Source organism: Ruoffia tabacinasalis (assembly GCF_042652985.1).
Classification (GTDB): Bacteria; Bacillota; Bacilli; order Lactobacillales; family Aerococcaceae; genus Ruoffia; species Ruoffia tabacinasalis.
On sequence record NZ_JBHSHQ010000016.1, the window covers coordinates 1 to 57,671 of the forward strand.

At 36.1% G+C, this 57,671-nt stretch carries 51 protein-coding genes (1 of these 51 running past the window's edge); 25 read left to right on the plus strand and 26 right to left on the minus strand.

Annotation, left to right across the window (positions count from 1 at the left end; translation table 11 throughout):
* Positions 1–50 precede the first annotated feature (50 nt).
* The gene (locus tag ACFO5Y_RS02875; RefSeq protein ID WP_209494306.1) at positions 51–572 is read right to left on the minus strand and encodes an accessory gene regulator B family protein; all 522 of its coding nucleotides are present in this window, start codon (positions 570–572) and stop codon (positions 51–53) included.
* Positions 573–1,124: 552 nt separating this feature from the next.
* On the opposite strand from ACFO5Y_RS02875, the gene ACFO5Y_RS02880 reads away from it, so the two are divergent.
* Both ACFO5Y_RS02880 and ACFO5Y_RS02885 read left to right on the plus strand, forming a co-directional pair.
* Entirely contained in the window at positions 1,125–2,162 is a 1,038-nt protein-coding gene (locus ACFO5Y_RS02880) for a sensor histidine kinase (RefSeq protein WP_197104111.1), read from the plus strand.
* Complete coding sequence (locus tag ACFO5Y_RS02885; protein WP_197104110.1) at positions 2,155–2,868, plus strand: LytR/AlgR family response regulator transcription factor; 714 nt, start codon at positions 2,155–2,157, stop codon at positions 2,866–2,868. The genes ACFO5Y_RS02880 and ACFO5Y_RS02885 overlap by 8 nt, the downstream gene beginning before the upstream one ends.
* A gap of 103 nt (positions 2,869–2,971) precedes the next feature.
* Here ACFO5Y_RS02885 and ACFO5Y_RS02890 read toward each other — a convergent pair whose 3' ends face one another.
* Positions 2,972–3,784: an APH(3') family aminoglycoside O-phosphotransferase gene (locus ACFO5Y_RS02890; protein WP_197104109.1), complete on the minus strand. Its 813-nt coding sequence runs from the start codon at positions 3,782–3,784 to the stop codon at positions 2,972–2,974.
* A gap of 239 nt (positions 3,785–4,023) precedes the next feature.
* Between ACFO5Y_RS02890 and ACFO5Y_RS02895 the strand changes: the two genes are divergently transcribed.
* A complete protein-coding gene (locus ACFO5Y_RS02895; protein ID WP_197104108.1) occupies positions 4,024–4,770 on the plus strand; it encodes an NAD-dependent epimerase/dehydratase family protein in 747 nt (248 codons plus the stop codon).
* A 40-nt stretch (positions 4,771–4,810) separates the two neighbouring features.
* On the opposite strand, the gene ACFO5Y_RS02900 is transcribed toward ACFO5Y_RS02895, so the two are convergent.
* The 3 genes from ACFO5Y_RS02900 to ACFO5Y_RS02910 form a co-directional block, all read right to left on the minus strand.
* Entirely contained in the window at positions 4,811–5,503 is a 693-nt protein-coding gene (locus ACFO5Y_RS02900; protein ID WP_197104107.1) for a DNA alkylation repair protein, read from the minus strand.
* A 109-nt stretch (positions 5,504–5,612) separates the two neighbouring features.
* Entirely contained in the window at positions 5,613–6,164 is a 552-nt protein-coding gene (locus ACFO5Y_RS02905) for a DUF7010 family protein (RefSeq protein WP_197104106.1), read from the minus strand.
* Positions 6,165–6,277: 113 nt separating this feature from the next.
* Positions 6,278–7,981, minus strand: a complete 1,704-nt coding sequence (locus tag ACFO5Y_RS02910; protein ID WP_197104105.1) for an ABC transporter ATP-binding protein — start codon at positions 7,979–7,981, stop codon at positions 6,278–6,280.
* A 219-nt stretch (positions 7,982–8,200) separates the two neighbouring features.
* On the opposite strand from ACFO5Y_RS02910, the gene ACFO5Y_RS02915 reads away from it, so the two are divergent.
* The 4 genes from ACFO5Y_RS02915 to ACFO5Y_RS02930 all read left to right on the plus strand — a co-directional run bounded on the left by ACFO5Y_RS02915 (position 8,201) and on the right by ACFO5Y_RS02930 (position 14,189).
* Complete coding sequence (locus ACFO5Y_RS02915; RefSeq protein WP_197104104.1) at positions 8,201–9,580, plus strand: ABC transporter permease; 1,380 nt, start codon at positions 8,201–8,203, stop codon at positions 9,578–9,580.
* A gap of 24 nt (positions 9,581–9,604) precedes the next feature.
* Complete coding sequence (locus ACFO5Y_RS02920; RefSeq protein ID WP_197104103.1) at positions 9,605–11,056, plus strand: ABC transporter permease; 1,452 nt, start codon at positions 9,605–9,607, stop codon at positions 11,054–11,056.
* A 106-nt stretch (positions 11,057–11,162) separates the two neighbouring features.
* On the plus strand, positions 11,163–12,965 hold the full coding sequence (locus tag ACFO5Y_RS02925) for an ABC transporter substrate-binding protein (RefSeq protein WP_197104102.1): 1,803 nt from the start codon (positions 11,163–11,165) through the stop codon (positions 12,963–12,965).
* Positions 12,966–13,238: 273 nt separating this feature from the next.
* A complete protein-coding gene (locus ACFO5Y_RS02930) occupies positions 13,239–14,189 on the plus strand; it encodes a LysR family transcriptional regulator (protein WP_197104101.1) in 951 nt (316 codons plus the stop codon).
* Positions 14,190–14,271: 82 nt separating this feature from the next.
* Here ACFO5Y_RS02930 and lepB read toward each other — a convergent pair whose 3' ends face one another.
* The 4 genes from lepB to mnmE form a co-directional block, all read right to left on the minus strand.
* Positions 14,272–14,799 (minus strand): signal peptidase I, encoded by a 528-nt coding sequence (gene lepB / locus ACFO5Y_RS02935; protein WP_197104100.1) that lies wholly within the window; start codon positions 14,797–14,799, stop codon positions 14,272–14,274.
* 145 nt (positions 14,800–14,944) lie between these two features.
* Positions 14,945–16,858 (minus strand): tRNA uridine-5-carboxymethylaminomethyl(34) synthesis enzyme MnmG, encoded by a 1,914-nt coding sequence (gene mnmG, locus ACFO5Y_RS02940; RefSeq protein WP_197104099.1) that lies wholly within the window; start codon positions 16,856–16,858, stop codon positions 14,945–14,947.
* 13 nt (positions 16,859–16,871) lie between these two features.
* Positions 16,872–17,360, minus strand: a complete 489-nt coding sequence (locus tag ACFO5Y_RS02945; RefSeq protein WP_197104098.1) for an NUDIX hydrolase — start codon at positions 17,358–17,360, stop codon at positions 16,872–16,874.
* Positions 17,361–17,382: 22 nt separating this feature from the next.
* Entirely contained in the window at positions 17,383–18,762 is a 1,380-nt protein-coding gene (mnmE, locus tag ACFO5Y_RS02950) for a tRNA uridine-5-carboxymethylaminomethyl(34) synthesis GTPase MnmE (RefSeq protein WP_197104097.1), read from the minus strand.
* A 284-nt stretch (positions 18,763–19,046) separates the two neighbouring features.
* Here mnmE and treR point away from each other — a divergent pair, with 284 nt between their 5' ends.
* Together treR and ACFO5Y_RS02960 are read left to right on the plus strand one after the other, a co-directional pair.
* A complete protein-coding gene (treR, locus tag ACFO5Y_RS02955) occupies positions 19,047–19,772 on the plus strand; it encodes a trehalose operon repressor (protein ID WP_138403788.1) in 726 nt (241 codons plus the stop codon).
* 35 nt (positions 19,773–19,807) lie between these two features.
* Positions 19,808–21,202, plus strand: coding sequence for a serine hydrolase (locus tag ACFO5Y_RS02960; RefSeq protein WP_197104096.1), 1,395 nt, complete (start codon positions 19,808–19,810; stop codon positions 21,200–21,202).
* Between the two features lie 165 nt (positions 21,203–21,367).
* Here the strand turns inward: ACFO5Y_RS02960 and ACFO5Y_RS02965 are convergent, their stop codons facing one another.
* Positions 21,368–21,685 carry an anthrone oxygenase family protein gene (locus ACFO5Y_RS02965; protein WP_209494304.1) on the minus strand — a complete coding sequence of 106 codons (318 nt, stop codon included), beginning with the start codon at positions 21,683–21,685 and terminating at the stop codon, positions 21,368–21,370.
* Between the two features lie 19 nt (positions 21,686–21,704).
* The gene (locus ACFO5Y_RS02970; RefSeq protein ID WP_197104095.1) at positions 21,705–23,033 is read right to left on the minus strand and encodes a GerMN domain-containing protein; all 1,329 of its coding nucleotides are present in this window, start codon (positions 23,031–23,033) and stop codon (positions 21,705–21,707) included.
* Positions 23,034–23,231: 198 nt separating this feature from the next.
* Between ACFO5Y_RS02970 and ACFO5Y_RS02975 the strand changes: the two genes are divergently transcribed.
* On the plus strand, positions 23,232–23,798 hold the full coding sequence (locus ACFO5Y_RS02975; RefSeq protein WP_197104094.1) for an NADPH-dependent FMN reductase: 567 nt from the start codon (positions 23,232–23,234) through the stop codon (positions 23,796–23,798).
* Positions 23,799–24,234: 436 nt separating this feature from the next.
* On the opposite strand, the gene ACFO5Y_RS02980 is transcribed toward ACFO5Y_RS02975, so the two are convergent.
* The 8 genes from ACFO5Y_RS02980 to ACFO5Y_RS03015 all read right to left on the minus strand — a co-directional run bounded on the left by ACFO5Y_RS02980 (position 24,235) and on the right by ACFO5Y_RS03015 (position 33,401).
* The gene (locus ACFO5Y_RS02980) at positions 24,235–24,816 is read right to left on the minus strand and encodes a sugar O-acetyltransferase (RefSeq protein ID WP_197104093.1); all 582 of its coding nucleotides are present in this window, start codon (positions 24,814–24,816) and stop codon (positions 24,235–24,237) included.
* 24 nt (positions 24,817–24,840) lie between these two features.
* Positions 24,841–26,499 (minus strand): alpha,alpha-phosphotrehalase, encoded by a 1,659-nt coding sequence (gene treC, locus ACFO5Y_RS02985; protein ID WP_197104092.1) that lies wholly within the window; start codon positions 26,497–26,499, stop codon positions 24,841–24,843.
* A 75-nt stretch (positions 26,500–26,574) separates the two neighbouring features.
* The gene (gene treP / locus ACFO5Y_RS02990) at positions 26,575–28,050 is read right to left on the minus strand and encodes a PTS system trehalose-specific EIIBC component (RefSeq protein ID WP_197104091.1); all 1,476 of its coding nucleotides are present in this window, start codon (positions 28,048–28,050) and stop codon (positions 26,575–26,577) included.
* A 195-nt stretch (positions 28,051–28,245) separates the two neighbouring features.
* Positions 28,246–28,983, minus strand: a complete 738-nt coding sequence (locus ACFO5Y_RS02995) for a glycerophosphodiester phosphodiesterase (protein ID WP_197104090.1) — start codon at positions 28,981–28,983, stop codon at positions 28,246–28,248.
* Position 28,984: 1 nt separating this feature from the next.
* Positions 28,985–30,115 (minus strand): ABC transporter ATP-binding protein, encoded by a 1,131-nt coding sequence (locus tag ACFO5Y_RS03000; RefSeq protein WP_197104089.1) that lies wholly within the window; start codon positions 30,113–30,115, stop codon positions 28,985–28,987.
* A gap of 27 nt (positions 30,116–30,142) precedes the next feature.
* Complete coding sequence (locus ACFO5Y_RS03005) at positions 30,143–31,003, minus strand: carbohydrate ABC transporter permease (protein ID WP_197104088.1); 861 nt, start codon at positions 31,001–31,003, stop codon at positions 30,143–30,145.
* Complete coding sequence (locus ACFO5Y_RS03010; protein WP_197104087.1) at positions 31,003–31,887, minus strand: carbohydrate ABC transporter permease; 885 nt, start codon at positions 31,885–31,887, stop codon at positions 31,003–31,005. The genes ACFO5Y_RS03005 and ACFO5Y_RS03010 overlap by 1 nt, the downstream gene beginning before the upstream one ends.
* A 197-nt stretch (positions 31,888–32,084) precedes the next feature.
* A complete protein-coding gene (locus tag ACFO5Y_RS03015; protein WP_231606852.1) occupies positions 32,085–33,401 on the minus strand; it encodes an ABC transporter substrate-binding protein in 1,317 nt (438 codons plus the stop codon).
* Between the two features lie 249 nt (positions 33,402–33,650).
* Here ACFO5Y_RS03015 and ACFO5Y_RS03020 point away from each other — a divergent pair, with 249 nt between their 5' ends.
* On the plus strand, positions 33,651–34,481 hold the full coding sequence (locus ACFO5Y_RS03020) for a glycosyltransferase family 8 protein (protein ID WP_197104085.1): 831 nt from the start codon (positions 33,651–33,653) through the stop codon (positions 34,479–34,481).
* A 42-nt stretch (positions 34,482–34,523) separates the two neighbouring features.
* On the opposite strand, the gene jag is transcribed toward ACFO5Y_RS03020, so the two are convergent.
* From jag to rpmH, 4 genes are all read right to left on the minus strand, one after another.
* Positions 34,524–35,486 (minus strand): RNA-binding cell elongation regulator Jag/EloR, encoded by a 963-nt coding sequence (gene jag / locus ACFO5Y_RS03025; RefSeq protein ID WP_197104084.1) that lies wholly within the window; start codon positions 35,484–35,486, stop codon positions 34,524–34,526.
* A gap of 21 nt (positions 35,487–35,507) precedes the next feature.
* Complete coding sequence (gene yidC / locus ACFO5Y_RS03030) at positions 35,508–36,344, minus strand: membrane protein insertase YidC (protein WP_197104083.1); 837 nt, start codon at positions 36,342–36,344, stop codon at positions 35,508–35,510.
* Between the two features lie 9 nt (positions 36,345–36,353).
* A complete protein-coding gene (gene rnpA, locus ACFO5Y_RS03035) occupies positions 36,354–36,719 on the minus strand; it encodes a ribonuclease P protein component (RefSeq protein WP_197104082.1) in 366 nt (121 codons plus the stop codon).
* A gap of 180 nt (positions 36,720–36,899) precedes the next feature.
* A complete protein-coding gene (gene rpmH, locus ACFO5Y_RS03040) occupies positions 36,900–37,037 on the minus strand; it encodes a 50S ribosomal protein L34 (protein WP_138403767.1) in 138 nt (45 codons plus the stop codon).
* A gap of 537 nt (positions 37,038–37,574) precedes the next feature.
* Here rpmH and dnaA point away from each other — a divergent pair.
* The 6 genes from dnaA (at position 37,575) to gyrA (ending at position 46,544) form a co-directional block, all read left to right on the plus strand.
* Positions 37,575–38,912, plus strand: coding sequence for a chromosomal replication initiator protein DnaA (gene dnaA / locus ACFO5Y_RS03045; RefSeq protein ID WP_197104081.1), 1,338 nt, complete (start codon positions 37,575–37,577; stop codon positions 38,910–38,912).
* 172 nt (positions 38,913–39,084) lie between these two features.
* Positions 39,085–40,233 (plus strand): DNA polymerase III subunit beta, encoded by a 1,149-nt coding sequence (dnaN, locus tag ACFO5Y_RS03050; protein ID WP_197104080.1) that lies wholly within the window; start codon positions 39,085–39,087, stop codon positions 40,231–40,233.
* A 375-nt stretch (positions 40,234–40,608) separates the two neighbouring features.
* Positions 40,609–40,836, plus strand: coding sequence for a S4 domain-containing protein YaaA (gene yaaA, locus ACFO5Y_RS03055; RefSeq protein ID WP_138403764.1), 228 nt, complete (start codon positions 40,609–40,611; stop codon positions 40,834–40,836).
* The gene (gene recF / locus ACFO5Y_RS03060) at positions 40,836–41,957 is read left to right on the plus strand and encodes a DNA replication/repair protein RecF (RefSeq protein WP_197104079.1); all 1,122 of its coding nucleotides are present in this window, start codon (positions 40,836–40,838) and stop codon (positions 41,955–41,957) included. The genes yaaA and recF overlap by 1 nt, the downstream gene beginning before the upstream one ends.
* Positions 41,958–41,960: 3 nt before the next feature.
* The gene (gene gyrB / locus ACFO5Y_RS03065; RefSeq protein WP_197104078.1) at positions 41,961–43,880 is read left to right on the plus strand and encodes a DNA topoisomerase (ATP-hydrolyzing) subunit B; all 1,920 of its coding nucleotides are present in this window, start codon (positions 41,961–41,963) and stop codon (positions 43,878–43,880) included.
* A gap of 48 nt (positions 43,881–43,928) precedes the next feature.
* Complete coding sequence (gyrA, locus tag ACFO5Y_RS03070) at positions 43,929–46,544, plus strand: DNA gyrase subunit A (RefSeq protein WP_197104077.1); 2,616 nt, start codon at positions 43,929–43,931, stop codon at positions 46,542–46,544.
* Positions 46,545–46,615: 71 nt separating this feature from the next.
* On the opposite strand, the gene ACFO5Y_RS03075 is transcribed toward gyrA, so the two are convergent.
* Together ACFO5Y_RS03075 and serC are read right to left on the minus strand one after the other, a co-directional pair.
* Positions 46,616–47,809: a 3-phosphoglycerate dehydrogenase family protein gene (locus ACFO5Y_RS03075; RefSeq protein ID WP_197104076.1), complete on the minus strand. Its 1,194-nt coding sequence runs from the start codon at positions 47,807–47,809 to the stop codon at positions 46,616–46,618.
* Positions 47,806–48,906 carry a 3-phosphoserine/phosphohydroxythreonine transaminase gene (serC, locus tag ACFO5Y_RS03080; protein ID WP_197104075.1) on the minus strand — a complete coding sequence of 367 codons (1,101 nt, stop codon included), beginning with the start codon at positions 48,904–48,906 and terminating at the stop codon, positions 47,806–47,808. Before serC ends, ACFO5Y_RS03075 begins: the two co-directional genes overlap by 4 nt.
* Before the next feature lie 235 nt (positions 48,907–49,141).
* Here serC and rpsF point away from each other — a divergent pair, with 235 nt between their 5' ends.
* The 8 genes from rpsF to ACFO5Y_RS03120 all read left to right on the plus strand — a co-directional run bounded on the left by rpsF (position 49,142) and on the right by ACFO5Y_RS03120 (position 56,149).
* Positions 49,142–49,441 (plus strand): 30S ribosomal protein S6, encoded by a 300-nt coding sequence (rpsF, locus tag ACFO5Y_RS03085; protein ID WP_138403758.1) that lies wholly within the window; start codon positions 49,142–49,144, stop codon positions 49,439–49,441.
* A gap of 35 nt (positions 49,442–49,476) precedes the next feature.
* On the plus strand, positions 49,477–50,031 hold the full coding sequence (ssb, locus tag ACFO5Y_RS03090) for a single-stranded DNA-binding protein (RefSeq protein ID WP_197104116.1): 555 nt from the start codon (positions 49,477–49,479) through the stop codon (positions 50,029–50,031).
* 41 nt (positions 50,032–50,072) lie between these two features.
* A complete protein-coding gene (gene rpsR / locus ACFO5Y_RS03095; protein WP_138403756.1) occupies positions 50,073–50,306 on the plus strand; it encodes a 30S ribosomal protein S18 in 234 nt (77 codons plus the stop codon).
* 181 nt (positions 50,307–50,487) lie between these two features.
* A complete protein-coding gene (locus tag ACFO5Y_RS03100; protein WP_231606850.1) occupies positions 50,488–51,015 on the plus strand; it encodes a PAS domain-containing protein in 528 nt (175 codons plus the stop codon).
* 3 nt (positions 51,016–51,018) lie between these two features.
* Complete coding sequence (locus tag ACFO5Y_RS03105; RefSeq protein ID WP_231606849.1) at positions 51,019–52,491, plus strand: GGDEF domain-containing protein; 1,473 nt, start codon at positions 51,019–51,021, stop codon at positions 52,489–52,491.
* 12 nt (positions 52,492–52,503) lie between these two features.
* Positions 52,504–52,956: a 50S ribosomal protein L9 gene (gene rplI / locus ACFO5Y_RS03110; protein WP_138403754.1), complete on the plus strand. Its 453-nt coding sequence runs from the start codon at positions 52,504–52,506 to the stop codon at positions 52,954–52,956.
* Positions 52,957–53,171: 215 nt separating this feature from the next.
* On the plus strand, positions 53,172–54,572 hold the full coding sequence (dnaB, locus tag ACFO5Y_RS03115; RefSeq protein ID WP_197104074.1) for a replicative DNA helicase: 1,401 nt from the start codon (positions 53,172–53,174) through the stop codon (positions 54,570–54,572).
* 239 nt (positions 54,573–54,811) lie between these two features.
* Positions 54,812–56,149, plus strand: coding sequence for a hypothetical protein (locus ACFO5Y_RS03120; RefSeq protein ID WP_197104073.1), 1,338 nt, complete (start codon positions 54,812–54,814; stop codon positions 56,147–56,149).
* Between the two features lie 95 nt (positions 56,150–56,244).
* Here ACFO5Y_RS03120 and ACFO5Y_RS03125 read toward each other — a convergent pair whose 3' ends face one another.
* On the minus strand, positions 56,245–57,671 hold the 3' portion of the coding sequence (locus ACFO5Y_RS03125; RefSeq protein WP_197104072.1) for an LPXTG cell wall anchor domain-containing protein. Its footprint extends 619 nt past the window's final position; only the last 1,427 of its 2,046 coding nucleotides appear in the window; its start codon lies beyond the right edge, outside the window; it ends in the stop codon at positions 56,245–56,247.

The window sequence follows — 57,671 nt, forward strand, 5'->3', positions numbered from 1 at the left end:
GTTCAAGAAAACGCGATTTGCCTGGCTCAGGAAATCGCGTTTTTGTGGTCTTATTGGAACGCTATATGCACATAAGCTATACACATTAAGTTTAGTACACTTATAGCATATTTAGTTTGTGCTACAAATACTAATTTCACCCAACGGTAAATAATTGACTTAGAATCGACTACTAGGCGTATAATTAAAACTAGCGAAAAAAATATTAAATGCCTCACAAATTCATTATCCCAGGATACATATTTTATTCCGATAGCTTGCAAACAAAACATAATACCCGAATACAACATACAATATTCTGGTTTACTTGCATGAAAACCACCCACACACATTCTTAAAGGGATATACATAAAAAAAACAATAAACAATTCTTCAATTACGTTAAAAAATAGCCCGATTATCGCAGCAAGAATGAATCCTAGCAATTGAAAAATAATTATTGAAATACCAAGGGAAACACATTCAACCTCTACATCAGATAATGACATTGAACGACCTAATTGTTGTGATAATTTAGTAACCATCTTTATTTGAAAAATACTCCTCAATGTTTTTGCTTCGTTTTGGCTCATAAATAATTATAGAGCTCAAATTCTCAGTGACATTGAACTTCACAATAAACATTATTCCGATGTAACAAAACCTTAAGCAATATTTTAAGTATTTTTTCAATTACTCCCTCCTTTTTCATTTACTATAACCATCATATAACACTTATTTGTATAATTTCCCAGAATGTAACGAAACTCCCTTAATATGTAACGAGAATAAATTAATCTAATATATTCAAAAAAACATGTATAAATGTTAGTATAATATTATAGAATCATTAGGACATTTCATTCGGGAGGCTCAATTTGACTACATTTGATATTTTTTATTTATTGATTACTCCGATTTATGTTTATAATCTTTGGTCCTATTTCCAAGTGAGATTTGGGTCTAACTCTGAGTCTTTAGGGAAAAATTTATTTGTTTGTTTTATTAGTTATTTATTAATTAGTAGTGTCTATCTTTTTTTTGAAACTCCTCTATTAACCGTCTCAATCAATATTATGTGCATAATATTAATTTCAAGACTCTATATTAGTGAGATTTTTAAACAGATTAGCGAGAGTATCATCTTGTTAGCTCTTTTTATTATCATTGAACTTATTGTTGTTACCTTATTAAATATATATACAATAGATTTTCAAGATACATCGAGTTACCAATCAATCATGTCAGTCGTCTTTACCTACTTAGTTGAGTTTCTATTTATCAAATATTTACACCGCCGTAAATATCGCGCGCTACATAAGAATAAAAATATTTTTTTATACACCATCCAATTTATTATTCCATTGATTACTATTATCATTTTTTTACTTTTCTTATGGATTAATTTGTCTGGAACTATTTTGATGTCGCTAGCTCTATTCTTCCTCCTTATTAACATCATCTTATTCGAGCTTTATGATGCTTTGGCTAAGAGTTTTGACTTATTATCAGAACAACAAAACTTCAAGCAAGAACAGCTTGAATACGCCAGTCACTTAAGATTATTAGAATCTCATAACGAGGAATGGAGACAATTTCGTCATGATATTAAGAATCGTTTGACACCACTGTATGGCTTCATTCGTCAATATCCAAACTCGGAGCTTGAGAGTATCTTAATTGATATTGTTCCTGATAATTTACAGAAACCAGTTATCGAAACAGGTCATATTGCTATCGATGGTATAATCAATTCGAAGTTACATTCTGTTTCAGATAATGAGATTGAAGTAATAACGGATATCGTCGTTCCTAAGGATATTTATATTGATTCTATTGATCTCGCTGTATTATTAGGGAATTTGTTAGATAATGCGATTGAAGGGTGTTTGACAGTGGAAGCTAATCGGATAATTAAACTAAAAATATTGTTTGAAGGGAATCGACTCAAAGTAAGAATTGCTAACACCTTTGATGGTATCGTCAACAAGCAAGGCCAACAGATTCTGTCACGTAAAGATGACACGTCCATTCACGGCTTTGGTTTGAAGAGTGTGCAACGAATTGTTGAAAAATACCAAGGGTTACTAAAAATTGACCATACCCAAGAAACCTTTACCGTCTCAATCATATTGAATGAAACGCCCAGTGAAAACGTTGATAAGGAGGTAAAAGATGATTGAAATTCTGATATGTGATGATCAAGAAATCATTACTAAACAATTGAGTCAGCTCATTCAGGAATATACTCTACAGCACAAAACTTCTTTTTGGGTTAAAAGTTACCAGTCAGGTGAACAGTTAATCACATACCTTCAAAAAGAAGAGCCTATGAAGCGAATTATCTTATTAGATATTGAGATGCCTATAATGAATGGACTTGAAGTAGCTAAGTATATCCGTCATGATTTAAAAGATTATGCCAGTGAGATTATCTTTGTAACAGGAACGAATGGTTATGAGCGCAACTTATTTCAAGTTAAGCCTTCTGGCTTTATTCCTAAGCCCATCAAACGCACTCAATTATTCGAAACATTGGGTAGAAGTTACCAATTACTCGAAACACAATCTCCTTTCTTCAACTACAGCCAAAATGGAATAGATAAGTCGATTCTCTTAGATAATATTCTATATTTTGAAAGTCATGGTAGAAAGAAAGTCATCGTTTCCCAGCATCATAATGATTGGTTCTATGAAAATATGTCGCAACTTAATCAAAGATTGGAAGAATATCCACAATTCGTTCATTGCCATCGGTCATACATAGTGAATGTTAATCATGTTGTTCGAATAGATGGTTCAGATTTAGTTATGGAGAACAAACAATTAATCTCTGTGAAGCCTAAGGAGCGTGCAAGAGTTGAACACGTTCTGCTGGAATTGTTCTAGCTACAGATTAACTGAAGAAGTGGCTAGTTCTTTTTTGTGTTGTCGATAGCAAAAAGACCCCTCAAGCCTAATCTCTAGGGCTTAAGAATTCTCTCATCATCAACTAAAACAACTCATCCAATAAGATATAATAACGTAACTTATCCCAGTCAGGTTCTAATTCCAACTTCTCGAATAGTAAGTTGCTATAGTTTTCAATCTCTTGTTCAGTAAATTCGCGTAATACACCGAATTTTCCTTTTAGATTATTCAACAAACTGCGATAACAGATCGCAATATCCTGATAAATATCGGAGACGCCACTTTGCCCAAGGTCAATAAAGCCTGTTAAGTAGGAACCACTAGCAATTAGATTAGGTAAACTAAAATCTCCATGAGACAATACTAATTTCTCTTCTTCAGGACGATTATTATCCAACCAATCCCATAATGCCTCTGGGCTATTGAATCCATCTTCACCAAACGTTCCTTCCTCAGCATCATTCACATCAACCAAGTTCTTTTCTACACGCTCTTTTGCTGCTGCTAACTTGTCTTCTAACAATTGTGAACTGGGGCAATGTGTTATATCCACATTCCAAAGTAACTTAAGACTATCAGCTAACAACTCAATTAAATCCTCAGTCGATCGTCTGACAATGACTTCATAAGACGGATCTCCTTTTAATTTCTCCATTAATAAGTAGTTTATTCCTTCGACTTGAATATTTTCAAAAATTTCAGGTACTGGTAGATGATAATTATTCCACCAATTAAGCATTAGCACTTCGTTTTTAACTTCATCAGAAGATGATTCTATCTTAAGAACGCAATCATCTAAAATCATTTTCTTTGCCTTCGATTTACCTATCAAATCAATTTGAAAATTCTGGTTATCAATATATTTTCGGATTTCTTTGGGTATTACTAGATTCATCTCATCACTCCTCAATTCTATTCAATACTCTATTATATACATGTAATAGGAAAGCGATATCATTTTGTATTACTCTTGATTTTACACCATGGAAGTCATTTTGCAAATGGATTCGAATCTTTCATTACTTTTTTATAAACAAATTGTACAATATTCTTTTCTTCGCAAGTGTTTTTAATTGTATTTTTTGCACTATAAACGTAATCTTAAGTAACAATATAATAAAAGGAGACAATACTATGGCAAAGATACTCATAACTGGAGCAACAGGTACCATTGGTGTCGAATTAGCAAAGCACCTTATTACTAAACACGCGCTTACTTTAGTCGGACGTGATTTTTCTGACCTTCCTGATGATATTCAAAATAAAGCAACCATTGTTAAACGCGATTTACTTGAACCTGAAAATTGGAACGGCTTACTAGATGGCATCGAATATGTCATTCAATTGGCTGGTGAAGCTGATCAAGAGGCTGGTTTCTATGAGAGCTTGTTAGATTTGAACTACAAAATCCCACATAATTTGTATGACGAAGCAACACGCGCCAAGGATCTGAAGCGCATCATCGTCGCTAGTTCGATTCATATCGTTGATGGTTATCCAGACGGTGTTGAAGTCAAGACCACGGATCCAATCCGTCCTGCTAACTTATACGGCGTATCTAAAGCATACTTAGAAGGTTTAGCTGCTTACCATGCTTATTCAAATGGCATTGAATCTATTGCGATTCGGATCGCAGATTATAAAGTGAGCGACGATGAATTAGACGAAGAAGTTGATGAGTACGGCATGGCGATGTACTTATCTAAAGAGGATATGAATCGTCTTATAGATGGCTGTATCGAAGCAGAATTAAAAGAACCCTTCTTAATTGTTAATGGAGTCTCTAATAACACATTTACTCGCCTATCTAATGAAGAAGCAAGAGTCAATTTAGGTTACAACCCTCAAGATAATGCGTTCGAGAAGAAGAATATTTTTTAATCAACAAAAGACGTAGATGAAAATCTACGTCTTTTGTTGTCTACATATTTATATGTTTTGATGCTTCTCGAATTGATAAAGGAGCTAGTTCAGTCTGATACTGCCTAAGAAAATTCTTGACCCATTCTTCATTTATTCGCGCATAATCACGTAATGCCCAACCAATGGCTTTATTAATAAAGAATTCGTTGCTTCCTAAATTATTCATAATCGTTCGAGTCAGTAATTGAGTATCGGTTGCTTCCTTCATACTTAATTGATGAATAATCGCTACGCGTCGCAACCATAAATCATCTGATACACTCCATTCAATGATTGTTTCTTTTAACTCTGGATACTGTGTTTGAAGATAGCCCACTCTTTTCACTAAAGCATCCACAGAATCCCACCAGGACTTTGTTGTAATAAGTTTTTTCAAATGATTGATATCGTCTTTTTTCAAATAAGTTTGCATATCATTTAAATAGTCAGTGGCAACATATTGGAATTCACGTTCCTCCTGTTGCCAACATTCTTGGACGAAATTCCAATCGATAATAGGTGTATCTGGATTCACTTTAGACAGTGCTCGTGCTTCTTGTTTAGCTTCTTTGAAATACGGCTTTGCTATATTCCGACGTGCTACGCTTTTAAGACCTAAAAAAGGAAACTGATTTCTTAAGTACGCTGACATTGCTTGGGCATCGTCTGTTCGGTGGCCTTTCATCTCTGTGATTAATTGTTTAGTATCCATTATGAGTCGTACTCCTTTCAACAAATTTTTGATATATTCTCAATCTTGGAGGATGGATTTGAACTTTCTTTTAAATCCACATCTCATCACTTTCTTGCTCTTCCTCAAGTTAAATGATGTATCCTGATAGTAAGTATGATGCATTCATCAATAAGAGCCCCCCGGTTGCATAACAAGCTAGCCCAGCACTTTTAGCGGATATTATTAATTGATTGACTTTACCTTTACCATAAATAACGGCCAATAATACTGATAGAACAATCGGCATAATAATATAAGCAACTTCTTGATACAGCCAAGCATACATTAGAAAATGAACCGCACCTACGATGCTAAATATAAAAGGAATGATAGTATAGTGCTCTCTTTGGAACATAGCAATCAACAATGGTATTGCTAACAATTGACTCATCGCAATGATAATACTTAATGAATTTAAAATGCCCGTATCCGGTCGTAAGGTAAATGCACCAACAATATATAAAATGAGTAAAGCGATTGGTAAAGCAACTATTCCCTGAAACAGAGTGGCAATGGCTGCATAGTTTAATTTAATTTTTTGCCATAATACTCCGCATATTAACCATGTTATACCATAAGCGACAAGAAAAGGGGCACCTGAGTAATTTACTCTAGCAAGCTCTTCCAACAATTCAATCATAACTTTAGCTCCTTCCTAACTTTAAACAACGTCTCTATGACTTAATCCTACCTGATTGCGTTTAATTCACCTAATAAAAAACATCCCTACTTCATAAGTAAGGATGCCATATGTTAATAGTTAGCTACATAGTGTCCGGAAGTAACTTCTTTTAATGCTACAACTTCTTTATTTGGTTGCCACGCTTTTAGCGGATTAGAGTCTACCACCTTCGACTTCATCTGTGCATCTAACCTTGGAACAGCTTGAAGTAATTGTTGTGTATAGGGGTGTAGTGGATTCGCGTATAATTCGTTCGTTTCTGCTACTTCTACAATTTGTCCTTGTTGCATGACTGCTACTCGGTCACTAATTTGTTTCACGACTGCCAAATCATGAGCAATGAACAGATAAGTTAATCCTAGTCTGTCTTGCAGTTTCTTTAAGAGTTCAATAATTTGAGCTTGGATTGACACGTCTAAGGCAGATAAAGGCTCATCAGCCACAATAAAATCGGGCTCAACAGCTAACGCACGTGCAATCCCAATCCGTTGTCGTTGCCCTCCTGAGAACTCATGGGGGAAGCGTGTCGCAAAGTTTGGATCGAGCTCAACTAAGCGAAGCAATTCCTCCACTCGCGCCCGTCTTTCTTTCGAGTTCTTTACTAAACCGTGCGTGTCTAGAGCTTCTCCAATAATATCTTCGACTTTCATTCTGGGGTTTAATGATGCATAGGGATCTTGAAAGATTATTTGCATATCTTTACGGACTTTCAACATTTCAGCTTTGGTTAACTGTTGTAAATCAAACCCTTGGAAGATAATTCGTCCACTCGTTGGTTTATATAATTGAAGGATGGCACGCCCTAATGTGGATTTTCCAGAACCTGACTCGCCTACAAGCCCTAAAGTCTCTCCTTTATAAATATCCAAATTAACTTGATTGACAGCCTTTAATTGCTTCCCTTTACCAATATCAAAGACTTGTTCCAATTGCTCAACCGATATTAAAGGTTGAGCTTTATCTTTTTCTTGGGTATTTTTCTCTTCTTCGATTCTTGGGACGGCATCAAGTAATAGGCGTGTATATGGATGTTGAGGGTGATTAAAAATCTCATCAATCGGACCTTGTTCAACGATTTCACCTTTTTGCATTACAATGACTCGACTACAAATTTGTGCGACAACACCGAAATCATGTGTAATCAACACCACCGATAAATTCAATTCTTTTTGTAACTCTTTAATCAGTGCTAAGATTTGAGCTTGAATGGTCACATCTAAAGCCGTTGTTGGCTCATCCGCAATGAGTAAACTTGGATTCGCTGCTAAGGCAATCGCAATCATAATTCTTTGTCTCATCCCACCCGAAAACTCATGGGGATAGTGATTAAAGCGTGTTTGAGCATCTTTAATACCAATGGATGTCATCAATTCAATTGTCTTTTCTCGTGCTTGCTTTTTGCTCATCCGTTGATGCAAGCCAATCACTTCCACCACTTGATCACCAACAGTCATTGTTGGATTCAATGAACTTAATGGATCTTGGAAAATCATTCCAATATCTTCACCCAATATTTTACGTAAGGCTTTTGGTTTAATATCTAGGAGGTTGTGCCCTTTGAATTCAATCTCACTATCAGAATGAATGATGGCATTATCAGGTAATAGTTGGGTAATTGAACGGGCCGTCATACTTTTCCCACTACCTGATTCTCCGATAATCCCAACAATTTCACCTTTTTCTACTGAAAAGGAAATATTTTTTAATACTTCCTCTTGTTGGTCTTCACTTTCAAAGCTTAAGCCTAGTTGGTTGACCTTTAAAATATCAGACATTTACTCACTCCTATACTTCTTTATATACGTTGATATCTGTTAATACACAGCGATTATTATAACATAGCAACTATCCGAAAGAGGCGAGTAGATCAGACAACCGTCATTCAAAAATCCGAATGCTAGCCTTCGAAAATCCCCATGACTGGTTTTAGTCTTGAAGCGTTATACTAAATTAGTCTGATTCAATCCGTTATTTTTTCTTTGGAGGTGAAATATTTGAATCAATCTGAACAATGGTCTTTGATTTACCAACAAATGCAAAGACAATGGCTTTATAAGGTAGCCCTTTGGGTACTCGGCTTTCCTTTACATATTATCTTTTTCGTCCTTCAAATCGTAAATTACTTGAAGAACAGAGCCCAACCAGCCGTTGAGCGACTCTCTCAAACAGAGAAAGAAGCGATAAAACAACAATTATTAGAAGAAGAGCGTAATAAACAACGCTACTTCAACCAAAATATTAATAAAGAGAAAACTGAAAAAATCGTTGCTCAGCGATTAAATAACTATATTCAAACTTTAATCACTGAAGATGAAGATATTTCAAAAAGTGTCTCTCTTTCAGATATTTATTCTCAATGGGTTTCAACCCCAATCGGCTTTATTTCGAGTATTATGTTAGCTTTACCGATGTATCTATTAATGACAATTTACCGTTTTCCAATTATTAGATATATTGCTGAAAGACTATTCTTAATGGTCTTTGTTATCTTTGGGGTGACTTGGATTGTCTTTACTTTACTTTATTTTTCACCCTCAGATCCAGCCCAAAATATATTAGGTATTCAAGCAACACCAGAGCAAATTGATAATTTCAATGTGCTTCATGGCTTAGATGATTCTTATTGGGTTCAGCTCCTACGAACAATTAAAGGGGTTGTAACCTTTGATTTAGGCTTCACATATGTAGGGAATGAATTGGTTATTGACGCTTTAATACGCCGTTTCCCTATTACTTTACAAGTTACTTTCTTCTCTTTAGCTATTTCATTAGTTATTGCGATTCCTGCTGGTATTTATTCGGCGGTGAAAGTGAATTCTTTATTTGACCAGTTCTTTATGTTCATTGCTTTAATCGGTCTATCGATTCCAACATTTTGGTTAGGTTTAATATTTATCTTAAACTTTTCAATTCGTAACCGTTGGTTGCCTGCAACCTTTAATCCGGACAATCCGTGGTCACTACTGATGCCTGCAATTGTCTTAGGTACAAGCTTAGCTGCTTCTGTTGCAAGGATGACACGGGCTTCGACTTTAGAAGTGATTCATGAAGATTACCTTCTAACAGCCAGGTCAAAAGGAATGTCGAATTGGCGCATCATCTGGCGCCACATTATTCCTAACGCCCTCATTCCAGTTATTACGGTGATTGGTCTGCAATTTGGTGGGATGTTAGGTGGCTCAGCCGTTACCGAACAAGTTTTCAATATTAATGGGGTTGGTAGTTATATTGTAGAGAAACAATTTGTGCCGGATATTCCAGCTGTTTTAGGTGGGGTTATCTATATCGCGATTATTGTATCTTTAGTCAATTTAGTCGTTGACCTACTGTATGCACTTATTGATCCACGTATTCGAACAACGTTAAAAAATTAAGCTTAGATAGAAAGGAGTTTGGCTTTGATTCAATCTTATTCATCGGTTGTAAAACGCTATTTACGTTTTGCTTCAACACTTTCGATCGTCTTCTCATTAGCGGTCGTGTTATTTACATATTTAAGACAAGGAACAGATTGGAGTTTAGTGACTATCGGCTTCGCCCTTACTCACCTGATACTCAGCTTCATAAACTTCTTTATTGCCAGACGCATTCAAAACAATGGAAAAGTTCATCCTATGCACCGCGTATGGGGCTTTGTCCTTATGTTATCCGTCTTATTAGGGAATCCATTTAATTTTATTACGGGGATGTTCTTAGTATTACGCAAACTCATGTCGTATCAAATATATTTAATCTTCGCAGTACTCGTTGACTTAACGATTATTGTGACAACAAGTTTAAACTTTTTCAAACCTACAATGAGCCCGACATTTATTATCGGTTTAGTCTTATTGGGCTTCAGTTTACTCTTTCATTGGGGACTTGCTCTATTTAGTGCTCACTTGAAAAACGTGTCTAAAACTCAGTTATATATTATTATCGCCTTACTTGTAGTCACTTCATTCAGTGGAAATTTATTAAGTTTGATTGCTGCTTGGTTAATCTGGCGAGAACATCATAATCAAGCAAATGTGCGCCGCCGCAGTGTCTTTTCAAACATTTCTCGTCATGAAGTCGCAATCTTTGGGCTTTATATTATTACCTTTATATTCGCCATGGCGATGACAAGTTACTTAACCTTTGAGTATAGTTACGCCGTAGAAAATAATTATACGGCGATTTTACAAGCACCAAGTATGACGTATCCTTTAGGAACCGATAATTTCGGGCGCGATGTCTTTTCACGCATGGTCTTTGGTGGTCGGATTTCTTTATTAGTTGGGGTCTTGGCTACTTTAGCGCCTCTACTAATTGGTGGTTTCCTAGGTGCAGTCTCAGGTTATTACTCACACCGCGTTGACCAAACAATTATGCGTTCCTTGGATGTCTTGTACGCGATTCCTGGTATTTTACTGGCGATTACGATTGTGACGGCTTTTGGGACATCGACTCAAAACTTAATTCTTGCTTTGAGTATTGGTGGCATTCCTGGTTACGCCAGAACAATGCGGGCTAACGTGCTTCAAGTGAAGCAATTAGAATATGTTGAAGCTGCCCACGCCGTTGGGGTCAGTGATGTAAAAATCATTTTAAAACATATTATTCCTAATGCGAGTGCCCCTATGATTATTCGATCATCGCTTACTGTCGCGACGGCAGTTATTTCAACAAGTAGTTTAAGTTATTTAGGTTTAGGGGTTGAAAGTCATATTCCTGAGTGGGGTAACATCTTACGTATCGGAAGTGACTATCTAGAAACACAACCTTACTTAGCTATCTATCCAGGTTTGGCTATTATTGCCTTAGTTTTATCATTTAACTTCTTAGGAGACGGCTTACGTGATGCTTTAGATCCTAAGATGACTCAATAACACGTAAGCATTTTATGAAGAAAGTTGGTGAGCTGTATCGATGAACACAGATGAAGATTGTTGTAAGTGTCGTAAATATTCAAAGCAAAATAAAAGGAGATTTTTCATGAATAAAATTTTAAACAAATTATTTTTAACAGCCTTAGTATTAGTTGGAGTAGTCGCTCCCGTCGCAACTACTGTACAAACTGCCAATGCTCAAGAAGCTATTCCCATTACTATCTTAGCTCAATCAGCATCCGAACAAGATGTTAATATTGTCCGTGACCAATTAACTCGTGCTGGATTCCAAGTTGAGACAAGTTTACAACCGGATTATGCAAGTTTTAATGCTCAAAAAGAAGCAGGAAATTATGACTTAGCTATCTCAAGTTGGACGACCGTTACAGGGAACCCTGATTACGCTGTTCGTTCATTATTTAAATCAGATGGGGATAACAGTATTATGAGTAACCCGGAAGTGGATGAGTTAATTGAACAAGCAGCAACGGAAACACCGGAAGAATATGTGAACACGTATACTGAATTCGAGAATCAATTAGTGACTGAAAATGCGTATATCGTGCCATTATATACATCATTAAAAGCACAAGCCTTTAATCAAGAAGTATTAAACCCAGATTCAATTCGTTTGTCTAAATCGAGAGCTTTTGCTTGGGAACCTGTATCATATGTTGATGAAAGTCTACATGCAGAACGCCCGCTTCTATTAACACAAACGTCATCACAATTAACTTCATTAGACCCAATTAAAGGGAATGATGGAAGTATTAACCAGTTAAATACAAATATGTATGTGCGTTTAATTAACTTAACTGATGATGATCAAATTACATCTGAAAATTCTTTAAGTTATAACCACGCCATTGCAGATGGAAACTCAGAGTATTACTTCATCTTACGTGATGATATTAACTTTGCTCAAATCGAAGACGGTGCAGCGGTTGATACAGGTGATTTAGTATCGGCTGAAGATGTTGTTTACTCACTCAATCGTGCAAAAGACCCTAATTCAGTTCCAGATCACCGTACGTATAGTTTACATGAGCATATTGATGAAGTTTCAATTGTAGAAGATGTCGCTGAATTAGAAGAAGCGACACTTTCTGGGAGTGACTCATCTGTAAAAGAAGCTTTAGAAGAAGGCTTAGAAACACCTATCTCAGCTGTTGTTGCTTCTGAAGATGAGGTCGATAATGCGAATGGTAATTACCAAGTCGTTAAATTAACAACAACACAACCATTCCCACAAGTATTAAATTACTTAGGTCACCAATCAGCAGGTATCGTGTCAGAACAACAAGTAGAAGCAATAAATACTTATGACATCGAGTCTTATGATGTAAACTCAGACATCGCTTATGGAGACCAACGTGCTGTCACTGAAGGTGGCTCTTATGATAACCACCTATGGGCAAGTGGTCCTTACATCATGGTTGATAAAAATGATTACCAAGCAAACTTTGTTAAAAACCCAGCATACCGTCCTGATACAGATGCAGATGCAAACATTGAACAAGTAACTGTTCGCTTTATCGCTGATTCAAGTAGTGCTTTATCTGCATTACGTGCGAACGAAGTTGATCTGTACTATGGTTTAGGTGAAGTTGATTACCCAATTGTTGAGAATGAGCCAAGTTTAGCACTCCAATCAATTCCAAGTAATGCGGTAACTTACATGTTGTTCAACGTCAACACACCCGGTCGCCCTGTATCAGATAGTGCTGACTTAAGAAAAGCAGTTCTTTATGCTATCAACCAAGAAGAAATTAATGCTGCTTACCAAGGATTAAAATTACCAGCTTACTCAACATTATCGCCACTTGTTGAAACTGGAAATACATTAGTCGCTGACCAAGCAAAAGTAGAAGAGTTTAGAAACAATTACTTAAATTCAGCTACTGAATAAAATAAATTAGCCCTCAACTACCATGTAAATAGGGTGGTTGAGGGCTTTTTCTGTGGAATGATTTCGTGTTTATCTCGAGGTCGTTTTGAAAATGAATGCGGGTTTACAGTTTTTCTCAAGTTTTTTCATTAAAATTTTATATAGTCATTTAACATTTACAACAAATTGCGGTATGATAATTACCATTGAAAGATTTATTACGGTATATTTAATTATCGTATCCAAATCCAACTTAGAGAGCATTTCTATAGTTTCAGAAAGGAACGGATGTATTTGAATATACAGCAATTAAAGTATTTAGACTATATTGAAAAAACCGGATCGATTAACCGCGCAGCTGAGTTGTTATTTGTATCCCCTTCAACCATATCAGTCTCACTTAAAGAACTCGAGGCTGAAGTCGGTCAACAATTGTTTACCCGTTCAAGTAGCGGAATGACCACAACACATGAAGGGCATGAATTTATAACTCAAGCTCGACAAGTCTTAAGCCAACTTGATGTCATGCGCGATTTGTTTGTTAATAATGAGTCGGAACGTCAATTCTTTTCTGTCTCAAGTCAGCATTATGACTTCGCTTCAGAAGCTTTCAGTAAATTCATTAATGAACATCCAGGTGAACGCTTTGTCTACCGCTTCTTTGAAGTAGATACCTATTCGGTCATAAAAAATGTTTCGCAAAATGTTAGTGAAATTGGCTTTGTTTACTTAAGTGAATTTAACCGCCGAATGTTAACTCGCCTATTTGAACAAGAAAATCTACAATTTCATGTGATGTGGGAATTCCAGCCACATGTCTTTATTCGAAAAGACCATCCTTTAACTGAATTTGAAAGTATTAAACATAAGGATTTAATGGATTATCCTGCGATAACATTCGAACAAACAGAACATCAAAACGACTTCTTAACTGAACACCCCTTAGAGGTTCAAGCAAATGATCAAAAGGTTGTTGTAAGTGACCGGATGAGTGCGATTAATATCATTACAGGGTCAAATGCTTATTTAACAGGTTCAGGCATTATGACCAACCGCATCACTGACTCTTATGTTACGTCGATTCCTTTAGAAAGTTCAGAAAGTCATCATATTTGCTGGATTGCTCCCAAAAACCAAGAATTATCAACAAATGCCCAAAATTATTTGAAGATAGCTGATCAAATACTGTGTGAACGTGTTAAAAACTTGGAAAGTGTTCACTCATCAGATATTTATACAATTTAACCGATTAAAATTACCATTTACACAAAATTAACCACCTTCATTAAACGGTTTAAACACGTCTAGTGAAGGTGGTTAATTCTATTTAATCAGTTTCATCGACAGTTCCAAAGGTATTTAATGGCCAAAATCTGAATAATATTTCAGCATTAATTGATTCTTCAGGAATCGGTCCAAACTCGGTACTATCGAACGAATGATTTCGGTTATCTCCCATAACAAAGTATTCCCCTTCAGGAATTGTTAATGGAGCAAAATCAACGGTATTCGTATTATTCTGACGAGTTTCTTCAGATAAGTAAGTTTCTGATAATGGTTCGTCGTTAATATAAATCACATCATCTTCGGATGAAATTGTGTCTCCAGGTAAGCCAATCACACGTTTAATGTATTGCTTTCCTTCCTCAGTCGGCGAATCAAGTATCACGATATCGAATCGATCCACATTGAACATATTTGCACCGAATAATCGGTCGCCGTGTGCTAAAGTATAGTTCATCGAAGGACCATCGACTTCAAAGGGTGTAAATACAAATAATCTTAGTAAAACCATTCCAACGATGAGTAATAAAAATAAGCCATTCTCTTTTAAAAAACGTTTAATACTGTTCATGATAATCTCCTAGCAAATAACTATAATAAGAATATTATACATCCCATATAAATACTTAACAACCTTTGGGCCTAAAGCTAAAGATTTCTTAAAAAATATGGAGGTAACACGCTGAATCCTCAGTGTGTCGCCTCCATTTATAATGTTATGATGCTGTTGGTTCGCCAACACGTTTAATTTTTCCTTGTTGGATATAAACAGAAAGGATCGCAATGTCTGCTGGGTTTACCCCACTCACACGGCTTGCTTGTCCTAAAGTGCTTGGATTGATAAGTTTTAATCGTTCTCTTGCTTCATTTGCTAAGTTCCCGATTGCATCCCAATCAATGTCTTCTGGAATTTGTTTTTCTTCCATGGCACTCATTTTTTCTACTTTTCGAACAGCTTTATTGATGTAACCTTCGTATTTAATTTGAATTTCAACTTGTTCACCAACTTGACGGTTCAATGGTCCTCCTTCACGAGGAATTAATGTCACTAAGTCAAAGTAACGAATTTCTGGTCGTTTTAATAAGTCGCTTGCTAAGATCCCATCTTTTAATAAGGCTGATCCAACGCGTTCGAATAAATCAACTAAACCTTCCGTATGTGGTGTTAAGCGGATTTTGCTTAAGCGTTCTAACTCTTGATCAACGAGTGCTTGTTTCGCTTTGAAAGCTTCATAGTGGTCTTCAGATACTAAACCAATCTCATATCCAATTTCAGTTAAGCGCATATCAGCATTATCATGACGTAATAATAAACGATATTCCGCACGTGATGTAAGTAAACGATAAGGTTCTGTTGTCCCTTTTGTTACTAAGTCATCAATCATCACACCGATATAAGCTTCATTACGTTTTAAGATGAGCGGGTCTTTTCCTTGGACTTTACGTGCTGCGTTAATACCAGCCATAATTCCTTGACCTGCTGCTTCTTCATAACCACTTGTTCCGTTCATTTGACCTGCAGTAAATAAACCAGGTAATGATTTCACTTCAAGTGACAAGTCTAATTGATGTGGTATAACGACATCATATTCAATCGCATAGCCTGGACGCATCAGTTTCGCATTTTCCATACCTTTTACCGTACGTAACATCTCAACTTGAACTTCCTCTGGCAATGATGTTGAAAGGCCTTGAACGTACATTTCTTTCGTGTTTGCGCCTTCTGGTTCAATGAAGATTTGGTGACGTGGTTTGTCACTGAATCGAACGATTTTATCTTCGATAGATGGGCAATAACGAGCACCAACACCTTCAACCATTCCACTAAACATTGGGGCACGGTGTAGGTTTGCTTGAATAATTTCGTGTGTTTGGGCATTCGTATGCGTTAACCAGCACGAAACACTTTCTTCTTTAAAGTCTTCATCAGGTGTTAAAAATGAGAAGTGATTCGGCATTGTATCACCAGGTTGCTCAACAGTATCTTCAAACGTTACTGAATCAGCATGAATTCTTGGCGGTGTTCCTGTTTTGAATCTCGCTAATTCAACACCTAATTCCAGTAAGTTCTCAGATAATTTGATCGAAGGTAATGTATTATTTGGACCGGATGAATAATCTAAATCACCAATAATAATTTTACCACGTGAAGATGTACCGGCTGTTAATACAACAGCGTCAGCTAAATACTTAGCACCTGAGTTTGTAATAACACCTTTTACTTGGCCATCTTCGACATATAATTCTTCAACCATTCCTTGTTTAAGTGTTAAGTTTTCTTCTTCTTCAAGAACTTGACGCATGTTTTTTGCATATGTTTCTTTATCTGCTTGGGCACGTAAAGCTTGTACTGCTGGGCCTTTACTTGTATTTAATAAACGCATTTGAATGTAGTTTCTATCGATATTGCGCCCCATTTCGCCACCCAGTGCGTCGATTTCTCGAACGACTACCCCTTTGGCTGGTCCACCAATGGATGGATTACACGGCATAAACGCAATCATTTCTAAGCTTAATGTTAATAAAAGTGTTTTAGATCCCATACGGGCTGCTGCTAAAGCGGCTTCTGATCCAGCATGTCCTGCTCCAACAACAATAACATCATATTGTCCTGCTTCATATATTTGCATAATTAACTCCTTTCTAGTCTTTCTTCTCTTCTTTAAATTCAACGGTATGTTCGGTTAATTCGCCATTTGTATCATAAGTAAATTTTGCTGAGAAATATGGTGTATGTTTCACTAACCAATCTAAGTAAATGTAATCCCCTTCCCAAGTCGGTTTTGACATGACTTGGTCATAAGGAACCCATTCCAGTGTTCCTTCATCGCATTCTTCAAGGAGTTCGCCTTCGAACTCAGTCACGACATAGACAAAACTATACCAATCTTCACCATCATGTTTGAAATCTGGAAATGTAATAAAGCCTCTTAAATCAAGTTTTGTAGCGGTCAAGCCTGTCTCTTCTTTAATTTCACGGATGGCGCATTCTTCAGGTGTTTCACCTGCTTCAAATTTACCACCGACACTAATCCATTTTCCTTCATGAATGTCATTCGGCTTTTTATTGCGATGCAGCAGTAAAATCTCTGATCCATTATCGAGATAACAAATAGTTGATAGTTTTGTCATGATTTTGTCGTCCTTTCTACCTTTACTTACCTAAACAGAATTGGCTAAATAATTTATTTAATAGTTCGTCTTGGACAGAATCTCCGGTAATTTCACCAAGTAAATCCCAAGCACGTGTGAAGTCCATCTGAATTAAATCAACAGGCAACATCATCTCAGTTGACTCAAGCACTTCATCCAGTGAGCTAATTGCTTGGCGTAGTAATTGTGTATGACGTGTGTTCAGTAAATAGTTCACGTCACCAGACTTGATTTCACCACTGAAGAATCTTTGTTCAATTTGAGCTTCTAACTCATCAATCCCAGATTCTTCAAGCATCGATGTTGCGATTAAATCGGCATCTTGAATGTAAGGTTCTAAGTCAGCGTGAGTTAATTTAGGCTCTAAATCTTGTTTATTTAATAAAATAATGCGATTTTGATCCTTAGTTAATTCTAGGAGTTCAATGTCTACTTCTTGTAAGGCTTGCGCTTGGTTTAAGATTAGAATCACTAAATCTGCTTCTTCCATAACTTTACGACTGCGTTCAACACCAATTCGTTCAACGACTTCATCAGTTTGGCGAATTCCAGCTGTATCGATAAGTCGAAGTGGTACACCACGAACGTTAACGTATTCTTCAATCGTATCACGCGTTGTTCCTTCAATATCAGTTACAATTGCCTTCTCTAAACCAGTTAATCGGTTTAATAAGCTTGACTTACCAACGTTTGGACGTCCGATAATCGCAGTATTAATTCCATCACGGAATAAACGGCCGTGTTGCGCTTGATGTAAGATTTTTTGGATTTGTTCCTTCACATGTACGGCTGTTTCATTCAGTTGCTTCAATGACATCTCTTCGACATCATCGTATTCTGGGTAGTCAATTGTTACTTCCACTTGTGCGAGTGTGTCTAACATTTCCTGACGTAATGAACGTATTTTAGTTGAAAGACTTCCTTGTAGTTGGTTCATTGACGCATCCATCGCTTTATCCGTCTTCGCTTGGATTAAATCCATCACTGCTTCTGCCTGTGATAAATCAATACGACCATTTAAAAATGCACGCTTCGAAAATTCTCCTGGCTCAGCCAATCTCGCACCATTCGCTAAGACTACTTCAAGTACTCTTTGAATGGCCATAATCCCACCATGTGAGTTGATTTCAACACTATCTTCCGTTGTATAAGATCTTGGTGCCTTCAATACACTCACCATCACCTCATCAATGACTTTTCCTGTTTCAGGGTCAATGATATGGCCATAGTTAATTGTATGCGAATCGACGTTATTTAAGTTCTTACCTTTGAAGATTTTACTCGCAATCTCAATTGCTTCATCTCCACTCAATCTCACAATGCCAATCGCACTTTCTCCCAGTGCTGTAGCAATAGCTGCAATGGTATCTGTTGTATACATTGAATGACTCCTTTCTAATTTTGCTCACAAAAAAAATGCCTAAACTCCCCCTATATGCATGATTTCTCCATGTTGATATACGGTTCGTAAGCACTTTGACTGCTACTACATTCAATTTCTTTAGCATTATACAAGATTCATTTGAATATTGCAAATGGTTTTGATAGGTTGGGGTGAGAAATTTTATCTTATTTACACTGCCTCCCCAACTCTCACCTGAATATCATTTACCTTCCTATCAGTAGCGTGATAGAATAGGGTTGATTAAAGAAGAGGTGAGTTTTATGAATAAGTTTGAATATATATACCTAGATATTGAAAACAAAATAAAAGAAAACATTTATCCAGTGGGGTCTTTACTTCCAGGTGAAACTTCACTCGCAACAGAGTATAATGTTTCTCGTGAGACGATTCGTAAAGCGCAACGGATGTTATCAGATAATGGATTTATCTTTAAAAAACAAGGACACGGGTCCATTGTTTTAGATTATCGACGTTTCGCTTTGCCAATTAGTGGTTTAGTGAGTTATAAAGAATTAAGTGAGGAAAATAATCTCGCCAGTACGACACAAGTTATTAAAAATGATATTATTCCTGTTCCAGATTTTATATTAAATGATGTAAAAATGAGTTCCAAAGAGAAGTTTATTCACTTAATTCGAACACGCTCAATTGCTGGCGAAGTCGTGATTATCGATGAAGATTATATTCGTCAAAGTATCGTGTCTGAAATACCAAACCAAGTAGCAGAAGATTCCATCTATCAATACTTTGAAGGCGATCTTGGTCTAGAAATCGGCTTCGCATCGAAAGAATTTATCGGTGAACCCGCCGATGATTTAGATATTAAATACTTAAAAATTAAACCAGAAGACTACACAATCACAGTGAGGAGCCAAGTATTTCTAAAAGACGCGACGTTTTTTCAATATACGATTTCACGTCACCGAATTGACCGCTTTCGTTTTCAAGAGTTCGCTCCGCGTCATAATCGGTTTATAAATCCGTGATATAATGAATGAATATCGCTTAAAGGAGTTAATGAATGCAAAATAATCAAAATTTGCGGTGGGGTCTAATTATCCTCATTGTAATAGGCTTTACTTTTATTTTATACCTTAATTACGACAGTAATGGAGAAGCCCCAAGTAAAACATCTACTCAAGAAGTGTCGTCTCAACCCAATCAATCTAGTGAAGAAACGATTGCAAACTCTAGTGAAGCGAGTTCTCAAACGGATGAATCAGAGCAAGAGAGTGAAAGTGACGTGGAAAGGACACTAGATGTAGATACAACCAACCAAAGTAATCGTGTTGCGGTTGTTCCAAGCCAAAGTAGTGAAGAAAGTGAGTCTTCTACTGAAAATAGTTCAGACGAAGAAGGTACTGAAACATCATTGAGCAGTTCCGAGAGCGAAAGCCAAGAAGAGAACGAGACAAGTGAATCTGATTCCGAAGCAATCGTCGCATCATCTGAAAGCAGTTCTGAAGATGAAAACACCGAGGAAGACGAGACAAGTGAATCAGAATCCGAAGCAAGCAGCGCATCATCTGATAGCAGTTCTGAAGATGAAAGCCAAGAAGAAGACGAATCGACAGAAAGTTCTTCAGAATCAGAGCTTACTTTTGACGACATCTATCAAACTGATTTGATGGAAGAAAATGGAATTGAACCTTTAGACTTAGACGCCTATGAAAATATGGCTGATGTCATAGACCAAACACTTACTGAGTTTAACGTCAACTCTTCTGAAATTAGTTTAGCTTATTATAACTTCCACAATGAGGAACATTACTATCTGAACGAGAATGAATTATTTACTGCAGCAAGTATAACGAAAGTTCCACTGTCTGCCTTATATATTGATTTAATCAACTCAGGTGAGTATCAATTAGATAGTGAACTTGATTACAGTGAAGCCTTATTTGAAGCCGGGGCTGGAAACATTACAAACGGTCCTTTGGAAAACAGTTATAGGATAGAGGAACTGATTACAGAAGCAGTCACTCATTCAGATAATACTGCAATGAATATACTTAAAGCCGAGTACGATAAAGAATTCGGTAATTTCCGCGAAGATATTTTAACGTTTGCTGGAATTGATGAGAAACCAGAAGACTTCTTAAACAATAATCTAAGTTCAGCTTATATTACTGAGCAAGTATTAATTAAAATTGCTCAAGATGAATCCTACAGTGACTTGATTAACTTAATGTTTGAAACAAGTCCGGCCCAATTGTTCACGTCATATGTTAATAATGAGATGATGGCGAATAAATTTGGTCGCTATGAGCAAGCAGTTAACGATAGTGGAATCTATTATGAAAATAATCAGCCCCAGTACGCTTTAGTCGTTCTTTCCGATAATATTAATCAAGCTGATCAATTTCTAGAAGTAATGAACTTACGAGTGAATCAATGGTTTAGAGCACATAATTAATGCAAATAAAAAGTGGGTTTGGACAATTTCCAAACCCACTTTTTTAATAGAATAATTCAAGCAAAATAATTGTTGAAGCTAGCAAACCCATAATAGCTCGAATCGTATTCCAGCGAGTCCACTCACTAACAAATTCTTGCCAACTGGTCTCATCGGCTTCATTCATCAGTCGATTGTTCCAGGGAACATTTTCACAATGGTTTCTAAAAAGCTTCCGATAATATGTAGTAAACTACCCAGCCCAAACAAGGTAGAATTTATATTCATCAAAACCATGGCGACCGCTAGTAAAGGAGATCCAAAGAACAACAGGAAAAACAGACTGTTCTGTATTACATTATTGATTTGATTCATTATTCGAATACCAATACGAGCATCCTCTTCTTGCTTTAGCACAGGCATAATAGTATTAGAAAAAGTAAAATACAATCCACTGATAGTTGTGTTAAATAGAATAAACATAATTACGATTATGTTAGACATCATTTGCTCCTATCCACTGTTAAAGTGATTCTGAACCGGTCGTTGTTTGACTTTCATCTGTAGTTGCAGACTCATCCATTGATGAAGCGTTCGATGTTGACTCTCTTGATTCAACTGACGCATCGACTGTCTCTAAAGGAGTCGTTATTGTACTCACTTGATAAATCCCATTCGTAGGGTATTCAAGCGTATCTGGTAACATACCACTATTATTCACTGTTAAACGTACTTGATCCGCATTAAAGAAATTCCCTAGTGTCGTTACAATTGAAGCAATCACTGCTTGTTCTGAAGCTTCATGGCTATTCAATACAGCTACCACCCCAGGTGAGAAGTCAATGATGACAACTCCTTCATCTAAAGTGACCGATTGGACTGTAATCGTATCATCTAGAATACCCATCTCTTTAAACATACTGTCAAAAGCACTTGCAAAATTCCCGTTCGTTTGCCATGAGAATGCTGCTTGCCCAGGCTCAACCATCGCATCATCCGTTGTCGGCAGCATCACTTCAACATTATTGATAATACGGTTCTCATGATAGATTGCTTGTGCTTGCCATACTTGCGTCACCGTCCCCGCATCGTCGGCTTCAACGGTCGCTACGACACCTTCATTTTGGGCGTAATATTCAATTAAAGTACCTGATTCAAGTGTTGAAGTAACTTCGATCACATTCTCTAACTCCAGATCTCTTATCGTTGCTTGGCTATAGATCGCAGTAATCTCACTTGTTGTCGTTGCATCACGTTGCCAACTTGTACCAACTTGCAGGGGTGCTTGTAGCAAGAGTTCAGATTCCTGAGTCGCTTGGTTAGCCATCCCTGTTAGATGGTTCACATATGGATTCATTTCTGAACTTTCTTCTAGGCGAGTGATTTGTGAATTTCCCCAACTAAAGATATTCACGATGGGCGCTTGATCTGTTATCCGCGTCTCCACTTGCATCATGTTCAATGTTTGGTCCACGAAGTCAGGGTAGTCAACACGTGACGTCTCCCCATTACTATATTGCTTAATTTGATACATAACATTTGGTAAGTAATCTTCAATATTTAACTGAACGGCGTCTTCTAAAGCTACCCAATCACTCGTATCGAAGCTTGTTAGGATCTGACTGTTACTTGCTTCATCAGGTTCTTGGCTTTGAGTGTCCTCACCTTCTGCTGAATTGGTTTCACTTTCAGTACCTTCTGTACTTTCATCTTCTGTTTGGTTACCCTCTAGACTTTGACGTTTCTCTTCTATAATACTTTGGTTCTCTTCGCTTAAGTTAATCATAGGTTCACTTGCACATCCGACGAGCAAGAAAGCGATTGAGCTTAAAATAAGTTGTTTTAATTTCATATGTATTCACATTCGTCTCCTCAAAATATTAATTTCATTATAGCATAGTCTTCTTCATTGAGTAGAGTGTTGTGAGGAATTTACCAGATAATTTTATAGTAATAAAGTTTTATATTCATTTATTCACATATTCGTTTGTAAAAATAACATACTTAAGCTAGAATTATTACGGTATCAAAATTATTAGGAGGCTAACATATGGTTAAAATTGGAATTATTACAGGTAGTACACGTAACTCACGTGTAAATTTACAAGTGGCAGAATGGATTTTAGAATTTGCGAAAGCTCATAATAATAACGCAGAATTCGAATTAGTGGATATTAAAGAGTTTGATCTTCCACGCTTTGATGAGGTTATTCCTCCTGTTGCAACAGATGATCGTCCAAATCCTAACGTTAAGAGATGGTCTGATAAAGTGAAAGAATTAGATGGCTTTATCTTTGTTACACCAGAATACAATAAAGCTGTAACGGGTGGCTTAAAAGATGCGATTGATTACTTAGCAAGTGAATTCTTCCATAAAGCTGCTGGAATTGTGTCATACGGTGGACAATTAGGAATTAGCGCAAGTGTAATGATGCGTCCAATGTTAGGTAACTTAAAAGTTGCTGTTGTTGGTCCTCAAGTAACATTCAGTATGAACACTGACTTTGAACAAATGAGCAAGTTCAAACCTGCTGATTACCATACAGATTCAGTAAATAACATGTTAAACGACGTTGTAAGCTGGTCAGAAGCTTTACAAACAGTACGTAATAAATAATTATATAGGAAAAGCTGTCTAACTCTAAGTTGACAGCTTTTTTTGTGCAATAAAAAAACAGAACTCTTTGAAGTTCTGTCGTAGATGGATAACGATATTTGTATAAAATATGAGAGGTTTGGGGGGCTTCTAATATCTGAACAAACTCGTTATCGATATATATATGTTATAAGGGAATGGTTCCTTAAGGAAAAGTATATGCTGTTTATTCTGAGACACATTGACTATGTCTCATTACAAATATGATAACACCCTTCATAATTATTTGCAACAGTTTTTATTTATAAAATACCAATAAAAATATGCTTTCATTAAGTTTCCACAGAAGAAACTATAACAGTTATAAGGAAAAGTGAAACAGTTTATTATCTATGGTAATAGAAATAGAGTAAGAGCGAAACACTCTATGACAGTGCTCCGCTCTTATCTCATAACTTTATTTATCTTTTATTTGATCTGTTTGATCAATTTCTCTAACAATGCGCGCAGGTGATCCCATAACTAATGAATTAGCTGGAATATCACGTGTCACAACACTTCCAGCTCCAATCACACACCCGTCACCAATCTCTACTCCTGGCATAATAGCAACATGGGCTCCAATCCAAACATTATTTCCGACGACAATCGGCGAAGCTTTCTCAAGCCCAATATTACGACTTGGATAATCCAATGGATGAGCAGCTGTATAGAAACCAGTGTTAGGACCGATAAAGACATTATTTCCAATTGTAATGCCACCACCATCCATGAAGTAAACATTACTATTAACAAATACGTCATGCCCAAATTGGGTAAGTGACCCATAATCACAAGTTAATGGACTAGAGATTCCAACGTTGTCTAACTTTTGCTGAAATAATTTTTCTTGAATGTCTTGTCGCTTTTCTTCTTCTAAAGGTGACGTTTGATTAAATTGAAAACACAAGTCTTGCGCAATTCTACGTTCTTCCACAAGTCCTTCGTCATAATTCGCGTCATACCACTCGCCATTTAGCATCTTTTCACGTTCTGTCATAGATTCCCTCCTCACTTTTGTCTATTATTTTATTAAAAATGCCACTGTTTCGTAGGCGTTCAACGTGATTGAATCAGACATTTCTTCTAATGTGCCATTACCAATTAGTTTCTTAGCCGATAGGCCTTTGAATTCATCTGGTAAAGTCACTGTAACTTCACCTGGATAGAAATGACTGAAGACTAATAACTTCTCATCTTCTAATTCACGCACATAAGCCATTACTTCTGGATGATCTAATAATAACCCACGGTAAGTCCCATCACTTATCACATCATATTCACGACGTAATTTAATTAACTCTTGATAATATGAAAAGATTTGACCATTCGCTAATTCATTAGTGGCATTTACTTCTTTATAATTCGGTGCGACATTTAACCAAGGATTGCCCGTTGTAAAGCCTGCGTGATCACTGTCATCCCATTGAACGGGTGTACGACCATTATCACGTGATTTCGCTTGAATAATTTCAAGAGCTTCCGCTTCTGAGACACCTTTGTCTAAGAGAATTTGGTAATTGTTATGAGTTTCGATATCATTGTATTCTTCAATCGACGTATAATTAGGATTGGTCATTCCAATTTCTTCACCTTGATAAATATATGGTGTTCCTCGTAAGAATTGAATGGTTTGAGCTAACATTGTCGCTGTTTCAAACGGATAGTTCTCAATATCTCCGAAGCGGCTATTCGCACGCGGTTGGTCATGATTACTTAAGAATAACGCATTCCATCCGTCACCATCTGACATTCCAGTTTGCCATTCATCTAAAATTCGTTTTAATTCCAAGAAATCAAAGTCTGGATTACTCCATTTCTCTCCATTTTCATAATCCACTTTTAGATGATGGAAATTAAATATCATACTTAACTCTTCTTCAGCTGGATTTGTGTAACGAACACCATTGGGTACGTCTGTCGATGACATTTCCCCGACAGTGACAATGTCTTCACGTGTCCCAAAAGAGGCTTGATTTAATTCTTTTACCCACTGATGAACGATCGGTGTGTCGGTATACAATGACTTTTCTTGAGCTGAGCCTGGTTCTTCACTATCAACAAAAGGTAATTCTTTCCCAATGACATTTAATACATCAAATCGGAAGCCTTTGACCCCTTTGTCTAACCAAAAGTTCAAGACTTTCTGCAATTCTTTACGTACATTTGGATTGTACCAATTTAGATCTGCTTGGTGCACGTCATATAAGTGTAAATAATATAAATCTGTATCGCCAAATTTTTCCCAAGCCGGTCCACCAAATTTAGAATCCCAATTGGTTGGCAATGATCCGTCTTCTTTAGCTGGCTCTAAGTAGAAAAAATCTTGATAATATTGATCCCCGGCTAAAGCCTTTTGGAACCACTCATGTTCCGTTGATACATGGTTAAATACCATATCCATCATTAAATCAATCCCACGCTTTTGAAGTTCTTCCATTAGCTCATCGAAGTCTTCCATTGTCCCGTAATCTGGATTGATTCCCGTATAATCACTCACATCATAACCATTGTCATATTGCGGTGAAGGATAGAATGGACTTGACCAAATCATATCAATACCAAGCTCTTTTAAGTAATCTAATCTTTTTATTATTCCTTGTAAATCTCCATAACCATCACCCGTTGTATCTTGAAATGATTTTGGATAGATTTGATACATTACACGCTTTGATAATTTCATTCTTAAGTTCCTCCTGTAATAAAAGAGCAGCAAGTTAGGATTAACTTGCTGCTTCTATTGTAAATATAAACTTGCTTATGCTTTCTTCTCTGATTTGTTTTTAAAGAATGGGATATCGAAGTTTAATCCAGCATCCTGTAAGAAACCAACTTTATTAAAGACAAGTGTTAGAACAAATGGCACCACTAATGCTACTGCCATCGCAATCCAGAACCACATTTGTGAATCAATATGAATAACTAGGAAACCAGGTAATCCACCAACACCAATCGCATTCGATTGAACGTTAAATGTTGTTGAAATAAAGCCGGCAATTCCTGATCCTAACATCGCTGCAATAAATGGATAAATATATTTCAATGTTACCCCAAACATCGCTGGCTCTGTAACACCTAAGAATGATGATACTGCTGATGGAATCGTAATTTGAGACTCATCTGCGTCTTTACGCGTTAACCACCATACACCCATTACAGCTGAACCTTGAGCAATATTAGATAAAGCAATCATTGGCCACAGACCTGTTGTACCAGTATCTGCGATTAATTGTGAATCGATCGCATTTGACATGTGATGTAATCCAGTAATAACTAATGGAGAGTAGAGTGCTCCGAATAAGAAACCGAATAATGATTTTAATGGTCCTGATAATCCAGCCAGAACAATTGTTGAAATTCCGTCACCAATCCACCAACCAATTGGTCCAAGCACCGTATGTGCAAGAATGACTGCTGGTAATAGTGATAGAAATGGAACAAAAATCATTGATACCATTTCTGGAACGACACGACGCCAGAATTTTTCTAAGTAACCTAATGACAGACCCGCTAACATCGCTGGTACAACTTGTGCTTGGTAACCAATCATATCTAATTGAACAAAACCAAAGTCCCATTGTGGTACTTCACCTGTAGCTAATGCATCTGCTGCTCCATAGGCATTCAGTAATTGAGGTGATACTAATGTAAGTCCTAGTACAATACCTAGAATCTGTGTTGTACCCATCTTACGTGTCACTGCCCAAGTAATACCTACCGGTAAGAAGTGGAATATTGCCTCACCCGGTAACCATAAGAAATGATTAATCCCGTTCCAGAATACAGATGATTCTGCAATTGTTTGTCCGCCTAAACCTTCCCACGCAACACCTTCTAAAATATTACGGAAACCTAAGATAAGTCCCCCTACGATAATAGCTGGAATAATCGGTGCGAAAATTTCAGCTAAGAACGTCATTGCTCTTTGCCACCATGATTGGTTTGTTTCTGATGCTTGTTTTACATCTGCTTTTGAAGCTTCTGATACGCCAGAAATCGCCGCAAAGTCTTTATAAAATTCTGACACGTTATTACCAATAATGACTTGAAATTGACCTGCTTGCGTAAAACTTCCTTTTACAGATGGTATAGCCTCAATTGCTTGAATATCCGCTTCACTTGGATCTTTTAACGCGAAACGCATACGTGTCGCACAGTGCGTTGCAGCATTAATATTATCGGATCCACCAATATGCTCCAATAAGGCTTTAGCATCTTTTTCAAAATTTGCCATGTTCATCCTCCTTTTACTTGTCTATACAACTTGTTTACACCTTATATTATATAATGAAAGCGTTTAATAAGCAATGCTTTTGTCTCGCTATATGAATTAATTTTAATATTATATTTTATATTTAAAAGATTTTACTGTTATATCAAGCTTTACACAAAAACATCTTCCAACAAATTAATGTTGAAAGATGTTTAATTAGTGTTTTAATTGAATAGCTTCTTCGATTTCATTAGTAATGATACCACTTATATTTAAATCTAATAATATTTGAATGTGCTTTGGCTCATTTACCGTATAAGCGTTAATTTTAATTCCTTGTTCCTGACACTCATTCATAATTTCTGGTGTATGCAAAAGTGATACATAAGCAGGATGGTAATATTCTACTTGATGTGCCTGACAGTATGCACCAGGATCTAATATATTTGCTACCGTTAAGAAGCCACATCTTAAAGAGCTATCTAATTCTTTAACTTCTTTAATCGTATTATGATTAAATGACGAGAAAATCACTCGATCTTCAAGTTCTCTTTCCTTAACTAATTCAATGGCTTTTTCAACAATCCCATCATATTCTATGATGGATGTTTTAAACTCAATATTGACCATGAGTTCTGTCGTATTTAACCAATTTAAAAATTCATCTAAAGTAGGAATTTTGATATTGTCCTCGGTCTCATCTTCTAAATCATACATATTATTACGGAATTCAAATTCGCGTAATTCAGCCAATGTATAATCTCGAATGAAGCCTTTTCCATTGGATGTTCGATCAATTTCCTCATCATGACAGATAACAATTTTGCTGTCTTTCGTTAATTGAATATCCAATTCAATTCCATCTGCTCCGTACTCCAATGACTTTTGGAAAGCTAACATTGTATTCTCTGGAAACTTACCACTATACCCTCTGTGTGCAATAATTAGACTCATTTTAAAATTCACCTTCTACTTTACGCGGCTCAAGGATTGTAAGTTCAGTCGACTTATCAAACAATAGAGCTTTGGTTAAATCAATTGAAATATTTACCTCTGAATCAAACGAAATCATACGAGGTGGATTGAAACGAGCGGCACACTCACGTTTACTAGATCCTAAATCAAAGTAAAGGAAAGTATCTGAACCTACTTGTTCCACATTTTTCGCTCTGACTGTGACTGTATTACTATCAGTTAAATCAGTTTGGTAGTGGATATTTTCAGGACGAATACCTAATAATATTTCTTGTCCATTAATATCGATTTTAATACGATCAACTAATTCTTGAGGGAGTAAGATATTCTTATCCGTTGTTTTGAAGTAAACTTCCTCACCCTCTTTAACTAACTTTCCATGTAACATGTTCATCTGTGGACTCCCGATAAACTCTGCAACGAAAACATTAACTGGATTGTAATAAAGATTTGCTGGCGTATCAAATTGTTCTACGTTACCAACACTCATGACTGCAATACGCGTTCCCATTGTCATTGCCTCTGTCTGATCATGTGTTACATAAACGAAAGTTGTCTCTAATTTACGGTGTAAACTCACAATCTCAGAACGCATTGTTACACGTAATTTAGCATCTAAGTTAGATAAAGGCTCATCTAATAAGAATACTTTAGGATTTCTTACCATCGCACGTCCTAAAGCCACACGTTGACGTTGTCCACCTGATAAGGCAGCAGGTTTTTTATCTAAAAGGTCTGTTAATTGCAAGATAGCTGCTACTTCATCTACTCGTTTATAACGGTCTGTTTTATTTACGCCTGCCATACGCATAGCGAAGGCTACATTATCACGCACTGTCATATGTGGGTATAGTGCATAGGATTGGAATACCATTGCGATATCACGTTCTTTTGGTGGGATATTATTGACTAATGTATCACCAATGTACATCTCACCTTCTGATATTCCTTCAAGACCTGCAATCATACGTAAAGTCGTTGATTTTCCACATCCTGAAGGTCCTACTAATACGATAAATTCTTTATCTTCAATATCTAGATCAATATTTTTTACTGCTTTGTAGCCATCTTCATAAACTTTTGCTACTTTTTTTAATTGTAATTTTGCCATATTATTTTCCTTCTCCTTAAATTGGAATTAACCTTTAACTGCTCCTGAAGTCAAGCCTTTAATCATATTACGTTGACCTACAATGAATATCGCTAAACTTGGAATCATACAGATTACAATACCTGCAACCATTAGAACTAATGATTGTGAATCCACACTATTTAGCATACTAATACCAATTTGAACCGTCCGGTTCGAGTCATCATTCGTCACTAATAATGGCCACATATACATGTTCCATCCTGCCAGGAATGATTGAACTGCCATGGCACCAATCGTTGGTTTAATTAATGGTAAGACCATCGTAAAAGCAAATCGGAAGTCACTGCATCCATCTATTTTAGCTGACTCATAAATCTCATATGGGAAGTTTTCTAATGCTTGCACACATAAGAATATATTGAAGGCTGAAACAATAAAAGGAATAATTAATACTGTGATAGAATCTGTTAATCCCCAGCCTGAAACCATTAAGAATTGTGAAATAATAACGGCTTCTCCAGGAATCATCATTGTCGATAAGATGAGACCATAGATAATCCCTTTCCCTTTAAAATTCAAAAATCTAAAAGCAAAGGCTGCTAAGATTGAAGTTGTTATCTGCAATAAAGTAATTGAAACAGCAACAATTAGTGAGTTCATAATATAGCGACCGATAGGTGCAATATCAAATACATCAACAAAGTTTGATAATGTTGGGTTTTGAGGGAATAACACACTATTCGGATCATATAATTCACCTGATGGTTTAATGGCCATTAAAAATGCATAAATTAATGGGAACATAATAATTAACCAGGCAATAACATTTAATACGATTAGGGCAAATCTCCCTAATTTTCGGCGTCGAATATATCTTTTATCAGTAGCATTTATTGGTGCTTGCATTAGTTATTTGCCCCCTTTCTAAATTTGAACATAATCACTGTAAGTATCATTACAATAATGAATAATACAACAGACTCCGCTGAAGCAAATCCATAACGGTAATTCATAAAAGCATTTCGGTAGATATCGTAAACAATGACGTTCGTAGATTGTCCTGGTCCACCTTTTGTTAAGATATTAATTTGGCCAAAACCTTGGAATGCATTAATGACATTCGTCACAATAACGAAGAATAACGTTGGCTTTAGAGATGGGAGCGTAATGAATAAAAACTTCTGAAAACCATTCGCTCCATCAATTGACCCACTCTCATACAATGATTCATCAATACTTGCTAAGCCTGAACTGAAATAAAGAAAATTCATCCCACTGTTCAACCAACCGGTTAAAATACCTACTGCAAGAAGAGCATAGTCTGGATTCGCTAAATAGTTAGTAAATGTACCAAATAAACGATTAACAATACCTACGGTTGGATTTAGCATCACTTGAAAAATCATTGCCATTCCTGCAGATGCGATTGCCATAGGCATCGCATAACTTGCACTGAAAAATTTAATACCTGGGAATGTCTTCTGACACAGTAGAGCAGTTAAGAATCCAATAACTACTCCAAAACCTACAACAATTAATACAAAGTTTAACGTCACTAACACACTATTCCAGAAACTACTACTAGTTAATAACTCTTGATAATTACCTAAACCAAGAAACTCTGCATTCTCCCCTAAATTATTCGTTAGGAATAAACTTCTATAAAGCGTCTGGATAAATGGCCAAAACATGAACACACTTAAAACTATGATAGCAGGTAATAAATAGCCATAACCTTTTATTCGATCAAATAAAGAGCGCTCTTCTTTAATGATTTTTGCTTGTTCCATACTCGTCTCCTTGTCTTTCTGTGATTAAAAAATAAAAGTTGGGTATACGACGTTAACAGTATAGTCCCAACCTTTAAGTTTATGTTATTTATTAAATGTACTTCTATAAAATTACAATAGGATACAATCACTTTTTAGTTTTTTATACTAAAATTAAGTAATTGTCTCCTATTGAATTGTTCTTATATTAAAGAATATTATTGGTTAGCTGCGTTGTAGTTTTCAATTGCTGCGTTTACTTGATCAGCCATTGATTGAGCTGCTCCAGCTGCGTCTGTTGAACCATTTAATAAGTTTTCTAATTCATTTTCATAAATTTGACGTGCTTCTTGGTTCACACCAGATAATGCACCTTGTGATTCAGGAGTTGACTCATGTAATTGGTCAATCGCTGTTTGGAATTGAGGGAACTCAGCTAAGTTATCTAAGAATACTTGCTCTTCGTGAGTTGCTGTTGTGATTGGGAAGTATCCTGTATCACGGTTCCATTTCGCTTGAGATTCTGGTGAAATTAAGAATTCGATGAATTCCCAAGTTGCTTGTTTCTTAGCGTCGTCACCAGATTCGATCATCCATAATGAAGCTCCACCGATTGAAACGCCACCTTGGTCTTCTTCGTCAACACCTGGGAAGTAAGCAGTTCCTACTTCAAAACGTCCGTCAACTTCTGTTAAGATTTGACGTAAACTCGCAGTTGAACCAATTGTAATTGCTGATTGTCCAGCTACGAATTCTGGTTGTCCACCTGTACGTCCTACGTTAGGGATTGCTCCGGCTTCCATACCTTCTAACCATTTAGAGATAGTTTTTTCCATTGCTCCGTTTTCAACGAATACAGTTTCAGTTGGCGCGCCTTCACGTCCATTACCGTTGTCATAGATATCTGCTTCTTGTTTAGAGAACCATTGTTCTAAATACCAACCGTAGATTTGTAAAGAGATTGGCATTGCTGCTCCAGCTTCTTGTAATTGTGGTGCAATTTCAATGATTTCTGCTAAAGAACTAGGTGCTTCTTCAATACCAGCTGCTTCAAAAATATCAGCGTTATAGTACATAATTGGAGTTGAAGAGTTGAATGGCATAGAATTTAATTGATCATCAATTGTATAGTATGCAGCTAAGTTAGGTTCGATTTGAGAGATATCATAACCACTTGAATCAATGAATTCTTGAACTGGAACAGTTAAACCTGAATCAATCATGAATGTTGTTCCTAATTCAAATACTTGAACAATGTCAGCTCCAACTTCAGATCCTGAAGCAGATGAGCGTAATTTTGTTAATGTCTCATCATAAGTTCCTTGGTACTGAGCGTTAACAGTAACTCCATCTTGAGATTCGTTAAATTCGTCTACTAAAGCTTGTAAAGCTTCACCAGCATTTCCACCCATTCCATGCCAGAAAACTAATTCAACAGGTTCTTGAGCATAAACACCTGTTGCAGTTAATCCTAAGTTACCCACAAATAATATGGCTAAAATAATAAATGTAAAAACTTTTTTAATTGTATTCAAGATACAATTCCTCCTTATAATTAATTTTAGAAACGCAACAACCCTGCATTCATTTCCGACTTTTATCATATAAAGTGGATATTAATTTAACGTAAATATTATGTAAAGATTGGTCTTTCTATGTAAAGTTTATGTAAATTTAATGTTAAGGCATCTTATTGTATCGAACTTTATAATAACTATTCCTTCATATCCAACTAGCTCTAATTTTGGTATAATCGATTCAACAGTAAAAATGGAGGCTTTTAAATGAATCTATTATTTTCAATTTCTGATAATTTTACGGAACCACTCCTTACTACCTTATTTTCCATTAGAAATAATACAAAAGAAGAATCGTATGTTGTCTATGTACTTCAAAAAGAAGAATTAAAAGATAACAAGTTAATTCATAAATTTTGTCAGCAACTCCAAATGGAATATAAGCCTATTATTATCGGAAAGAATATATTCCAAAACGCTCCCGCTAGTGAAAGATGGCCCGAATCAATCTATTATAGATTGCTAGCCCATGAATTTCTTCCTTCAGATCTTGATAAGATTCTATATTTAGATGCTGATGTTTTGTGTATTAATGATTTATCTTTGTTATATAATCAAAATATTAATGATTATCTCTATGCAGCGTCTAGCCATACTCGTTTAGAAGTAACGGATACTATAAACCGTCTACGCTTAGGTAATCGTGAATTGAAAAGCTATTTTAATTCCGGTGTTCTACTGATGAATTTAACTTTGATTCGACAAGAAGTGAAAAGTGAAACCATCTATAATTTCATAATGGAAAATCATGACTTCTTGCTTATGCCCGATCAAGATGTACTAAATGGTCTATATGGAGACCAAATCTTACCTCTACCTGATGAATTATATAATTTTGATTCAAGATTACCTTTTCTTTATGAAATAATGAGTCAAAAAGAGATTTCCTATGATTGGATTATGGATAATACCGTTATCTTACACTTTTGTGGTAAAAATAAACCTTGGAATGAAAGTGAACGAAGTAAATTCTCTGTACTTTACAAGCATTACTACTCTCAAATGAAGCGTGTAACTAATAAAATCACCTCCAAATAAAAAAGCTAGGACCGAAGTCCTAGCTTTTTTGTGTGAATTCACTTATTTATATTCTACTACTAAATAACGATTTGGTTCTTTACCTTCTGAGTGTGTTTTAATTCGATCAATTCTTGCTAAATGCGCGTGAATTTGCTTACGTTCATATGCTGGTAAAGGATCTAAGATTACGGTTTGTTTCGTCTCTAATACTTCATCTGCCGTTCGTTGAGCAATTTGTCTCAGGACATTTGCGCGACGATCACGGTAATCACCCACATTCAATAAAATAGATGTGCGGCGACGGTATAAGCTTTGGAAGTAAGTTTGCGATAAAATCTGAAGGGAATTAATGATTTTACCATGCTTACCAATAACTAAGCCTGATTTATCCGTTTCAATATTAAACATCACTTGTGAACGTGATATTTCAAACTCAACATCAGCTTGCGCACCGTAGGATTGAATCACTTCTTGAATGTAGACTGCCACTTTCTGACTAGCCTCTTCAATTGTGATTGTCTCTTGTTGGTCATCTTCATCTGATTTTGTTTCAGTTACTGCTTCAACATTTGCTTCTTCTTTCGCTTCTATAGTAGGTTTCGGTTGAGATTCTTTCATTTCTTCTTTAAGCGGTTCTTCAACAACAGTCTTTTCAACCACTTTCGCTTCAACCACTTCTGATTTTGGAGCAACTTTTTCTTTAGGTTGTTCTTTCACTTCAGTGATTTTAATTTCTTCGTCAACTTCAACAACCATCGGTTCGGCTTCAACGGGAGTCTCTGTTGTATCTGATTTTACTTTTTGCTCTTCTTCCAATTGTTCAGTAATTTCTGATAATGATAACTCATTTTTCGCTGTTACTTCAACAATGGCATCTTGCTTACCAAAACCAAATAATCCTTTTTTACCTTCACTAATAACATGAATTTCTGCTTCAGAACGTGAGATGTTCAGTTCGGCTAATCCTTTTTCGATTGCTTTATCAACCGTCTCAGCTCTAACAGTTGTACTGTGTTCTAACATCGTATCTTCCTTTCGAGACTTCTATTTCTTTTTACCAGTGGCACGTCTTAATTGACGTTTTAATTCTCGTTGTTTTTCTTTTTCTGCTTCTGCTTTTGCTTCACGTTCCGCAATAATCTTGTATGGATTATTGAAGATAAATGTTTGAGCAAGTGTAAAGGCATTTGAAATTACCCAGTATAAAGCAATTGCACTTGGTAATGTTAAACCGATCAATAAGATCATTAATGGTGAAACAAATGTCATACTTTTCGTCATCGTGTTCTGAACTGGATTGCTCTTCATTGAGAAGTAAGTTGTTGCAAACGTTAATAGTGCAGCAATGACAGGTAAGACGAAGTAAGGGTCTGGTTGACCTAAATTCATCCATAAGAAGTTACCTTGACGCAACTCTTCTGTTCTTAAGATTGCTTGATACAGTGCCATCATTACTGGCAGTTGAATTAACATTGGTAGACATCCAGCAAATTGATTTACACCACGGTCTTGCATTAAAGCTTGTTGCTCTTCTTGCATTGCTTCCATTGAAGCACGGTCTTTGTTAGGATATTTCGCTTTAATTGCATCTAATTCCGGTTGCAGCTCTTGTGTTTTGCGCTGTGTTTTAATTTGCATTTGGAATAATGGTAGTAATAATGCACGAATAATAATCGTAAAGACTGCAATACCTAAAGGATAGCTACCACCAAATAAATTAGATAACCATAGAATCAGTTGAGATAAATTATAAATAATATAACGATCCCATAAACCAGTACTTTCAGCATTGACTGCCTCTTGTGTGGAACCACACGCTGTCAGAAAAACTACAAAACCTAGTAATACTAAGACTTTGAGCCATTTATTATATTTTTTCATTGACGCCTCCTACTTTTTATTTATTATTGGATTCTTTTTATCAAGAATCCCCGCTATATTCATAACGTGAATAATCGAGCTTTTTACTTCGTTGAAAGTCTTTGTTTGAATATCTTTTCGTGCGATCAAAAGAAAATCGATATCTGATTGTATCGCAGGCTCTAATTCTAACAAAGCTTGTCGAATGTAGCGCTTAACTTGATTTCTTTCAACCGCATTCCCAATCTTCTTACCAACCGATAATCCGACACGAAAATGCGCTTGTTCAGGTTTCGGATAAACATAAAGCACTAACTGCCGATTGGCTACGGATTCCCCTTCACGAAATGCCCGTTGAAACTCATATTCTTTTTTTACACGATATTCTTTTCTCACAAACTTCCCTCATTCATCTAAATTCTTGACATTCACTGTCTTTCATTATAGCGAATTTTCTACTAAAAGAAAAACGGTTTCTGTCGATTCATCTATATTAATACAAAAAAACAAGCATTCATCTAATCCAACGATCTTTTCGCGAAATTAGATGAATGCTTGCAATAAATATCATTATTACTATGCTGATATTTTCTTACGTCCTTTTAGACGACGTCTTTTTAAAACATTACGGCCGTTTTTAGTACTCATTCTCTTACGGAATCCATGTACTCTACTACGTTTACGTTTCTTTGGTTGATAAGTTCTTTTTGTCATGGTATACACCTCCTAAATGCAATATGTGTACAATACTCAAATATTTTATAGAAGTAAGGGAAGATTGTCAAGTTATTAATTAATTATTTTTCCAAATAACTTTTATCCGCTTTTATTTTACGATATACATTTTAACATAAAATCTAAAACTTATAAACAAACTTATCCACAGCATATTTTCTCTTGTGCATAAGTTAATTTTTATTTTTTTTTATCCACAAGTTCTTCTTTGACTTATGAACATATCAACAAGCTGTTTATTCTGTGTATAATTTCACTCCGTTTTAGTGCATAACTTTCTAGAATGTGATAAGATAGGCAAGTGTTGAGTCTGACTTATCCACAGCTAGATGTTGATAACTCATTTTGAATTCACTTATGCACAGTTCTTTTTGACCTGTTGATAACTCAAATGTGCATGAGTGCATAACTTGTTTTTGTTTTTATAGCTTGTGGAAAACTCATAATATGCTAAAATTATTTTACTTATAATTTATGGTGAAATTTGTTTTCGGTAATTGAGAGGAATTGAATCTAATGGAAGAAAAAGAAAAATTTTGGAGGGATTGCCAGCACTATATAAGTGAACGCCTGTCCGATCAATCATTCGATAATTGGGTTGCACCAGTCTATCCAACTCGGATTGGAGATCAGACAATCACTTTAGCTGTACCAAATGCTCTAACCAAAAACTATTGGGAAAGACATCTATCTGGTTACGTCATTCAGTTTAGTCTTGAAGTGTATGGTTTAGAATATACGCCGACTTTTGTAATCGTACCCGAAGATCAACGTGAATCGAATCAGGCTAAGAAAGTCGTACCTGAGGTCGAAGATACAGGTGACTTCTCAGAATCACAGTTAAACCCAAATTACGTGTTTGAGACATTTGTTATCGGTGAAGGTAATAAGATGGCTAATGGAGCGGCTTTAGCAGTCGTTGATTCGCCAGGTAAAACCTACAATCCTCTATTAATATATGGAGGCGTTGGTTTAGGTAAAACTCACTTAATGCAAGCAATTGGTAATGAGATCAAACGTAAGCAACCCTCAGCAAGAATAAAATACTCTACCAGTGAATCTTTCATGAATGACTTTATTACAGCGATTCGTGATGGGTCACAAGCAGAGTTTAGAAGTATGTACCGTGAAATTGATGTTCTATTAATAGATGACATTCAGTTTTTATCTAAGAAAGATAAGACTCAAGAAGAGTTTTTCCATACATTTAATGAGCTTTATAATAATAATAAGCAAATTGTTCTAACGAGTGACCGCTTACCAAATAACATTACGAATTTGGAAGAACGTCTAATAAGCCGCTTTAAATGGGGCTTATCAACGGACATTACTCCACCTGATTTGGAGACACGTATTGCGATTCTTCGCAAAAAAGCGTCGAGTGAGCAATTAGATGTGAGCCCTGATACATTAACGTATATCGCCAATAACGTCGATACTAACATTCGTGAATTAGAAGGTGCCTTAGTGCGTGTAATCGCCTATGCAGCGATTCAAGGAAAAGAAATTGATACCGAGCTTGCTGCTTCAGCTTTACATAATATCATTAATAAAGGTGAAGCTAAGCCACTGACACCCGATGAAGTCATAGAATATGTCAGTCGCTATTATCAGATTACGCCTGAAGACATTCGTGGTAAAAAACGAACTAAAAATATTGTCTTCCCGCGCCAAGTAGCGATGTATCTAACACGTGAGTTAACGGAAATGTCTTTCCCTAAAATCGGAGAAGACTTTGGAAATAAAAACCATACAACCGTCATTCACGCCTATGATAAAATCACTGATGAGATTGAAACTGACATTCAATTGAAGAATGAGATCAATCAATTGAAGCAAAGACTTCAAAGATAACTTATTAACATGTGTATAACTTGTGACTGAAATCTAGACTTATGCACATGTCGACGAACAAGCATTTTGGCTTACATTCACGCATCAAAGTTGATTATGCACAGAATTAACAGCCCCTACTACTACTATTACTTATTTATTAATATATAATATATATATAAGGAGTGACGATATGAAATTTACTATTGGAAGAGCAGCTTTTACTGCACAATTGATTGATGTATCTCGAGCAATTCCCTCGAAAGCAACAATCCCTATTTTAACTGGTATTAAAATTACAGCGACAAAAGAAGGTATTACTTTAATAGGTTCTGATGCTGAGATATCTATTGAGAGTTTCTTATCAGTACAAGACGATTCATTAGGTTTAGTCATTGAAGAAACTGGTAGTATCGTTGTAACAGCTAGAATTTTTAACGATATTGTACGTAAACTACCTACAACTAAAGTGACGATCGAAACAAATGAGCAATTCATATTAACAGCTACTTCAGGAGAAGCGATTTTCTCATTGAACGGTACAGATGGACAATCATACCCTCGCTTACCTGAGATTGAATCCGATCGTAAGATCAACTTACCAACGGTATTATTTAAAGAATTAATTAGTCAAACTATCTTCTCTGCATCAAACCAAGAAAGTCGTCCTGTTTTAACAGGTGTTCACTTAATGATGAATGAAGGTCATATAACAGGAGTGGCTACAGATAGTCATAGACTAAGTCGCCGCCAAATCCCAGTTGAATTTACAACGGATCAAGCAAACTTTGAAGCTATCACCATTCCTAAGAAGACATTGAATGAATTAGAACGGATTGTTCAAGATGATCAAATGATTGAAATGATTGTGACAGAACAACAAGTTATCTTTTTAATTGATAATTTAACAATCTATTCTCGTTTACTTGAAGGGAATTATCCTGATACAGATCGTTTATTACCTTCATCACATACGACTGAAATTGTCTTAAACGCAGATCAATTCCTACATGCGATTGACCGTGCAAGTCTAATGTCACATCAAGGTAAAAATAACGTCGTTCAATTAGACATTACGGATGACAACATTGATTTATCTGTTCAAGGAAGCAGTTTAGGTTCCGCGAATGAATCAATCAGTGCCAAATCAACCACAGGTGAACCAATTAAAATTTCATTTAACCCTGATTATATGAAAGATGCTTTACGCTCATTTAGTGGTGTCGACATTAATGTTGGCTTTACTTCAAGTGTCCGTCCTTTATTAATTTCGGCTCTCGAGAAAAGTGAAACACCTAACAATGAATTACTGCAATTATTAACACCAATTCGTACGCACTAATTTTGAAATGAAACTCCTGTCTTATCTAGCCCAAGCGGTTAGTAAGATTAGGAGTTTTTTTATATTAAGTTGTCTGAAACGAGCAACTAAGTTATAATGAACTGTTGCGAAAATAAGTAGTTTCGCTTAGAAAAGTTATCACCATGTGCATAACTTTTCTAAGCGAGAAGAATTATTTTAAAATTAGTTGCCAAACCAGTCATTTTCCATAAATACAAAAAATAGCCGGTTTTGGGTAAATGTTAAAAAATAAGCTTTTCTACCTAATAATGTATTTAAAAGCTAAAATGACGTAAAAATAGCTATTAAATTTGATGTTTAGGCGATTTAAAGGTATAATATAAGAGAATAAATATGCTGATTGGGTGATAAAAAATGGATGAACGTGTAATAGAAATTACGACGGAGTATGTAACTTTAGGTCAAGTTTTAAAAATTACTGATATTATCCAAAGTGGTGGAATGGCAAAATGGTATTTAAGTGAATATTTTGTCTATGTAAATGATGAAGAGGAACAACGCCGTGGACGTAAATTACGCGAAGGCGATGTCATCGAATTCCCTCACGAGGAAGTAAAAGTATTCATTAAAAATAGAGATTAATGAAAGTAAAGCAACTACAACTAAAAAATTATCGTAATTATGAATTGCTTGACTTAACATTTAATGACGGCTTAACGATTTTAACTGGTGAAAATGCCCAAGGAAAAACCAATCTCCTTGAGGCGATTTTTTTGTTATCCATGGCAAAAAGTCATCGGACCAACCATGATAATGAGTTAATTCGATGGGGGGAATCTTACGCTCAAGTTGAAGCGATGATTGAAACTAAAAATTATGACTTTCCTTTGTCACTGTCTTTTGGCCCTAAAGGTAAAATTGCTAAGGTAAACCATATTGAACAAGCAAAGCTAAGTCATTTTATTGGAAAATTAAATGTCGTCTTATTCGCACCGGAGGATCTTCAGTTAATCAAAGGTTCTCCTAGTTTGAGACGCAAATTTTTAGATTCTGAGTTGGGTCAATCCCATCCAGTTTATCTACAAGCACTTCTTGATTACAATCGCATTTTAAAGCAGCGCAATCGCTATTTAAAAGAGAATGGCTACAAAAAACAATTTGATCAAGTTTATTTTGATGTGATTACGGACCAACTTATCGAAAAAGCGGTTGAAATCATTACTTATCGAATTGAATTTGTAGAAGCTCTTGATGAACTTGCTCGTCCTATTCATAAATCACTTTCAAATCAACGGGATATTTTGAGTTTGGAATATAAGAGCAGTACATCGAAGTTAGATTATGAGCAATTAGATACACTTGACCAACAATTCCATCGTTTATATGAAAATTCTCTAGAAAGAGAAAAAGAACGGGGCGTTACCGCTTATGGGCCCCATCGTGATGATTTTTATTTTGCATTGAATGAAAAAGATGCGCAAAACTTCGCATCGCAAGGACAGCAAAGAACAATTGTCCTATCTTTGAAGTTAGCTGAGATTGAATGGCTAAATAATCGGATTGGAGAATATCCAATTTTACTATTGGATGATGTCTTATCTGAATTAGATGATAATCGACAACATATATTAATGAGCCAGATTGAAGGGAAAGTTCAAACATTCCTAACAACAGCAACGATTAAAGGGTTAAATCTTACACAATTAGAACATGCGCAAATCTTGTATGTTGAAGATGGGCAGATTACCGAAGAAGGAGAGTAGAACATGCCAGATAATATAAATGAACAAAACTATGACGCGAATCAGATTCAGGTCCTTGAAGGTCTTGAAGCGGTACGTAAGCGTCCAGGTATGTATATAGGTACGACAAGTATTGATGGTTTACACCACTTAGTGTGGGAAATCGTTGATAACTCTATTGACGAGGCACTTGCAGGTTACAGTGATCATATCGAAGTGGTTATTGAAGCGGATAATACAATAACAGTTACCGATAATGGTCGTGGGATTCCAGTAGATACTCAAGAAAAAACAGGTCGTCCCGCTGTTGAGACCGTCTTTACAATGCTTCACTCCGGAGGTAAATTCGGTGGTGGCGGTTATAAAGTTTCTGGAGGACTTCACGGGGTAGGTGCAGCAGTTGTAAATGCACTGTCTTCTCACTTGTACGTTGAAGTTTCCCGTAATGGTAAGGTATACCGTGAAGAATTCGAACGCGGGAATATCGCGAAAGAATTAGAAATCGTCGGGACATCTGAACATACTGGAACAAAAGTAAACTTTAAAGCCGATCCAACGATATTTACTGATACAACGGACTTTAAATACAATGTCTTAAAAGAACGTATTCGTGAATTAGCTTTCTTAAATAAAGGTTTACGTATTAGTTTAGAAGATAAACGTGAAGAGCGAGAAGAATCGGACAGTTTCTTCTATGAGGGTGGTATTCAAAGTTTTGTTGAGTACATCAACGAAGACAAGCAAGTCTTACATGAGAAACCAATCTACTTAGAAGGTGAATCTGACGGGATTCAAGTTGAGATTGCTTTACAATATACAACTGATTACGCAACTAAAATTTTATCGTTTGCTAATAATATTCATACTCACGAAGGTGGAACGCATGAATCTGGGTTAAAAGCTGGATTAACACGTGTCATCAATGATTACGCACGTACAAATAACTTATTAAAAGACTCAGATGATAACTTATCAGGGGATGATACTCGTGAAGGTTTAACGATTGTTCTATCTGTTAAACATCCGGACCCACAATTCGAAGGGCAAACGAAGACGAAACTTGGTAACTCTGAAGTTCGTACGATTACAGATCGACTATTCTCATCTAATTACGAATCATTCTTATTAGAAAATCCAAAAGTAGCTAAAATTATTATTGAAAAAGGGATTTTAGCTTCACGCGCAAGAAACGCGGCGAAACGTGCCCGTGAAATGACACGTAAAAAATCAGGCTTAGAAATCGCAAACTTACCTGGTAAGTTAGCTGACTGTTCAAGTCGTGATCCAGAAAAATGTGAATTATTTATCGTGGAGGGTGACTCTGCCGGTGGATCAGCGAAACAAGGACGTTCAAGAATGTATCAAGCAATTTTACCAATTCGTGGTAAAATTCTTAACGTTGAAAAAGCGTCAATGGATCGTATCTTAAATAACGAAGAAATCCGTTCATTATTTACTGCAATGGGAACAGGTTTTGGTGCTGAATTTGATGTATCAAAAGCTCGTTATCATAAATTAATTCTGATGACCGATGCGGATGTCGATGGAGCACATATTCGTACGCTATTATTAACATTAATTTTCCGTTATATGCGTCCGTTACTAGAAGCGGGTTATATTTATATTGCTCAACCGCCTCTTTATCAAATTAAACAAGGTAAAAAAGAATTGTACCTTGATACAGACGAACAATTACGCAAATGGCAAGCAGAAAATCCAGATGCTCGTTACTCTCTACAACGCTATAAAGGTCTTGGAGAGATGGACTACGAGCAACTATGGGATACAACAATGAATCCTGAAAATCGTCGCTTACTTCGTGTAACGATTGATGATGCTGAGATTGCTAACGAAGTTATGGAAATGCTTATGGGGGACGAAGTTCCGCCACGTCGTGAATTTATTGAAGAAAATGCCGTTTATGTACAAAATTTAGATACATAATTACTACAACGTATCTATTATGTCTCATAAACAGAAAGGAATAAAAATATGAGTGAAATTTTCGGAGATAATCACCGCGAAATTGAATCAATTAATCTCCCAGATGAAATGCGAACGTCATTCCTTGACTATGCTATGAGTGTTATTGTCTCACGTGCTCTTCCAGATGTACGTGATGGTTTGAAACCTGTTCAGCGCCGTATTTTATATGGGATGAATGAATTGGGTGTGACACCAGATAAACCGCATAAAAAATCTGCACGTATTGTTGGGGACGTTATGGGGAAATATCACCCCCATGGGGACTCAGCAATCTATGAAGCGATGGTACGTATGGCACAGCCTTTTAGTTACCGTCAATTATTAGTAGATGGACACGGGAACTTTGGTTCAGTCGATGGTGATGGAGCAGCGGCAATGCGTTATACGGAAGCACGTATGTCAAAAATTGCCTTGGAAATGCTGCGCGATATCAATAAAGATACTATTGATTTCCAAGATAACTATTCTCAAGAAGAGAAAGAACCAGTTGTATTACCTGCACGCTTTCCTAACCTATTGGTTAACGGTGCGGCTGGTATTGCGGTTGGGATGGCAACGAATATTCCACCTCATAATTTAGGTGAAGTCATTGATGGTGTGGTTGCCTTAATGCACAATCCTGAAATTACTGTCGAAGAAATTATGGAACACATTCCAGGTCCAGATTTCCCAACTGGTGGTATCGTTATGGGTAAATCAGGTATTCGTAAAGCCTATAAAACAGGTAAAGGAAAAATCATTATCCGTTCTAAAGTAGATATTGAACCCATCGGTAACGATCGTGAACGAATTATCGTTTCAGAATTACCCTATGGAGTAAACAAAGCAAATTTAGTTAAACGTATTGCTGAATTAGCGCGTGAGAAACGGATTGAAGGAATTACTTATGCCAACGATGAGTCTGCTCGTGAAGGGACGCGAGTTGTCATCGAGGTAAGACGTGATGTTTCTGCCAGTGTTGTATTGAATAACTTATATAAATACACACCAATGCAAGTATCATTTGGTTTTAATATGCTTGCGATTGATGGTGGCGTACCCAAAGTCCTAGGTATTAAAGATATTCTTGATAAGTATTTAGATCACCAAATTGAAGTGATTCGTCGTAGAACTGAATTCGAGAAACGAAAAGCAGAAAATCGTGACCATATCTTACAAGGATTATTGATTGCTTTAGATCATATTGATGAAATTATTACGATTATCCGTTCATCTCGTGATGGTGAGACAGCTAAAACACAATTAATCGAAAATTACGGACTTACAGATGTCCAAGCACAAGCGATACTCGATATGCGTTTAGTTCGTTTAACTGGCTTAGAACGTGAAAAAATTGAGAAAGAACACAATGATTTACTCGCATTGATTGAACGCTTAACTGAGATTTTAAGTAACCAAGAGCGTATGTTTGAAATTATTGAAGATGAATTAACAGATTTAAAAACACGTTTTGGCGATGAACGTCGAACAGAATTACAAATTGGGGAATTAATGAACATCGATGATGAAGATTTAATCGATGAAGAAGATGTATTAATCGCTTTAACTGCTAACGGATATGTGAAGCGAATGACTCAAGATGAATTCCAAGTTCAAAACCGTGGTGGACGTGGTGTTAAAGGTATGGGCTTAGGAGATAACGATGAAATTCAAACACTTGTCTCAGCTTCAACCCATGATACCCTACTATTCTTTACGAACCTCGGACGCGTATTCAGCCTTAAAGGGTACGATATTCCAGAATACGGACGTCAGGCTAAAGGTTTACCAATCGTAAACTTAATTAGTCTTGGTACTGGAGAAGTAGTGAAACAAATTATTTCAGTGAATAAATCAACCGAAGAATCTGGTCAATCTGATAGTTACTTATTCTTTGTAACGCGAAGTGGTACAGCAAAACGTACTGATTCATCAGATTATTATAATATTCGTCAAAATGGATTAATCGCTATTAACTTAAAAGAAGGCGATGAATTAGTCAATGTTATGGAAACAACGGGTGAACACAACATTATTATCGGAACACATAACGGAAACGCTATGACTTTCAATGAAAATGATGTTCGTGTGATGGGACGTACAGCCACAGGTGTCCGTGGTATTAAATTACGTGCTGACGATTATGTTGTAGGATCTGACGTATTGACTGATGAGCACGAAGTCTTAGTTGTAACTGAAAATGGTTATGGTAAACGAACGCCTGCTTCAGAATATACTCCTAAAAACCGTGGGGGTCTTGGAGTGAAAACGTCCAATATTTCTGAGAAGAGTGGTAAATTATCAGGTATCGTGACTGTTAAAGGTGATGAAGACTTGATGATTATGACTGATCAAGGTGTTGTAATCAGATCACACGTTAGTGGGATTTCACAAACATCTCGAGCTACCCTTGGTGTTCGTATGATTCGATTAGATGACGACGCTATTGTTAGTTCGATCGCTACGATTCCAGCAGCTGAGGAAGAAGCTACAGAAGAAGAGGTCATTGAACACATTGATGACGTCAAAGTTGACCGTGAGTCAGTAACTTCCGAAGATGTTGAACTCAATGAAGAATTATCAGAAAGAATTTCAGAAGCAGTAGAAGATACTGAAGAAGAGTTTGATGAAGATAACGAATAATAAATGAACAAAGAAGCGACAAGCTTTCATCATTTGATGAGCTTATCGCTTCTTTTATGTGCATATTTTTCTTAGTTTGTTGAAGGTTTAAGATGTCGAACACGGACGACCCCTTCGATATTTTCTAGTGCAACCTTATCATTTGCTTCGATGTCATCGTCTAAATCAATCATCGTACAAGCCCAGCCATTGCGAGGTTTGTTCGTTAATCGGTTAATATTTAGATTGTGTTGAGAAAGTACATGGGTAATTTGACCGATCATGTTCGGGATATTACGATGTAACACGGTTATACGGCTAATAGTTTGGATTGGACCAAAATTAATCGTCGGGAAATTCACTGAATGATGAATGTTTCCGTTTTTCAAGTAGTCCATGACTTGGTCAATGACCATATTTGCTGCATTCGCTTCACTTTCAGGTGTTGAGGCACCAAGATGGGGAATATTAATCGTATTTTTCATACTTAATGTTTTTTCATCTGGGAAATCAACCACATATTTACCAATACTTCCATTATTAATTGCGTCTTCCAAAGCATTTAAATCCACTAAACCACCACGGGCACAGTTAATAATGATTTGACCTTTTTTGGCTTCAGCTAATAATTCTGCATTTAAATAATTTTTTGTACTGTCATTGTATGGAATATGTAATGTGATGTAATCACAGTTTTGCATAATATAATTAATATCATATTGAGTTTTTGTTGAGGGATTTAAGCCGAGAGCGTGTTGGACCGATAAGTATGGGTCATAACCGTAGACATCCATCCCTAAACCTAAACACATATTAGCAACAAGCACACCAATGGCACCTAAACCAATGATACCAATTTTCTTACCGGCTAATTCGGGTCCAACAAATTGCTTTTTACCCGCCTCAACTTTTGAACCAATATCAGACTCGCCTATGAGTGTTTGTGTCCAGTCTAAGGCCGATTCAATGTTTCTTGAAGACATGATCAAAGCAGATAGAACTAACTCTTTAACGCCGTTTGCGTTGGCTCCTGGTGCATTTGCAACAACAATTCCCTTCTCGGTCAATTCATCAATTGGGATATTGTTAACACCTGAACCTGCTCGGCCGACAAATTTTAAATTCTCTGGCAAGTCCATCTGATGCATATCAGCACTTCTTACAATAATGGCATCTGCTTCGGAATCACTATGATTTAAAGTAAATTCGTGTGTTAGCTTACTTAATGCATTGGCATCAATATTGTTTAATGTTTTAATTTTAAATCTTTTTTCTGTATAGCTCATTTTGTACCTCGCTTATTATCATTTTCAAAGACTTTCATAAAGTTAATGAGTGCATCGATACCTTCCATCGGCATGGCGTTATAGATACTCGCACGCATGCCACCGACTGATCGGTGTCCTTTCAAGTTATGTAGACCTTTTTCTTGGGCTTCTTTAGCGAAAGCTTTATCTAAATCCTCTGAATCGGTTCTAAAAGTCACATTCATAATTGAACGGTTCTCTTTACGAGCTGTCCCTTGATAGAAATCACTTTGGTCAATGTAATCATAAAGTTTAGCCGTTTTCTCTTTATTGATTGCTTCGATGGCTTTCACACCACCTTGCTCTTCTAACCAAGCAAATACTTGACCAGCTACATAAATAGCAAAAGTAGGAGGTGTGTTGTACATTGAATCTTTATCAATTTGTGTCGCATAATCGAGCATTGTAGGCGTGATATCTTGAGCCTTACCTACTAGGTCTTTACGCACAATGACAACAGTTAGACCCGCTGGTCCCATATTTTTTTGAGCTCCAGCATAGATTAGGCCAAATTTAGTGACATCATACTCTTCTGAAAGAATATTCGATGACATATCAGCGACTAAAGGAATATTGTCAAATTGAGGGAGCTCCTCTGGTTTAAAACGCGTTCCATAGATTGTATTGTTCAAACACAAATGTACATAATCAGCATCTGGACGGACATTAATAGCGTCATTATTTGGAATATATGTAAAATCATCCTCTTCAGTACTTGCTGCGACTTGAATATCACCGTAGCGAATGGCTTCTTTATAAGCTTTTTTAGAGAAACTTCCTGTTAAGATATAATCAGCTTTACCTGATTGATTTAATAAATTTAATGGTACACTTGAAAACTGAGTCGATGCCCCACCTTGTAAAAATAAAATTTCGTAAGTATCTGGAATATTCATTAAGTTGCGTAATGATTGTTTAGCATTCTCATGAATTTCCATGTAGGATGGAGATCGGTGGCTCATTTCCATAACAGATAGGCCTTGCCCTTGGTAATTTGTTAGGTTTTTACTAACATTTTCTAATACTGAAACTGGCAGTGTAGATGGTCCTGCAGAGAAATTATAAATGCGATTCATCTTAAACGCTCCTTTTTAATTAATGATATGATCATTATATCACAAAATAAAGAAAAACTAAGGGGTTTATTAAAATAAGATGAAAATAATGTAAAATATCTCATAAAAAACTTTCAAATAAAGCTTGTAATCAAATGATGATAATTGTATAATTCATAGATGTGAGTATTTAACTATACTCTCCTTGCTCTAATATTTTTTTAGGGCCATCAGACCAAAAGGAGGTGCAAGCCAAATGAGCCAAACAACAAAATACGAAATTTTATATATTATCCGTCCTGACTTAAACGAAGACGAGAAAAATGAATTAGTAGAACGTTTCGATGGTATCTTAACAGCAAACGGAACTACAATTGTTGAGTCGAAAGACTGGGCAAAACGTCGCTTAGCATATGAGATTAATGATTATAAAGAAGGAATTTATCATTTAATCACTGCTGAAGCTTCAGATGCTACAGGAATCAACGAATTCGACCGTTTAGCTGCGATCAATCGCGGAATCTTACGTTTTATGATTACTAAAGTAGAAGCTTAATTTGTTTCACGTGAAACACTTTGAAGGAGGATGTAATTGTGAACACAGTTCAATTAGTGGGACGTTTGACACGAGAAGTTGACTTGAAGTTTACTTCGTCAGGTATTGCAGTAGGTACTTTTACCATAGCCGTTAATCGCAATTTTACTAATCAACAAGGTGAGCGTGAAGCCGATTTTATTAGTTGCGTAATCTGGCGTAAATCAGCAGAAAACTTTGCTAACTTTACCCGTAAAGGATCTCAAGTTGGAGTCGAAGGACGTATTCAAACACGTAATTACGAAAACCAACAAGGTCAACGTGTCTATGTTACTGAAGTAGTTGTAGAACAGTTCCATTTATTGGAGCCACGTTCAGTTACAGAACAAAGACCTGCGGATACTAGCAACAATAATAGCAGTAGTAGTTATGGTGGCGGACAAAGTTATAACAATAACAACTCTCAAAACCAACAAAACAACTACAACAATAACCAATCATCATATCAAAACAATAATTCAAATAACAATAGTGGAGGATTCGGTAACTCACCATTTAACATGGAAGATGGCACGCCAGTTGACATCTCTGAAGATGACTTACCATTCTAATCTTTCAACATTCGTTTAAAATATAAAGGAGGATAACACCTATGGGACAACGTCGTGGTGGAAGACGCAGAAAAAAAGTATGTTTTTTCTGTGCAAATCATATTGATCACCCTGATTATAAAGACGTGGATTTAGTTAGCCGTTTCGTATCTGAAAAAGGTAAAATTTTACCTCGTCGAGTTACAGGTACTTGTGCTAAACATCAACGTACTTTAACTTCAACAGTTAAACGTACTCGTATTATGGCACTAATTCCATTTACAATTAAAGACTAATTTAATTAGCTGAGAGTAGGACCTTGTGTTCTACTCTCTTTTTTTATTGACGCATAACATAAATGTTTCACATGAAACTTTTAACTTATTTTCTAGCAAGTTAGTAAACTTCGGAACAATAGCATTAGAACATTGATTATGTTAAAATACTTAGTATATTATTAATTAGATGAGGTGAAATATGTTTAACAAAGAAAGACTTAAAGCATTCTTTGAACAATTTCATTCATTAGATATTAGTTGGCAAATTTATAGTTTAGTCATTTTATATACAATCATTATGCTTGCTGCATTAATGTTACGCTGGGAAATCGGTGTAATGCTTTTTATACTATTAATTGCAGTTGTCGTATTTTTTGTGTTTAATTATGAAAACTTTATTCGTAACTTAAGTACAATGGCGAGTCGCCTCTCTCAATCAGTACGAGGTGCACAGGAAGATGCAATGTACCGCTCTCCTATTGGAATCCTATTATATGGTCAAGATTCCAATCATCGCATTAAGTGGGTCAATCCAGCGATGCAACATTTGTTTGGATCACAAGAGTTACTTGGAGAACCACTAGTATCTATAAATAAAGAGTTTGATAAAATGGTAGCAATTGAATCTGATAAACATTGGCATACGGTTCCTTTTATGGACCGATATTACCGAGTATTACACCAAACAGATGTGAAAGCATTATATATGATTGATGTAACAGATTAAGTGTTGATTCGAGAACAAAAGAAATTCGATCAAGTTGTATTCGGTTATCTTTTCTTGGATGACTATAACGAGATTGTAGAAACACTCGATGATCAACAGGCAACCAATTTTGACTCTATTATATTGAATGATATCAATGAATGGGCTGAATCCTATGGCGTTTTTACTAAACGAATCAATGAGGAAAAATTTATTCTACTTCTAAACCAATATGTGCTTGATAAACTTGAAAAAGATAAATTTAAGTTTTTCGATGAGATGCGTGAACGCAATTCTTTAAGAAATATGCCATTATCAATTAGTATTGGCGTATCTTATCCAGATTCACCAAGTTATCGTATTGATGACTTATCAGACCAAGCACAACTTAACTTAGATTTAGCGCTTGGACGCGGCGGCGACCAAATTGTCGTTCGATCGCAGTCTGGTAAAGCAAGATTTTATGGTGGTAAGACAAATCCTACAGAGAAACGTACAAACATAAAATCACGACTAGTTTTTCAAGCCTTACGCACGTCAATTCAACAAGCGGAACAAATACTCATATCTGGCCATAAAACCCCTGATATGGACTCTATGGGCTCTGCAATAGGTATTTATAAGATTGTCAGATCCTTTGGGGTCCCAGCTCGTATTCTGATTAATGAAGATGAGTTTAATCAAGATATTCGTCAGTTATTGGCCTTAGATCAAGCTCGTTACTTATGGGATGAAGATATCTTCGTTAATAAAGAAGAAGCTGAAAAATATATGTCTGATGAAACTTTAATGATTTTAGTCGATCATCATCGTCCGTCATTAAGTGAAGCTGAAGAATTGATAAATGGACATGATGTGGTTATTATTGACCATCACCGTCGTGGTGAGGAGTTCCCAGAGCAAACGGTCCTGACATATATCGAACCTTATGCGTCGTCAACATCAGAGTTGATTACTGAATTCTTCATTAATATGCGTAATACGAATGAAGCATTAAATAAGTTTGAGGCAACAGCATTACTTGCTGGGGTGATTGTAGATACGAATAATTTCTCATCAAGAACAGGTTCAAGAACTTTTGATGTAGCAAGTTATTTAAAATCTCGTGGAGCAGACCGTGTTCAAATCCAACGCTTACTTAAAGAAGATTTATCAAACTTAATTGAGCGTAACAAACTATTAGAGCATACAAAATTTGTCAAAGATGGCTATGCAGTTATTATTGGACCTAATGAAGAAGTTTTTGATAATATAACAGCGTCACAAACTGCTGATGTTTTACTAGACGTTAAAGGTGTTGAAGCTTCCTTTGTTATCTACCGTAGAAGTGATTCTGTTGTAGGGATTAGCGCACGAAGTTTAGGAAGTATTAACGTCCAAACGATTATGGAAAGATTAGGTGGCGGAGGTCATTTATCGAATGCGGCGACGCAAATTGAAGATAAATCGACTGAAGAGGTCTATATTCAATTATCAGAAGAAATAAATAAAGAATAAGGAGGACTTTGAATGAAAGTAATTCTATTGAAAGATGTCAAGAAACAAGGTAAAAAAGGTGATGTGATTGAAGTATCAGATGGTTACGGACGTAATTATCTAATCAAGAACAACCTTGCTAAAGTAGCGGATGGTGCAGCTTTAAATCAGCTGAAATCTAAAAAAGAAGCTGAAGCTAGACTGGCTAAAGAAGAATTAGCTGAATCTAAAGAAATTAAAGAAGCCATTGAAAAAGAAGAGACAGTTGTTACGATTGCAGCTAAAACAGGTGAAGATGGTCGATTATTCGGTACTATCCCTTCTAAACAAATTGCAGAAGAGCTTGAAAAGCAATATAACATCGAGGTTGATCGCCGTAAGATCCAATTAGGTGAAAATTTAAACTCTTTAGGACGTTACAACGTTCCAGTGAAACTTCATAGTGAAGTCTCAGCAGATATTAAAGTACATATCGTTGAACAATAGTTTCATATGAAACATTTTAAGCATTTTAATAGTGTATTCATTTGGTATTCAAACCAATGAATACACTATTTTTATTGGTTTGAATTATTAAGATGTGAATATTACTAAAAGGCTTTAAATAAAAGTTATTAACATGTTGATAACTATGAAAAAGGCTGAGAATTTGGTATGATTTATATACTTGTATTTAAGAGTGAATCGAGTAGAATATAGAAATGAAGAAAGAAGGTGAACCGTTGGAAAATAAACCAATGGATAGACAACTACCATATAATATAGAAGCTGAACAATCAGTGCTCGGCGCATTACTTATCAATCCTATTAAAGTAGGAACGGTTCAATCAATTATTGAGGAAGATGACTTTTATTTACGTAAACACCGCATTATCTTTAATGCGATGGCGAATATCTTCGATTCACCTGATTATGAACTTGATGCCATCACCTTAATTGATCGACTTACGAGTTATGGAGAAATTGAAAATGTAGGTGGCCATGATTATATAATTGAGTTAACCCAAACAGCACCAACAGCTGTAAACGTTGACCATTATGCAAAGATAGTAAAAGATAAATCAATCTTACGTAGTTTAATCTCAGCTAGTACACAAATAAGCCAGACGGCTTATGAAGAAGGTGATGAGATTTCTAATATCATCGAAAAAAGTGAGAAACTTATCTTATCAATTGGTGAAGGGAAGAATAATGACGGACCTGTCTCTATACGCTCGTTAATTTCAGATGCATTTGAGAACATTGTTCGATTATCGGAAGAGAAAAGAGACGTTGTTGGTTTACCAACAGGTTATATCGACTTAGATAAATTAACGAGTGGTTTCCAACCAGACCAATTGATTATTCTAGCTGCGAGACCATCCGTAGGTAAAACAGCCTTTGCTTTAAACATTGCCCAAAACGTTGCCACGAAATCTAAAATACCTGTTGTAATATTCTCACTAGAGATGGGTGCATTAGATTTAGTAAACCGTATTATTTGTGCGGAAGGTAATATACATGCATCTAATTTACGTACAGGACAACTTACCAATGATGAATGGAATAGTTTCACGGTGGCTACAAACACACTTAAAGATGCACCGATCTTTATTGATGATACAGCAGGGATTAAAGTGTCTGAAATTCGTGCGAAAAGTAGACGATTAAAACAAGAAAATCCAGATTTAGGTCTGATTGTGATTGACTATCTTCAATTAATTGAAGGATCCGGTGGCGAAAGTCGTCAGCAAGAAGTATCTGAAATTTCTCGTCAATTGAAGAAATTAGCCAAAGAATTAGGCGTACCTGTCATTGCACTGTCTCAATTATCTCGTGGTGTGGAACACCGTCAGAATAAACGACCTATCTTAAGTGATATTCGTGAGTCTGGATCGATTGAGCAAGATGCGGATATCGTTGCCTTCTTATACCGTGAGGATTATCACCAACAAGAAGGTGATGAAGAACCAGTTCAAGATGATGATCTGCCTGATAATACTGTTGAGGTTATCTTAGCTAAGAACCGTGCAGGAGCTAGAGATACGGTTCGCTTATTATTTAAAAAGGAATATAATAAATTCTCAAGTCTTTCATTTGTACCCGAACCACCCATGATGTAACTTACAATGAACTCTTTCTAAATTTAATTAGAAAGAGTTTTTTTGTGTTTAACTCGATTAAAGTGGCGATTAATCAGTTTAACCACTATTTAAATAGGTGTGTAAAGTAGTAAAAACCCGAATATATGTTCCATGTGAAACTTTATGGTGGGAACATGCGTTCTTTTTGTTATTCCTTTCTCTTTAAGCTGGTTTGTATTAAACTTATAATATATTACATTGAAAGCGGAGGTAACAATATGGAGACGGTCGAAAAGAATCATCATGATGTTGTAAGCAAGTTAAAATTGAACACTTTAACTCTTCTATCTTTTTTTATTGTGTTATTTGCTTTACCAGTTAGTACGAATGCTACTACAATTGAGTCTCTTGATAGCATAGACTATACTCAAGCTGATCACACACAAGTAGTTGAAGCTGAACCTGTTGATGAAGCCATATACGAAAATATAGATACTGATACAACTATTTATCCTCAAAGTGACTATACGTTGATTGAAGCTGAATTGCCAAGTGATCAAGTATCAATTAATGAAGACAATTTATTTACTGATGAAGCTCTACTGCCATTTGCTCAGACGGATGAAGTTTATAATTTCGTTCACTTTAATGCGTATAAAGATACATATAGAGATATAGCCACTTATATTTCATATTACATCTATTATTCGGCTGATCCAGAAGATCATTACTTAGTCGCACCGATGAATTTAACTGCTGACGTCGTCGATTTATACAATTATAGTGATTTAATCGCAATGCAACGCTTAGATATTAATCATAAGCTTAGACAAATTTATTATAATGAATATTCCGAGGATTTAGTTGAACGTTACGAATTAAAACAAATGATTCCGACTTCAGTTTATGCCGATGCTAAAGCTTCAATGTTACGTGCCGAGGAATTATATAGCCAAGTTGATCCGGAAAGTGCCGATTATGATTTAGCTACCGAAGTGATTGAGATTGCTAGAGAAGAATTTAGTATCTTTACCAACAAATATAATAATGGGCATTTAGAAGAGCCAGTTTTACATTATTTTATCTCTGATCAAATTGAAGATGAGGCTGTTTTAGAAGAAAATATCGCTTCGATTGAAGAGATAGTTGAAACATTGCCAAGTGAAATTAAACGTCGACTTTCGAATATTTATGTCTTAGCGGAATATGAAATGCCACCTTCAGAAACACCAGGCTTTACTTTACATGGTTTAGCTAAGGATGATGGGACTGTATATTTTGTAGGGGATAAACCCATTTATAAAAATCTAATTTATCATGAGTTTGGTCATACATTAGATTTTGCTAGTTATGCATTAATCGATTGGGATGAAGAGTCTGAAGATTCTTGGTCAACGCAAGATGATTGGCAGGCCATTTATGAAAGTGAATGGGCAGATGAGGAGTCTTATTACAATTCAACCATTGAATCATTTGCAGAAGGCTTTGGTGTGTATTCACTGAAGTATTTCTTAGATGAAGAACCCGATTTATCGGCTTATCCAGATAGTTCGCTTGAAGATAGACCTGAGACAGTTGCATACTTTGACCAGTTGTTCGAAACATTAGACTACTAAACAAATGAGTAAACAAAAATACCCTAAGCACTCTTTAGTCTCTCAACTATAGAGTGCTTAGGGTTTATTTAATTCTATTTATCTATCGATTTGTCTTAGTTATTATGACGACGTCCAGAGATGAATAAGTAAATACCTCCACCGATTAAAGCTAATGCAGCTACAATAATAAGCCAAATTGAACTATTTTCACCAGTGTTTGGTAAGTTTTCTTCATTCTCTTCTACGGATGAACTGATAGATACATCAACACTTGATGATTCTTCATTGTCATCACTTGAAGGTGTTTGAGAACCACCACCGTTGACTACATCTGGATATCTTTCAGTTAAGTAATTAGTTACATCTACATAATTCACTTCACCAGATTCATTCGGTTGAACAGCCCATAGAATATCTTCAAATTGCATTTGATCAACTTGATCTTGAGTGATAGTTGTATTTTGAATGATGTTGTTTTTAGCTTCAACAACTAAATCATTAAACATGTCTGGATACATTGTTACTAACTGTTGGAAAATGTAGCTAGGTACTTTTGCATCAGCATTCTTAGCTTCATTGTACCATTCAGCGAATGTACGATCACTAAATTCATTCAAGATAGCATCTGTTGTTGGTGTTTGATTAACGACAGCTTCACGAACAGGAGTAATTGCACTTGCTAATTGATCATCACTGAAATTCACGTAACCAGCAATTACAATTTCATCGCGTAAAGCAGTTAATTCTTCTGAAGAAGTACTTTCAGTTGAAAGTCCCAGTCTATCCATCAAACTAGTAATATGTTCATCACTAAATTGATTTAATTGTTCCATCGTTAAATCAGTTTGACCGACTAATTCTTCACGGTAAATATCTAAATCACTTGCTAGTTCGGATTCACTTGAGTCAGATGATTCTTCTTCATCAGAGGATTCCTCATCAGAAGACTCTTCATCGGATGATTCTTCGCTTGAAGAACTTTCATCTGAAGATGTTTCTGCATCATCAACAGTAATACCGTAATTTTCTTGCATTGCTAAAGCTAAGGCTTCCATGTCTTCTGCGTTATTTTCTTGGAAGACTGAAAATTCTTGCCATAGTAATTCAGCATCAGGTACTTCTAATAACTCTTCTTCATTTAAGTTATAATCCGAAACTAAAGCGTCTCTAAAACGACTGGCTTCAGGACCGAAGACTTCTGGGTTATCGTATACAGCTGTGTTATAAGCTCCACCAATATCAGTACCTGCTTGATTTCCTTCACCTACCATACTTACTAAGTAAATGTCATCAAGTTGGTCTAATTGTTCTTGAGTTGCAGGTGTTGATTCAATGAATGCTTCACGAATCTTAGTAGCAACTGAACCGACCTGTTCATCGGTAAAGATTTCAGGATTTAATTCGATGATTTGGTCGCGGACAATGTCCATCGTTTCTTGAGCATAATCTCCATTTTCAGCAGTTGTTTTAATCGGTGCTAATTCTTCCTCAGTGAATTGACTGAATTGCTCTTCTGTAATATCAGTATATTCCAAAATCG

Coding starts and splice junctions, on each gene's coding strand:
- ACFO5Y_RS02875 (WP_209494306.1), bottom strand. CDS start 572: ATGAGCCAAAACGAAGCAAAAACATTGAGGAGTATTTTTCAAATAAAG.
- ACFO5Y_RS02885 (WP_197104110.1), top strand. CDS start 2,155: ATGATTGAAATTCTGATATGTGATGATCAAGAAATCATTACTAAACAA.
- ACFO5Y_RS02890 (WP_197104109.1), bottom strand. CDS start 3,784: ATGAATCTAGTAATACCCAAAGAAATCCGAAAATATATTGATAACCAG.
- ACFO5Y_RS02895 (WP_197104108.1), top strand. CDS start 4,024: ATGGCAAAGATACTCATAACTGGAGCAACAGGTACCATTGGTGTCGAA.
- ACFO5Y_RS02900 (WP_197104107.1), bottom strand. CDS start 5,503: ATGGATACTAAACAATTAATCACAGAGATGAAAGGCCACCGAACAGAC.
- ACFO5Y_RS02905 (WP_197104106.1), bottom strand. CDS start 6,164: ATGATTGAATTGTTGGAAGAGCTTGCTAGAGTAAATTACTCAGGTGCC.
- ACFO5Y_RS02910 (WP_197104105.1), bottom strand. CDS start 7,981: ATGTCTGATATTTTAAAGGTCAACCAACTAGGCTTAAGCTTTGAAAGT.
- ACFO5Y_RS02925 (WP_197104102.1), top strand. CDS start 11,163: ATGAATAAAATTTTAAACAAATTATTTTTAACAGCCTTAGTATTAGTT.
- lepB (WP_197104100.1), bottom strand. CDS start 14,799: ATGAACAGTATTAAACGTTTTTTAAAAGAGAATGGCTTATTTTTATTA.
- mnmG (WP_197104099.1), bottom strand. CDS start 16,858: ATGCAAATATATGAAGCAGGACAATATGATGTTATTGTTGTTGGAGCA.
- ACFO5Y_RS02945 (WP_197104098.1), bottom strand. CDS start 17,360: ATGACAAAACTATCAACTATTTGTTATCTCGATAATGGATCAGAGATT.
- mnmE (WP_197104097.1), bottom strand. CDS start 18,762: ATGTATACAACAGATACCATTGCAGCTATTGCTACAGCACTGGGAGAA.
- treR (WP_138403788.1), top strand. CDS start 19,047: ATGAATAAGTTTGAATATATATACCTAGATATTGAAAACAAAATAAAA.
- ACFO5Y_RS02960 (WP_197104096.1), top strand. CDS start 19,808: ATGCAAAATAATCAAAATTTGCGGTGGGGTCTAATTATCCTCATTGTA.
- ACFO5Y_RS02965 (WP_209494304.1), bottom strand. CDS start 21,685: ATGTCTAACATAATCGTAATTATGTTTATTCTATTTAACACAACTATC.
- ACFO5Y_RS02970 (WP_197104095.1), bottom strand. CDS start 23,033: ATGAAATTAAAACAACTTATTTTAAGCTCAATCGCTTTCTTGCTCGTC.
- ACFO5Y_RS02975 (WP_197104094.1), top strand. CDS start 23,232: ATGGTTAAAATTGGAATTATTACAGGTAGTACACGTAACTCACGTGTA.
- ACFO5Y_RS02980 (WP_197104093.1), bottom strand. CDS start 24,816: ATGACAGAACGTGAAAAGATGCTAAATGGCGAGTGGTATGACGCGAAT.
- treC (WP_197104092.1), bottom strand. CDS start 26,499: ATGAAATTATCAAAGCGTGTAATGTATCAAATCTATCCAAAATCATTT.
- treP (WP_197104091.1), bottom strand. CDS start 28,050: ATGGCAAATTTTGAAAAAGATGCTAAAGCCTTATTGGAGCATATTGGT.
- ACFO5Y_RS02995 (WP_197104090.1), bottom strand. CDS start 28,983: ATGAGTCTAATTATTGCACACAGAGGGTATAGTGGTAAGTTTCCAGAG.
- ACFO5Y_RS03000 (WP_197104089.1), bottom strand. CDS start 30,115: ATGGCAAAATTACAATTAAAAAAAGTAGCAAAAGTTTATGAAGATGGC.
- ACFO5Y_RS03005 (WP_197104088.1), bottom strand. CDS start 31,003: ATGCAAGCACCAATAAATGCTACTGATAAAAGATATATTCGACGCCGA.
- ACFO5Y_RS03010 (WP_197104087.1), bottom strand. CDS start 31,887: ATGGAACAAGCAAAAATCATTAAAGAAGAGCGCTCTTTATTTGATCGA.
- ACFO5Y_RS03020 (WP_197104085.1), top strand. CDS start 33,651: ATGAATCTATTATTTTCAATTTCTGATAATTTTACGGAACCACTCCTT.
- jag (WP_197104084.1), bottom strand. CDS start 35,486: ATGTTAGAACACAGTACAACTGTTAGAGCTGAGACGGTTGATAAAGCA.
- yidC (WP_197104083.1), bottom strand. CDS start 36,344: ATGAAAAAATATAATAAATGGCTCAAAGTCTTAGTATTACTAGGTTTT.
- rpmH (WP_138403767.1), bottom strand. CDS start 37,037: ATGACAAAAAGAACTTATCAACCAAAGAAACGTAAACGTAGTAGAGTA.
- dnaA (WP_197104081.1), top strand. CDS start 37,575: ATGGAAGAAAAAGAAAAATTTTGGAGGGATTGCCAGCACTATATAAGT.
- dnaN (WP_197104080.1), top strand. CDS start 39,085: ATGAAATTTACTATTGGAAGAGCAGCTTTTACTGCACAATTGATTGAT.
- yaaA (WP_138403764.1), top strand. CDS start 40,609: ATGGATGAACGTGTAATAGAAATTACGACGGAGTATGTAACTTTAGGT.
- recF (WP_197104079.1), top strand. CDS start 40,836: ATGAAAGTAAAGCAACTACAACTAAAAAATTATCGTAATTATGAATTG.
- gyrB (WP_197104078.1), top strand. CDS start 41,961: ATGCCAGATAATATAAATGAACAAAACTATGACGCGAATCAGATTCAG.
- gyrA (WP_197104077.1), top strand. CDS start 43,929: ATGAGTGAAATTTTCGGAGATAATCACCGCGAAATTGAATCAATTAAT.
- ACFO5Y_RS03075 (WP_197104076.1), bottom strand. CDS start 47,809: ATGAGCTATACAGAAAAAAGATTTAAAATTAAAACATTAAACAATATT.
- serC (WP_197104075.1), bottom strand. CDS start 48,906: ATGAATCGCATTTATAATTTCTCTGCAGGACCATCTACACTGCCAGTT.
- rpsF (WP_138403758.1), top strand. CDS start 49,142: ATGAGCCAAACAACAAAATACGAAATTTTATATATTATCCGTCCTGAC.
- rpsR (WP_138403756.1), top strand. CDS start 50,073: ATGGGACAACGTCGTGGTGGAAGACGCAGAAAAAAAGTATGTTTTTTC.
- ACFO5Y_RS03100 (WP_231606850.1), top strand. CDS start 50,488: ATGTTTAACAAAGAAAGACTTAAAGCATTCTTTGAACAATTTCATTCA.
- rplI (WP_138403754.1), top strand. CDS start 52,504: ATGAAAGTAATTCTATTGAAAGATGTCAAGAAACAAGGTAAAAAAGGT.
- dnaB (WP_197104074.1), top strand. CDS start 53,172: ATGAAGAAAGAAGGTGAACCGTTGGAAAATAAACCAATGGATAGACAA.
- ACFO5Y_RS03120 (WP_197104073.1), top strand. CDS start 54,812: ATGGAGACGGTCGAAAAGAATCATCATGATGTTGTAAGCAAGTTAAAA.